We start from the raw sequence: 54,964 nt of genomic DNA, 5'->3' as shown, positions 1-54,964 counted from the left end.
GCCGTGATCAACGTGACCGATCGTGCCCACGTTCACGTGCGGCTTGGTGCGGGTGAATTTACCTTTTGCCATTTTTCAATCCTTGAAAGAGCATTCCCGTGCATTGGTTTTATGTCTGCACCCGATTGCTGGTTCGCCTCGCACGGGAACGCGGCGGCACCGGATCGCAGACAACGAGAGCCGCGCACTGCGCGACCCCACATTCTTTTAATCAGTTGGGGACAGAGCAAATTTGCTGCGCAAATCTTGGTCTGTCCCGCAAAGACATTACTTGGCGCGAGCAGCCACGATGGCTTCGGCAACGTTACGGGGAGCTTCAGCGTAGTGCTTGAACTCCATCGTGTACGTGGCGCGGCCTTGCGACATCGAGCGCAGCGTGGTCGAGTAGCCGAACATTTCCGACAGCGGCACTTCGGCCTTGATGGCCTTGCCCCCACCAACCATGTCGTCCATGCCCTGCACCATGCCGCGGCGTGAGGACAGGTCGCCCATCACGTTGCCGGCGTAGTCTTCGGGCGTTTCGACTTCCACGGCCATCATCGGCTCGAGGATGACCGGGTTGGCCTTGCGGGCGCCTTCCTTGAAACCGAAGATCGCGGCCATCTTGAACGCCATTTCGTTCGAGTCCACGTCGTGGTACGAGCCGAAGTGCAGCGTGACCTTGACGTCCACGACGGGGTAGCCCGCCAGCACGCCTTGGGTCAGCGCCTCCACAACGCCCTTTTCCACCGCGGGAATGTATTCGCGAGGAACCACGCCGCCCTTGATGGCGTCGACGAACTCGAAGCCCTTGCCGGCTTCCTGCGGCTCGAGCTTGAGCACGACGTGGCCGTACTGGCCCTTGCCGCCCGACTGGCGAACGAACTTGCCTTCGGCTTCTTCGACGGTCTTGCGGATGGTTTCGCGGTAGGCCACTTGCGGCTTGCCCACGTTGGCTTCCACGCCGAACTCGCGCTTCATGCGGTCCACGATGATTTCGAGGTGGAGTTCGCCCATGCCGGCAATGATGGTCTGGCCCGATTCTTCGTCGGTCTTGACGCGGAACGACGGGTCTTCCTGCGCGAGACGCTGCAGGGCGATGCCCATCTTTTCCTGGTCGGCCTTGGTCTTGGGCTCGACAGCCTGCGAGATCACCGACTCAGGGAACACCATGCGCTCGAGCGTCACGATGGCCGACGGGTCGCACAGGGTTTCGCCCGTGGTGACTTCCTTCAGGCCCACGCACGCGGCGATGTCGCCGGCGCGGATTTCGTTGACTTCTTCGCGGTTGTTCGCGTGCATCTGCACGATACGGCCAATACGCTCTTTCTTGCCGCGCACCGGGTTGTAGACGCTGTCGCCCTTGGTCAGCACGCCCGAATAGACGCGCACGAAGGTCAACTGGCCCACGAACGGGTCGGTCATCAGCTTGAATGCGAGGGCCGAGAACTTCTCGTTGTCGTCAGCCTTGCGGACGACAGGCGCTTCGTCTTCGTCCAGACCGTTGACAGGGGGAATGTCGGTCGGTGCGGGCATGTACTCGACGACGGCGTCGAGCATAGCTTGCACGCCCTTGTTCTTGAAGGCCGAGCCGCACAGCATCGGCTGGATTTCGCCGGCGATGGTGCGCTGGCGAATGGCCTTCTTGATTTCTTCCTCGCTCAGCTCGCCGCCTTCGAGGTACTTGTTCATCAGCTCTTCGCTGGCTTCGGCAGCCGCTTCGACGAGCTTTTCGCGGTATTCGTTGCAGACGTCGGTCAGGTTGGCGGGGATCTCGCCGTACTGGAACGTCACGCCCTTGTCTTCGTCCCAGATGATGGCCTTCATCTTCACGAGGTCGACGATGCCCTGGAAGTGCTCTTCGGCACCGATCGGGATCTGGATCACGACGGGGTTGGCCTTCAGGCGGTCGACCATCATCTGGCGCACGCGCAGGAAGTCGGCACCGGTGCGGTCCATCTTGTTGACGAACGCGAGGCGCGGAACCTTGTACTTGTTGGCCTGGCGCCAGACGGTTTCCGACTGGGGCTGCACGCCGCCAACGGCGTCATACACCATCACGGCACCGTCCAGCACGCGCATCGAGCGCTCGACTTCAATGGTGAAGTCCACGTGGCCGGGGGTATCGATGATGTTGATACGGTGTTCGTCGAACTTGCCGGCCATGCCCTTCCAGAAGCAGGTGGTCGCGGCCGAGGTGATCGTGATGCCACGCTCTTGCTCTTGCTCCATCCAGTCCATCGTGGCGGCACCATCGTGCACTTCACCGATCTTGTGGTTCACACCGGTGTAGAACAGGATGCGCTCGGTCGTCGTGGTCTTGCCGGCGTCGATGTGCGCGGAGATGCCGATGTTGCGGTAGCGCTCGATGGGGGTCTTGCGGGACATGATTTACTTTCGGGTTAAATGCGTTGAGCGCTGGGCCTTGAGTACGGGCGACGTCGCCCGACACTCAATACCCAACGCCCAAGCGAAGTTTGATTTTTAGAAGCGGAAGTGGCTGAAAGCGCGGTTGGCTTCTGCCATGCGGTGCACTTCGTCGCGCTTCTTCATGGCGCCGCCACGGCCTTCCGTGGCTTCCATCAGTTCGTTGGCCAAACGCAGGGCCATCGACTTTTCGCCGCGCTTGCGAGCAGCTTCCTTGATCCAGCGCATCGAAAGCGCCAGACGGCGCACCGGACGCACTTCGACCGGCACCTGGTAGTTGGCACCGCCCACGCGGCGCGACTTGACTTCGACCATCGGCTTCACGTTGTTGATGGCAACGGTGAAAGCTTCGAGCGGGTCCTTGTCGGGGTTCTTCTTCTCGATGAAGTCGAGCGCGCCATAAATGATGCGCTCGGCGACCGCCTTCTTGCCGCCTTCCATGATCACGTTCATGAATTTCGACAACTCGACATTGCCGTACTTGGGATCCGGCAGGATTTCACGTTTGGGGACTTCGCGACGACGTGGCATGTTACTAACCTCTTTGCTTCAGTTGGCGCCGCTTCCGGCACCGCGAGAGCCATTCCGGACTCTCACTTACTCGACCCGACAGTGGGTCACTTCGTTCGATGTGCCCGCCAAGGCAACCGAACACCGTTTGTTTTTTTACGACAGGAAGGCTTAAGCCTTCTTGGGGCGCTTGGCACCGTACTTGGAGCGCGACTGCTTGCGGTCTTTCACGCCTTGCAAGTCGAGCGAACCGCGCACGATGTGGTAGCGAACACCGGGCAAGTCCTTGACACGACCGCCGCGAACCAGCACGACGCTGTGTTCTTGCAGGTTGTGGCCTTCGCCGCCGATGTAGGAAATGACTTCGAAGCCATTGGTCAGGCGGACCTTGGCAACTTTACGAAGCGCCGAGTTGGGCTTCTTTGGCGTCGTGGTGTAGACGCGGGTGCAGACACCGCGGCGTTGCGGCGAGTTCTGCATCGCAGGGCTCTTCGAATTGATCTTTTCGACCGTTCGACCCTGACGCACCAGTTGATTGATGGTTGGCATGAATGAATTAGTCCCAAAACAACCCGGCTTTTGGCTGTGAACCGCCCTTGGCCTTGACGTGACGCAAGGCAAGGAAGCCGGGAATAACGAAAACGTGAAACCCTTCGGAAAATTCCGAAAAGCCCACGAGTATAGCAGTCGCCCCCGCTACCAGCAAATGAATGGCAGGAAGGCGCGCAAAATCACTTGATCCAGAGCCGCACGGCGTCCCAGGCGCGGCCGAAGACACCCGCCTGCTCGACGCCTTCCAGCGCCACCAGCGGAACGTCGGCCAGGGGCTGGTCGTCCAGGGTCACCTTGAGCGACCCCACGGGCTGGAACTTGGTGAACGGCGCCACCAGCGGCTCGGGGCGCGCCACCTGGGTCTTGATCTTGCTGGCGGTACCGGCCGGTACCGCAACCACGATGGCTTCGGGCCGGCCAAGCTTGAGCGTATTGGCCTTGCCCTTCCAGACTGCTGGCGTGGCGGCCGGCTGGCCGGCGTCGAACAGGCGAACGGCGTCGTAGGCGGTGTAGCCCCAGTTCAGCAGCTTTTGCGACTCGTTGGCGCGCACGGTCTCGCCCGAAGTGCCCAGCACGATCGACAGCAGGCGGCGGCCGCCGGTCAGGTTGGGAAAGTCGCGCTTGGCGGTGGCAATCATGCAATAGCCGGCTGCGTCGGTATGGCCGGTCTTGAGGCCGTCCACGGTGGGGTCGCGAAACAGCAACAGGTTGCGGTTGGTGTCGTTGGTGGAGGGCGTGCCCGGATAGCGGTACTTCTTGATGGCGTAGTACTTGGCTTCTTCCGGGAAGTCGCGCACCAGGCGCGTCGCAAGAATGCTCAGGTCCCGGGCCGTGGTGGTGTGGCCGGGCGCGGTCAGGCCTTCGGGGTTCTTGTAGGTCGTGTTCTTCATGCCCAGCGCCTTGGCCTGCGCATTCATGAGCTCGACAAAGTGCTCCACGGTGCCGCCCACGCCTTCGGCCAGCGCCACGGTGGCGTCGTTGCCCGACTGCACGATCAGTCCCTTGATCAGGTCTTCGACCGGCACCTGCATCTTGGGGTCGATGAACATGCGCGAGCCGGGCATCTTCCAGGCGCGCTGGCTGACCGGGAAGGTCTGGTTCAGCGTGATCTTCTTGGCACGCAAGGCATCGAACACGATGTACGCCGACATCAGCTTGGTGAGCGAGGCGGGCTCGACGGGGCTGTCGATGTCTTTCTGCGCCAGGATCTGGTTGGCTGTGACGTCGAGCAGCAGGTAGCTGCGCGCGGCAATTTCGGGCGGCGCCGGCACCTGGGCGGCGGCAATCATGCAAACCGATGCGGCGGCGGCGAGCACCAGCGCGCGAAATGCGTCAAAAAAACGATTCATGGGAAAAATTGGAGAAAACGAAAACAAGCCCGCAGGGCTTTCAGGCAGCGCCCGCGCGCAGATGGCGGACGACCAAGCTTTTGAGCAGCGGCAATTGTCCGTGAAAGAAATGGCCGCCCCCAGGGACAACCGTGACAGGAAGTGACTGCGGCCGCGCCCAGTCCATCACGGCCGCCAACGGCACCGTGTCGTCAGCCTCGCCGTGGACCACCAACGTGCGCTCGTGCGCCTCGGCGGGCAGCGTGGCCACCGAAAAACGCGAAGCAGCCGTTCCCACCAGCACGAGTTGCCGCACGTCGCGCGAAGCCCAGAGCTTTTCGGCCGCGCAGCTTGCGACGAAAGCTCCGAACGAAAACCCTGCAATGGCCAACGGCCCCTCTGCGGCCAGTTGGCCCACCACATCGAGCATGTCCTCGCACTCGCCGCGGCCCTCGTCGTGCGCGCCTTCGCTCGCGCCCACGCCGCGGAAGTTGAAGCGCACCGCCGTCCAGCCGCAGGCAACGAAAGCACGCGCCAGCGTCTGCACCACCTTGTTGTCCATGGTGCCGCCGAACAGCGGATGGGGATGGGCGATGACCGCAATGCCGCGCGAAGCGTCGGCCGGCAGATCGCGCTGGACCTCGATGACGCCGGCGGCGCCTTGGAGACGGATCTTTTCGGTCTGGGAGTTCATGGTGCAAGGATCAGGACTGCGCGGCGGCCGAGCGCCGGGCGCATGGTACGAGCGCGGAATTTGCGAAAAAGTTCAGCGGCCCACATCGGGAGGCAGCAAGAGCCGCTCGACGACTTCGCCGTTCTTCAGATGCGACTCGACGATTTCGTCGATGTCATCGGTATCGACAAAGGTGTACCAGACCGCTTCGGGATAAACCACCGCCACGGGTCCGCCGGCGCAACGGTCAAGGCAGCCCGCCTTGTTGACCCGCACCTTGCCCGGCCCGGCCAGCCCTGCCTCCTTGACCTTTGCCTTGCAGCGGTCGAAGCCCTGCTGGGCGTTGTGCAGGGCGCAACTGTCTTCCCCGTTCTTGCGCTCGTTCAGGCAAAAGAAGATGTGGCGGCCGTAGTAGCCGCGCGGCGCGGCGGAGGTGGAACTGGGCATCGGTAGATTTTAGTGACGCCCGCCGTTCGCTTCAGGCGACTGCCTTGCCTCGCCGCGACAGTGCGGCCACCACATAGGCAAGCACCGCAAACGGCCAGAGCCAACCCAGCCACTGCGCCAGGCCGTGAAAACGGATGAAGCGCCCCTGCTCCCAGGTGGCCAGCGTCTGCGCGAAATACGCGCTCTCGGGCGCCTGGTTCAACAAGCTCAGCTGGATCACGAGCCCCACCAGCAGCAACGCCGCGCACAGCCGGCGCGGCGCACCCAGCAACAACACGCCTGCGACAAGAGCCGTCGCAATGCCCACCTGCACCGGCAGGCCCAGCCAGGCCCAGGCGTGCTCGGGCCCATAGCTCAGCGCCGCCGACAGCGCCGACGCGCCAATGCCCGCCAGCAGCGTGAGCGGCAGCAGCACCGCGCGCCGCACGACCGTGCGGGTCACCAGGAAAGCCAGCAGGCAAGGCACCAGTGCGCCGAGCATCACGCACAGCAGTTCGGCCGCAGGCACCAGCGGCTCGAGTTCGAACTGACGCAGCGGCATCCAGTCGATGAAAGGCGTGTCGAGCAGCCACTCGGAGATTGCGACCTCCAGCCGCTCGAACACCTGCCCCAACCCGAACGTCACCGCCGCCGGAAACAGCAGGGCGAACGGCCACAGCGCCAGCAGCACCAGTGCGCCGCGCGCATCGTCGACGAACCACTGCGAGCGTGTACGGCTCCAGTGCGCCACCGCACCCAGGCGCTCCAGCCCCGCGGCCAGTACGGCGCCCAGAAGAGCACCGGAAGTATTCAGGCCCAGGTCCACGTTGGAAGGAATGCGTGCCGGAAGATAGCTTTGCAGCGTTTCCATGGCAAAGGCCAGTGCCGCGCCGGCCAGGGTGGCGCGCAGCATGGCGCGCCAGCCGCTGGCGTCCTGGCGGGTGCGCAGCACGGCCAGCGCACACAGGAAGCCGAAGGGAACGTAGCCCGCGACATTGACCGCGAAATCGAAGCCCGTCCAGTATTTGGGCCACGACGCCGACAGGTACGCCCAAGGCGCAATGCCTTGGTCGCGCCAGTCGGCAAACGGATACAGGCTGGCATAGACGATCAGCGCCGCATAGGCGAGCGCAAGAGGCAGCGCGGCGGACTTGTGCTGCTTCTCCACCGTGGGCACCGGGCTCAGAACGGCTTGACGACCACCAGCACCACGATGCCGAGCAGCAGCAGGACAGGCAGTTCATTGAACCAGCGATACCAGCGGTCGTTGCGCCGGTTGCCCCCCGCGATAAAGCGCCGCAGCAGCACGCCGCAGCCATGGTGATAGCCGATGGCCACGAGCACCAGGGCCAGCTTGGCGTGCATCCAGCCATTGCCGGGACCGCGCCCGATACCGTAGCCCAGCCAAAGCCACAGGCCGAATCCCAGCGCCGGGACAGCCAGGAAAGTCGTGAAGCGCAGCAGCTTGCGCGCCATCAGCAGCAGGCGCTCACGCTCCGCGACCGACTCTGGCGGCACCATCGCCAGGTTGACGAAGATCCGCGGGAGGTAGAACAGCCCCGCGAACCAGCTGGCAATGAAGACGATGTGAAGAGATTTGACCCAGAGCATGGAGGCAGTTTAGTGGCCGACTGCGCCATCACCGGCCCTTGCCTGCCGAGCCGATGCCAGCGGCAGGCAAAAAAAAAGCCCGACGTCTTCACGCCGGGCTGGGAAGCCCTTTTGCTGTCACACATCAAGGCACCCGCTCAGGGAGGAAAAGCGGGGAGCGGCAAGCCGCCCGCTTCAGAATTTAACAAAGACGAAACAAGGTTTCAAGCGACTCAGCCACTTTCTTTGACATTTTTATAGAAAAAAAGAGAACCTTCGAGCTACTAATTTGTCCTGTTATCGGACAACTGCTGCTACCACGCCCTGCCGCAGTTTCACGCTTCAGGCACAATTTTCGGCTTATGACGCGCCCTTCTCCCTCCTTTGCCATGTACCCGGCCGGCCGGCCCCGCCGCTTGCGCCGCGATACTTTCACCCGCAACCTGGTCAGGGAGCACACGTTGACGGCCCATGACCTCATCTACCCCGTGTTCGTGCAGGAAGGTGAAAAAAAGCGCGACGCCGTGTCGTCGATGCCGGGCGTGGAGCGCCTGAGCCTCGACCTGCTGCTGCCCGTGGCGGAGCAGTGCGTGGCGGCCGGCATTCCGGTGATGGCGCTTTTTCCGGTGATCGATGCGGGCCTCAAGACGCCCGGCGGCGACGAGGCGTTCAACCCCGACGGGCTCATTCCGCGTGTGGTCGCCGCTCTCAAGGCGCGCTTTCCGGAGCTTGGCGTGATGACCGACGTGGCGCTCGACCCCTACACCAGCCACGGACAGGACGGCCTGCTCGACGATACCGGCTACATCATCAATGACGCCACTGTTGAAGTTCTGGCGAAGCAGGCGCTCACACAGTCGCAGGCGGGCGTCGACATCGTGGCGCCCAGCGACATGATGGACGGGCGCATCGGCGCCATCCGCGCGGCGCTGGAGGCCCGCGGCGACGTTCACACCCGGATCATGGCCTACAGCGCCAAGTACGCCAGCGCCTTCTACGGCCCGTTCCGCGATGCCGTGGGCTCGGCCGCCACGCTCGGCAAGAGCAACAAGAAGGTCTACCAGATGGACCCCGGCAACAGCGACGAGGCGCTGCGCGAGGTGGCACTCGACATCGCCGAAGGCGCCGACATGGTGATGGTGAAGCCGGGCATGCCGTACTTGGATATCGTGCGCCGCGTGAAAGACGAGTTCCATGTGCCCACCTTCGCCTACCAGGTGAGCGGCGAATACGCGATGCTCAAGGCCGCCGCACAGAACGGCTGGCTCGACCACGACGCGGTCATGCTCGAAAGCCTGCTCGCCTTCAAGCGTGCGGGCGCCGATGGCGTGCTCACCTACTTTGCACTTGACGCCGCGCGCTTGCTACAAAAACAATAGCTCGCGCCCTTGCGCCCGCAGTGCGGGCCGATCGGGATTTCCAAAAAAGAGAGCAACAGGGCGGGCCCATGCGCATCTTCGAAATCAACCGCTCCCAGGTGAGCGAGCATCCGGCGCTGGCGCCGCTCACGGTGCCGGGCGCCTGCGCCGCCCACGGCTATCTCTGGATTTCTCTCACGCGGGACGAGTTTCGCGCGTCGCTCACTGAAGTCCAGCAGATCCTGCAGTCTCTCTGCCTCACGCAGCTGGTCGACCTGCACGTGGCCGACTTGCTCAACGACCAGTTGCCTTCGCATTACGACTACACATCGCAATACGACGTGCTGGTGTTCCGGCGCCTTTCGGCCGGGCCGGGCCAGGCGGCGCTGGGCAACGGCAAGGGAACCTCCGGCGGCGAGCCGCCCCTTCCCACTCCGTCGCGGCGCGGCCCGCCGGTGCTGCGCCGGGTCGATACCCGGCCGGTAGGTTTTGCGCTGTTCGACCGCGTGCTGCTGTCGGTGCACCCGGAAGACGGCGCGGTGCGCGACGCCTTTGCCGCCCGCCTGCTGGCCGCCGGTTCGCCGGACGACAAGGGCGCCCCGGCGCTCGACGTGCGGGCCACTTCGGCCCGCGTGCCCACCGGCACCGCCGACCTGATGCTGCGCGTCATCAACCAGATCGTCGACGGCTACCTGGACATGCGCCGCGAGCTCACGCGCCAGCTCGACCATTGGCAAACCGAGCTGATCGATCCGCGCAGCCGCTTTACCAACTGGGGCGCGCTGATGGAAGCGCGGCAGTCGCTGCACCACCTGGACGAAATCTGCGAAGACCAGCGCGCTGCCATTCAGGACTGGATCGATTCACTGGAGACACTGCCGTCGCCCAAGAACGAGACGGAGCAGCGCGAGCGGGAACTGATCATGGTGCGCAGCCGCGACGTGCTCGAACACATCGAACGCGTGGTGCACCACGTCCACCGACTCGAGCAGAACGCGGAAACCGCGGTGCAGATGCATTTCAGCGTTCAGGGGCACCGCGCCAACGACATCATGCGGGTGCTCACCGCGCTGACGGCCATCTTCCTGCCGCTCAACCTCATCGCAGGCATCTTCGGCATGAACTTCGAATTCATTCCGCTGGTGCACAAGGCGGACGGATTCTGGATTGCGATGGGCGCAATGCTGGTCATCGCGCTGGTGCTGGTCGTGGTGTTCTGGCGCAAGCGCTACCTTGCGCGCACGCGTTGAGCGCCGGGCTCGCTTCCAAGACCCCCAAAAGCAAAAAGGCCACGCAATTGCGTGGCCTTTTTTAATTGCTGGCCGCAAGGGCCGCAAATTCGCCTGGCTTACTTGGCGACGGCGCCCGAGCCTTGTTGGGCTTGAACGCGTGCGTCCATCGGGTGGGGCATCGTCGAGATGACCTTGCTGTTGACGCGCGAGCCTCCGGTCACGTTCTGGTCGGGGGTGTAGGCGGTGCGAATCGCTTCGGCTTCGACCAGTGCGCGGTCCTTCGACACGGCGACCGTTTCCGGGCCGCGCGAGCCGCGGGTCACGTTCTGGTTCGGAGCCGCTGCGGTGCGCACGGCTTCGGCGTTCACTTCGTCACGGCTCTTGCTCGAGACGGCGGTGTTCACGCCTTCGTAGGATTCGGCTTGGGCGCCAGTGGCGGCCAGCACGGCGATAGCTGCTGCGGCGAGGATGTGCGAGGTCTTCATTTTCAGTTCCTTGTGTTCGTTGGATGGTTCGTCCACCAGGCTCGCTGGTTGCTCACCTGTGCGGCGAGTTTCCAACTGAATCGCCGCGGCAAAACACGTGGAACAGAGACACCGTGTTTCCTCTATTGAAACAATGACAACCCGAAGGCATGCACTCGATTCAGCGCGTTCGCTGGAAAATCGGCGCATGCCGTTCCCGGAACGGAAACAATAGGCGCTTTGACATGGACAGTCTCGATCTGATCAGAACCTTCCGGGAGGTTGCTTCGCACGGCAGCTTTTCGCACGCGGCCAAGAAGCTCGACATGTCGAAAGCCACCGTCAGCAAGTATGTGGCCGAACTCGAAACACGCTTCGGCGTGCGTCTTCTCAACCGGTCCACCCGTTCCGTGAGCCTGACCGACGCGGGGCAACTGCTGCTCGAGCGCAGCACCCCGGTGCTCGAAATGGTGGAGCTCACGCAAGCCGAGCTGCAGGAGCGCGCCACGCAGCCCGGCGGCCGGTTGCGCATTTCGGCGCCGCACGGCATGGGCAACGGTGAATTTCCGGGCCTCCTGGCCGACTTCATGCGCTACTACCCGGATGTGAGCATCAGCCTGCAGCTGACCAATCGCGCAGTCGATCTCGCCGAGGAGGGCATCGACGTCGACATTCGCAGCGGCCCTGTGACCGACGACAACCTGATCGTGCGCAAGCTGATGCTCATGGAAATGGTCGTCTGCGCCTCGCCCGTTTACTGGAAGAAGCACGGCAAGCCCGAACACCCGAGCGAGTTGGCCGGACATGACGCGCTCACGCACTCGCGGCTGGGCGCCCAGCCGGTCTGGCGCTTCGAGGACGGAGGCCAGCCGCTCGACGTGCCGGTGAAAAGCCGCATGGACTGCACCGAGGGCGCGCCGCTGATCCGGGTTGCGATGCGCGGCTTCGGCGTGATCTACCTGCCGTCGATCCTCGTGCAATCGCACATCGACGAAGGCGAGCTGGTGCCGGTGCTGCAGGGCTATGCGCGGCAGGACATGTGGCTCTCGGCCGCTTATTTGCAACGGCGCCACAACAGCGCGGCCCTGCGCGCCCTGCTCGACTTTCTCCAGACCCGCGTCGGCAAGGGTCCCGGCTCGCAAAAGAAAAAATAAGAAAGCCCGGCATGGGCCGGGCTGCGCTTGACAAAGGTTCGGGCTCTCTCAGCCGACGTGCTTGGCAAAAAACTCCAGCGTGCGCGCACGCGCCAGCTTGGCCGCCTCGGCGTTGTACGAGCCGCGCTGGTCGCAGTTGAAGCCGTGGCCCGATTCATAGACATGCACTTCCACCTCGGGATGCGCCTTCTTGAAGGCCTCGATGGTGTCCAGCGGAATCCAGTGGTCCTGGTTGCCGAAATGCGCCAGCACCGGCACCTTGGGCTGGCGCGCGGTTTCTTCCGGCGTGGTCATGCCGCCGCCATAGTAGGGCACCGCGGCAGCAATGCCGGGAACCAGGCTGGCGGCGCGCCAGACCAGGAGACCACCCCAGCAATAGCCCACGATACCGACCTTGCCCGCCTTGGACGCATAGGCCACGGCGGCCTCGATGTCTTGCAGCACGCCCGGCGCGGGCAGCGCCTCTACCGCGGTCTTAAGTTCGAAGCCGGCCTTCATGTCCTCGTCGCTGTAGCCGAGCTCCACACCGGGCTTCACGCGATGGAAGGTCGAGGGCGACACCGCCAGGTAGCCGTCCGCCGCGTAGCCATCGGCCACCGAGCGGATGTGCGAGTTGACGCCGAAGATCTCCGGCACCACGACCACTGCGCCGCGCGGCTTGCCGGCGGGTTCGGCCACGTAGGCGGGGAAAGTGAAGCCGTCCTTGGCTTTCAGATCGATGAATTGACCCATGATGTCTTGCTCCTTGATGGCAACTGAAAAAAGAAGGCCGGGTTACGGGCGCAGCGCCCGCTCGACGAAGTCGAGGCGGTCCTGCCCCCAGAAGATTTCACCGTCGATCACGTAGCTTGGCGCGCCGAACACCTGGATGTCGATGGCCTCCTGCGTGTAGGCCTCGTAGCGCTCCTGCACCGCCTGGCTCTGCGACTGCTCCGCGCGCTTGGCCGACAGCCCGCATTCGACGACCAGCGAATCGAGCACCTTCGGGTCGCCGATGTTGCGCTCCTGCACCCACACGGCTGCGAACACCGCGGCACACATGCGCATGGCGGCCTCGGTGCCGTCGTGCATGTCGACCGCGATGATGACCCGGGCCGCGTCGTCGCTGGCCACCGGAAAGAACTTCGGCTTGGTGTTCAGCGGCAGGCCGAGGTGGCGCGAACAGCGTGCGAGGTCGACCAGCCGGTACGCCTGGCGCTGCGGCGCGCGCTTGCCCAGCGGCAGCCCGCCCGACACCGGGAACACGCTGCCCAGGTCGATCGGCCGCACGCGCACCGTGGCGCCCGCGGCCGCGGCGATCTCGGCAAACCGGGAATGCCCCAGATAGGTCCACGGGCTCTGTGGCGCAAAGTAATAGTCGATCGTCTTGTGCATTCAATAACCTCCGTGCTTCGCACTGCGGTGCGAGCTTGCTTGGGGCGGCCCGGCGCGGCGCTCACGCTCATGCGCCGGCCCTCGATGATGTAATCCAAGCGAACGGTTTTAACTGACACGCAGTTTCTCTGCAGGAGGTGGGTTTTGGACCAGGTGCTCTTGATTACGGGCGGCAGCCGCGGCATCGGCGCCGCCACGGCCCTGCTGGCGGCGCAGCGCGGCTATGCGGTGGCCGTCAACTACGCCAGCAACTCGCTCGCCGCCGACGAGGTGGTGCGCACCATCCGCGCGGGCGGCGGCACCGCCATCGCCGTGCAGGCCGACGTGGGCGACGAGGCCCAGGTGCTTGCCATGTTCGAAAAGGTCGATGCCAGGCTCGGCCGCCTCACGGCGCTGGTCAACAACGCCGGCGTGGTCGACGCGCAGGCACGCGTCGAGCAAATGAGCGTGGCGCGCCTGGAGCGCATGTTCCGCATCAACGTGATCGGCAGCTTCATCTGTGCGCGCGAAGCGGTCAGGCGCATGAGCACCCGGCACGGCGGTTCGGGCGGCGCCATTGTCAACATCTCCAGCGGCGCCGCGCGGCTGGGTTCGCCTGATCAATACGTCGACTACGCGGCCAGCAAGGGCGCCATCGACACCTTCACCATCGGCCTGGCCAAGGAGGTCGCCGCCGAGGGCATTCGCGTGAATGCGGTGCGCCCGGGGCTCATCGACACCGAAATCCATGCTTCGGGCGGCATGCCCGACCGCGCCTTCGAACTCGCCCCCACCGTGCCGATGCGGCGCACCGGCAGCGCCGAAGAAATTGCCGGCGCCATCCTGTGGCTGCTGTCCGCCGAGGCCAGCTACACCACCATGGCCCTGCTCGACGTCACGGGAGGAAGGTAACGATGAGCACCTCGATGGACCTGATCAAGCCGCTGGTCACGCTGGTGGCCATCGTCAACCCGCTGGCGATCGTGCCCTTCTTCATCCACTACACGCAAGGGTATTCGGATGCGCAGCGACGGCACACAGTGCGCATGTCGGCCTTCAGCGCCTTCGTGGTCATTGCGGTCAGTGCGCTGATCGGGCTGCAGCTGCTGGCGTTCTTCGGCATTTCGATTGCCAGCTTCCAGGTGGGCGGCGGCCTGCTGCTGCTCATGAGCTCGCTGTCGATGCTCAATGCCAAGCCGGCGGAGAGCAAGACCAACGTCGAAGAGCTGCGCGCCACCGAGGTAAAGGCCTCCATGGGCGCGTCCATTGCGGTGGTGCCGCTCACCATTCCGCTGCTCACCGGCCCGGCCACCATATCGACTGTGGTGATCTACGCCGACAAGACGCAGCACCTGTGGGAGCTCGGCTTGCTGGTCGGCTACGGTGTGGTCGTGGCGCTGGCCACCGCACTGGCGTTTTCGCTTGCGCAGCCGATTGCACGCGTGCTCGGCAAGACCGGCATCAACATCATGACGCGGCTCATGGGGCTGATCCTCGCCGCGCTCGCGGTCGAGGTCATGGCCGACGGCCTCGGCAAGCTGTTTCCCATTCTCCAGCGCGTGGGCTGACCGGCTCAGGCCAGCATCTTCTCGATGACCCGCCAATGCGCGGGATCGACCGGCGTGATCGACAGCCGGTTGCCCTTGCGCAGCACGACCAGCTCGGCCAGTTCGGGTTTGGCGCGCAGCTCGGGCAGCGCGAGCAGCCGCGTCTTGCGCACCGCCTGCACGTCGACCAGCAGCCAGCGCGGCTCTTCCTTCTTCGAGGCCGAGTCGTAGTACGGAGACTTCGGGTCGAACTGCGTCGGGTCGGGCTTGATGCCCGAGGCCACCCGCGCAATGCCCGCGATGCCCGGCTCGGGGCAGCTCGAGTGATAGAACAGCACGCCGTCGCCGACCTTCATGCCGTCGCGCATGAAGTTGCGTGCCTGATAGTTGCGCACGCCGGTCCACGCCACCGTGGCGTTGGGTGCGGCGAGCGCATCGTCGATCGAGACCTCGTCGGGCTCGGATTTCATCAACCAGTAATTGGGCATGGTGCCCGTTATGGTGTCACATAGTCAGAAACGACCACCCATTTCCCGTCCTTGATCTGGGACAAGCGGGACTGGTCGTTGCCCAGGCGCTTGGTGGCGGTGTAGGTGCTCTTCGCGCTGCCGAACATGTCGGGCTCGAAGGTCATGCTGTCCATGGCCTTGATGAAGCTGTCGGTCGAAAGGCCCGGGCCGGCCTTCTGCGCCGCCTTGATGAACGAATCGATGATCACGTAGCCGTACACCGAGAACACCGTCGGGTCTTCGTTGAACTTGGTCTTGTACTTGTTGGCCCAGAAGCGCAGCGGCTGCGACTGCTCGTCGGTGTAGGGGTTCTGCACCGTCATGGTGGCGTAGATGCCGTCCATCGCCTTGCCGCCCAGCTTGTGGATCAGGTCGGTGTAGGCCGCGCTGGAGCCCAGGAAGGTCGGATTGAAGCCGGTCTTGCGCGCCTCTCCCACCGTGCCGATGGTCTCGCGGATGATGGTGCCGAGCACCACGAGGTCGCAGTTGGCGGCCTTCATCTTTGCGACCTGCGAGCTGAAGTCGGTGGCGCCGCGCTTGAACGAGGTTTTCTCGGCCAGTTCCATGCCGGCGGTCTTCAGGCCCGCCTCCGCACCGCGCTGCACCTCGAGGCCGAACTCGTCGTCCTGGTAGATGGTGCAGACCTTCTTCGCGCCCTTCTCCTTGATCATCTTGGGCAGCGCCAGGCGGATCTGGTCGTAGTAGGTGGCCGCGAACGAATACTTCAGGCGGTGCAGCGGGTCGTACATCTCGCGCGCCGCGGTAATGGGCATGAAGTTGACGACGTTCTTGTCGAACTGCACCGGCATGGCCGCCATGTTCTGCGCCGTGCCGATGTGGCCGGCCATGATGAAGATCTTTTCCTGGTTGACCAGCTTCTGCGCCGCAAGCACGGCCTTCTTCGGGTCGTAACCCGAATCTTCGACGAAGAGCTTGAGCTTGCGGCCGTTGATGTTGCCCTGCTCATTGAGCTCGTCCACGCGCAGCTGCATGCCGTTGCGCGCCTGCTTGCCGAAGCCCGCGAGCGGACCCGACAAGTCCTGGATCGTGCCGATCCGGATCTCGTCCTTGCTCACGCCCTGTTGCTGCTGCGCGGAGGCGAGCGTTGCGGCCAGGCCCAGCACCGCCAGGGCCGTCACTGTCTTGAGCTTCATGGGGTTGTCTCCTCGGGTTGACGAAAAAGGAATCAGCGATACATCGCCTCGATGCGCTCGGCGTACTTGGCCTGCACCAGCTTGCGCTTGAGCTTCATCGTGGGCGTGAGCTCCTCGTCCTCGGCGCTCAACTGCGTTTCGAGCAGAAAGAACTTCTTGATCTGCTCGACCCGTGCGAACTTGGCGTTGACGCGATCGATCTCGCCCTGGATCAGGTCCAGCACCTCTTGCGCGCGCGTCAGGCTTTCGTAGTTGCTGAAAGGCACATCGTGGTCCTGCGCAAATTTCTCGACGTTCTCCTGGTCGATCATGACGATCACCGTCAGGTAAGGTCTCTTGTCGCCGATCACCACTGCGTCGGTGATGTAGGGGCTGAACTTGAGCTCGTTCTCCAGCTCGCTCGGCGTGATGTTCTTTCCCCCCGCCGTGATGATGATGTCCTTCATGCGGTCGGTGATGCGGAAATACCCTCCCGCGTCGACCGTTCCCACGTCGCCGGTATGCAGCCAGCCGTCGGCGTCGATGGTTTCGGCCGTTTTCTCCGGCAGGTTGAGGTACCCCATGAAGACGTTCGGGCCGCGCACCAGGATTTCGCCGGTTTGCGGGTTGAGCCGAACCTCGTTGTAGCTGGTGGCCGGCCCGATCGAGCCCGGCATGATGCGCGACGGCGGCACGCCAGTCGAGGCACCGCACGATTCCGTCATGCCCCATACCTCCAGCATGGGCACGCCCAGCGCCAGATACCAGCGCACGAGGTCGGGCGAAATCGGCGCCGCGCCGGTCACGAGGAAGCGCGCGCGGTGAATCCCGATGAGCTTGCGCACGTTGTCCAGCGCCAGCCATCGCGCCAGGCGAAACTTTAAGCGCAGCCCCGCGCCCACGGGCTGGCCCTGCAGCACGCGCTCGGCAATCTGCCGGCCCACGCCAATGCTCCAGCCGTACGCCGCCTGCTGCAGCCGGCTGGCCTCCTTCAGCGCGATCATCACGCCCGAATAGAACTTCTCCCACACGCGCGGCACGGCGGTGAACACCGTGGGCGAAATCTCGCGCACGTTCTCGGGCACGGTTTCAGGGTTCTCGACGAAGTTGAGGATCGAGCCGGTGTACATCGCGAAATACTCACCGCCCATGCGCTCGGCGATGTGGCACAGCGGCAGGAAGCACATGCGCTCGTCGCCCTCGCCCTGCGCCAGCAGGGAGTTGTAGCCGCGCATGGTGTACACCAGCCCGCGGTGGCTGTGCATGGCGCCCTTGGGCTTGCCGGTGGTGCCCGATGTGTAGACGAGGATGGCCAGGTGCTCGGGCCGGCAGGCGGCAATGCGCTGCTCCAGCACCTGCGGATGGGCCTGCAGGTACTCACGGCCGAGCATGCGCAAGGCATCGAGGCTGATCACGCCCGGGTCGTCGAGGTCCCGCAGGCCTTCCATGTCGAACACGACGACCTTGCGCAGCATGGGCAATTGCGCACGCACTTCAAGCGCCTTGTCGAGCTGCTCGTCGTCTTCCACAAAGAGCACGGTGGTGCGGGAGTCTTCGCAAAGATAGTGCACCTGCGAAGCCGCGTCGGTGGGGTAGATGCCGTTCGACACGCCGCCGCAACTGAGCACGGCAACATCGCACAGCACCCATTCGATGACGGTGTTGGCAAGAATCGATGCGCACTCCCCTTGGCCAAAGCCGAGCGCCAGCAGACCGCCCGCGATCTCGCGCACCGCATCGGCGGTTTGCCGCCAGGTCCAGGCGCGCCAGATGCCGAATTCCTTCTGCCGCATCCACACCTTGTCGGCACGCAGTTCCACGGCCTTCCAGAACACGGCGGGAATGGTCTCGCCGGGCACGACGATGCCGGGCTTCGGCTGCAGGTGCGCCAAGTCCCAGAGGCCGGCGGGAGCGCGCAAGGCAGTTGTGCTCATGCCCTCATCTCCAGGTCTTCTTCTTTTTCCAGCGCCGCTCGCCGCGCACGCCGTCATCCTTCACGCCAAGGTAGAACTCCTTGATGTCCTCCTTCTCGCGCAGACGCTCGCAGGTGTCTTCCATGACGATGCGGCCGTTCTCGAGCACGTAGCCATGGTCGGAAGCGTTGAGCGCCATGTTGGCGTTCTGCTCCACCAGCAAGATGGTGGTGCCCCTCTCGCGGTTGATGCGCACGACGATCTCGAAGATCTCCTTTGTCAGCTTGGGGCTGAGGCCAAGGCTGGGCTCGTCGAGCAAAATGAGATGCGGCGCCGCCATGATGGCGCGCGAAATGGCGAGCATCTGCTGCTGCCCGCCCGAGAGCAGGCCGGCATCCTGCGTGGCGCGTTCTCGCAAAATGGGAAAGTAGCTGTACACGCTTTCCATGTCCCGCGCCACGCCGTCGCGGTCCTTGCGGGTGTAGGCACCCATCAGGAGGTTGTCTTTCACCGAAAGCAGCGGAAACACCTCACGGCCTTCGGGCACGTGGCTCAGGCCCTGCTGCACGATGTAGGCCGGGTCCTTGGCGGTGATGTCCTTGCCCTGGAATTCGATGCTGCCTTTTCTGGGATCGATGATTCCGGAGATCGTCTTCAGGATGGTCGTTTTTCCTGCGCCGTTCGATCCCAGGACGGTCACTATCTCGCCTTGCCTGACTTTCAGGCTTACGCCACGGATGGCCTTGATGGGACCGTAGGCGCTTTCGACGTTGAGCAGCTGGAGTACGACGTCCGTCATGGCATCGCCTCGTTTGCTTCGGATTGGGGGCGGCGTTGGAGCCCCTGCCCCGGTCGGGCCGACGTCACCGGCCCTTCGGGCTGCCCTGCGCTGCTCACGACAGGCGGGGTCTCGCAGAACTCGCTTCGCTCAAACAGCTGCGAGCCCTGATCCGCCTGTCGCTCCGCTGCTCGGCGGCGCCTCAACGGCCCGCCCGCGGCAGGGGCCCCAACGCCGTGGGCACGCTCAGGGTCGTTCCTCCACCCGGAAGCCCGGTGTGCGGTGCGGGGTGGGCGCCCCCTCTGTGCCGCCGAGGAGCGCAGCGTTTCGCGGATCAGGGCTCGCAGCTGTTTGAGCGAAGCGAGTTCTGCGAGACCCCGCGAAACGCGAGCACCGCAGGGGAGCCGCGAAGCGGCCGGCATAGTGGGGGCGCTCGCGCCGTACCGCACACCGGGCGTCTCCAACGAAGCAGCGAACAACGCGTTCATACCGCCACCCTCCTCAAGCTGCTCACGTCATCCACAGTCCCAAGATAAGCCTCGACAACGCGCGAATCAGCCTGCACCTCACACGGCGTGCCGGTCGCCAACACCTCGCCCATGTTCATGGCAAGCACACGGTCCGACACCTTAGACACCAAAGACATGTCGTGCTCCACCATCAGCACAGACACACCCAGCTCATGCTGGATGTCCTGAATCCAGAACGCCATGTCCGCCGTCTCCTCGACGTTGAGCCCTGAAGATGGCTCATCGAGCAACAGAAGCTTCGGCTCAGTGCACAGCGCGCGCGCCAGCTCCACCACCTTGCGCACGCCGTAAGGCAAACCCGCCACCATCGAATCGCGGTGATGCTGCAAGTCCAGCAGGTCGATCACCTGCTCGGCCTTTTCGCGCGCCGCAATCTCGGCACGCCGCGTGGCGGGCGTAAAAAACACCTCGCTCCAGAAACCCGTTTGCCGATGCGTGTGGCGGCCTATCAGCAGGTTGTGCAAGACAGTCGCATGCTCGAAGAGTTCGATGTTCTGGAACGTGCGCGCAATGCCCAGCGCCGCAATCTCGTGCGGTGCCTGCTGCGTCAACGCCAGCGGGCCCGAGGCTTCGCCATGCCATGTGATCTCGCCCATGGTCGGCGTGTAGATGCGGCTGATCAGGTTGAACACCGTCGTCTTGCCCGCGCCGTTTGGGCCGATCAGCGTGAACACCTCGCCGCGCCGCACGTCGAAGCTCACCTTGTTGACCGCAAGCACGCCGCCGAAGCGCACGCTCAGGTCCTTGGCAGAAAGAAGAACATCGCTGCTGCTCATCTCAGCCGGTCCGACTTGGTGAACGACTTCTGCCGCTTGAACAGGCCCTTGCGGTAGAACGGAAAGAGCTGCAGCCAGGTGCGGATCTTCAGCCAACGCCCATACAGGCCCAACGGCTCGAACAGCACAAACGCGATCAGCACCAGGCCGTAAACCAGCCCCTGCAGCCCCGGCGCCTGGCCCACCACGGCCGGAAGCCAGTCCTTGCCCATCGAGATCAGCTGCGGCATTGCAATCAAAAAGATCGCTCCCAGGAACGCACCGTGCACCGAACCGAGTCCGCCGATCACCACCATCAGCAGCAGGTCGATCGACTGCAGGATGTTGAACTGGTCCGGCGAAATGAAGCTGAGCTTGTGCGCATACAGCGCACCGCCCAAGCCCGCGAGCGCGGCCGAGATCGCAAACGACATCGTCTTGTAGCGCGCGAGGTGAATGCCCATGCTCTGCGCCGAAATTTCGGAATCTCGAATGGCGACGAAGGCGCGCCCCGTTGGTGAGCGCAGCAGGTTCAAAATGCCCAGCGTGCTGAGCACCGCCACCACCAGGCACAAAAAGTAGAAGCCCTCGCCCGAGCCCAGCGACCAGCCGAAGAGCTGCGGCGACTTCACGTGCAGCCCCGCATTGCCGCCGGTCACGCTCTCCCAGCGCGCGAACACCTCTTCGACGATGAAGCCGAACGACAGCGTCGCAATGCCAAGGTAGATGCCCTTCACGCGCAAGGCCGGCAATGCGACCACCACGCCCACCGCCGCCGACAGCGCCGCGGCCGCGAGCAGCGCAATGGGGAACGGCACGCCCATGTTGGTCAGCACCCCCTGCGTATAGGCCCCAGCGCCGAGAAACGCCGCATGCCCGATGGAGAACTGCCCTGTGAAGCCGGCGAGCAGCATCAGCCCCAATCCGACGATGCCGTAGATCAGCACGAAGGTCAGCTGCGCGAGCCAATACTCGTCGATCACCCACGGGGCAACAAGCAGGAAAGCGACGAGCAGGCCGTACCAGAACATATGGCCGCCGTGCCGCGCGAGGCGAATGTCCTGGTCGTAGCTGGTCTTGAAGATGAAGCGCATGTCGGACTAGACTTTCTTGCGCAGCTTTTCGCCGAACAGGCCATTGGGCTTGATCATCAGCATCAGCAGCACGACGATGTATGGCGCCGTGTCTTTGAACCCATCGGGCAGGTAGAACCCGGCAAACGATTCGACGATGCCGATGACAAGCCCGCCGACGATGGCACCCGGCAGGCTGCCGAACCCGCCCACCACCGCGGCCGGAAAAGCCTTGAGCCCGATGAAGCCCATGTTCGCGTGCACGAAGGTGATGGGCGCGAGCAGCATGCCCGCAATGGCCGCGACCGCCGCCGCCAGGCCCCACACCAGCCCGTTGAGCCGCTTCACCGGAATGCCCATGTAGTAGGCCGCGAGCTGGTTCTGCGAAGAGGCCTGCATCGCAATGCCCAGCTTGCTGTAGCGGAACATCGCGAACAGCAGCCCGCAGAGGATGGCGGTGGCAATGATGATGGCGAGCTGCTCGAGGTTGACCACCAGCTCGCCCACTTTCCAGATCTGGTCCTTATACGGAACGGCCAGCGTGTGGGTGTCGGTGCCGATGCCCGGCACCATGGTGATGAGCCCGCGTGCCACGTAGGCAATGCCGATGGTGAGCATCACGATGGAGAACTGCGGCTGCCCGAGGATGGGGCGAATCACCACCAGTTCGAGCAGCACGCCGAAAGCCGCCATGGCCACCAGCGCCAGCACCGCCGCAAGCCAGAATGGCATGCCGAACAGCGACATGCCGGCAAACGCACCGAAGGCGCCGAGCATCATCAGGTCGCCCTGCGCAAAGCTCACGGTTTCGGTGGCCTTGTAGATGAGCACGAAACCCAGCGCGATCAGCCCATAGATGCAGCCTTGCGCAATGCCCGACAGCAGGAGCTGGAGTATTTGCATGCGGCCTCTTCTTTTGCGCTACTGCCTGTAGCCGCCGGCCGCGTCGTGCAGCGCAAGACGGCGCGATCCCGCCACGATGTCGCTGGGCTTGAGTCCGTAGACCTGGCGGATCGAATGGCTGAAGTGCGTCGAATCAGGGTAGCCGGTGTCCAGCGCAATGTCGGTCAACGTGCTGGTCTGGCGCACGTAGCGCAGCAGGCTCCGCGCGCGCTTCCAGGCCCGGAAGGCGCGAAACGCCATGCCGGTCTCCTGCTTGAACAAGTGCAGAAAACGCGAGAAAGAAAGGTGCACCGAGGCCGCGCAGTCTTCGGCCGAAGTGGGCGCGGCGGGGTCGGCGTTGATGGCGTCGATGACCTTGCGGATGCGCGCATCGATTTCCCGAGGGGCCAGCGCCTCGCCGAAGAACAGGCGGTCGAAATCGAAGCCGTCGAAACTCTGGCGGCCCGAGGCTGCGAGCAGGTGCGTGTGCGCATCGCGCATGCGCTGCACGAACGCCGGCGCATCGACCGGCCCGCAATGCTGCATAAACCCAGGCAGGCGCGCGGGATCGACCGATTCCGATTCGATCAGCAGGTTGAAGATGAGCGGGTGTGCGCTTTCCACGCGGTGCGGCACCTGCGGCGGCACCACCAGCAGTTCGCCCGTCTGCCAGGCGCCTCCGCCGATGCGCAGGCGGTTCGGCGGCGCGCCCGCGGGCGACACGTACACGCCATGCCCGCCCATCGTGCGTTCGGCCGCCGCGCCGAGCAGCCCGGCGTAGAACACGCGCTGGTGCGTGAGCCACATCAGGCGCTCCCCGCTCTGCGCGCCGCCGCTTGCCGGCGGCGTCGTCTTCGTTCGCTGCATGGTGTCTGTCTCCTGCATCGGGCCGCCGTTGGCCAAGGGCCGGCACTGCGTTGGCTGGATCGTAGCGGCGAGGGCCGGCGGCGCGGCGTTCATTTGCGCGGGGACTTTCCCTAGGCCAACGCAAGCGCGCGGCGGAGTTCGGCGGTGCACAGTGCGATGGCTGTGCCGGCCTCGTCGAGCACCTTGCCCATGGTGATGAAGCCATGGATCTGGCGCTCGAAGCAGACATACGCCGCGCGGTTGCCGGCGGCCGTCAGCGCCTCGGCGTAGGCCATGCCTTCGTCGCGCAGCGGGTCGTAGCCGGCGGTAAGCACCAACGCGGGCGGCAGGCCCGAGAGATCGGCGTGAAGCAACGGCGACGCGCGCCAGTCGAGGTCGTGCCGGGCGTCGTCGATGTAGTGGTCGTGGAAGTACGTCATCGTGTCGCCGGTCAGCAGGTAGCCCTGGCCGTTGGCCTGGTGCGAGGGATGGCCGCGGCGCATGTCGGTGGCGGGATAGATCAGCAGCTGGAAGGCGATGGGCAAGTCGCCGGCATCGCGCGCGGCAATGGCCGTCACCGCCGCAAGGTTGCCGCCCGCGCTGTCGCCGCCCACCGCGAGCCGGCCGGCATCGAGGCCGAGCGAACCGGCCTCGCGGCGCACCCAGCGGGTGGCGGCCAGCACGTCGTCCACGGCGGCCGGAAAGCGGTGCTCCGGGCCCATGCGGTAGTCGATCGACGCGACCGCGCAGCCCGCGCCGTTGGCGAGCGAGCGGCACAGCACGTCATGCGTGTCGAGGTCGCCGATGACCCAGCCGCCGCCGTGAAAGTACACGAGCACCGGCAGCGCCGCATCGGCCGCGGCACCCAGCGGGCGATAGAGGCGCATCGGGATGGCGCCGTGCGGCCCTTCGGCCTTCAGGTCGCGAACCTGGGCGACCTGGGGGGCTTCGGGCTGGGTGGCGGCGCGCCGGTCGCGATAGAACGCGCGCGCCTCGGCCGGCGAAAGCGTGTGGGTCGGCGGGATGCCGCGCGCCTCGATGAAGTCGAGCAAGGCGCGGGCCTGGGGGTGCAGCATGGTGTCTCCGGTGGGTCGGGCCGATGTTTGTTCGCCCGATCTCCTCCGCACGATGCCCGCACGCGCCCGGCGCCGCTTGCGAAAACTGGCTGTAACGCCGGCTATGCCGGGGTTGGTGCCGCTCAGGCCTTGCGCGGCTTCACGCGCGAGGCGGCTTCCTTGGCCAGCTTGCGGGCGGTGTCGGTGTCGGCCGCATGCACCAGCGCCACGCCCATGCGGCGTTTGGCAAAGCTCTCGGGCTTGCCGAACAGGCGGATGTCGCTGCCCGGCACCTGCAGCGCCTCGGCCACGCCGTCGAACGCAATGCCGGTGGCGTCGACGCCGCCGTAGATCACTGCGCTGGCACCCGGGCTCTTGAGCGACGTGTCCACCGGCAGGCCGAGGATTGCGCGCGCATGCAGCTCGAACTCGTTCTGCCATTGCGTGGCCATCGTCACCATGCCGGTGTCGTGCGGACGCGGGCTCACTTCGCTGAACCAGACCTCGTCGCCCTTCACGAACAGCTCGACGCCGAACAAGCCCTGGCCGCCGAGGTCGACCGTGACGGCCTGCGCGATCTGCTGCGCCTTCTGCAGCGCGGCGGGCGCCATGGGGTGCGGCTGCCAGCTTTCCACATAGTCGCCGCTCACCTGCACATGGCCGATGGGTTCGCAGAACTGCGTCTGCACCGCACCGGCCGCGTCCCTGGCGCGAACGGTGAGCAGCGTGATCTCGTAGTCGAAGTCGATGAAGCCTTCGACGATCACCCGGCCGTGGCTCACGCGGCCGCCGGCCATGGCGTAGTCCCAGGCCTTCTGCACGTCGGCCGGGCCGTCGATCTTGCTCTGGCCCTTGCCGGAGCTGCTCATCACGGGCTTGACGATGCAGGGGTACCCAATGCCGGCGTCGATCGCGGCCTGCAGCTCGGCCAGCGAGTCGCAGAACTTGTAGGGGCTGGTCGGCACGCCCAGAGTCTCGGCGGCCAGGCGGCGGATGCCTTCGCGGTCCATCGTGAGGCGGGCGGCCCGGGCCGTGGGAATCACGCGCACCACGCCGGCGTCTTCGAGTTGCTGGAGCATCGGCGTGGCGATGGCCTCGATCTCGGGCACCACGAGCGCCGGCTTCTCGGCCTCGATCAGCGCCTTCAGCTGCTCGGGGTCGCTCATGGTGATGGTGCGTGCATGGTGCGCCACCTGCTGCCCGGGCGCGTTCTCGTAGCGGTCGACCGCGATGGTTTCAACACCGAGGCGCTGCAGGGCGATCAGCACCTCCTTGCCGAGCTCGCCGGAGCCGAGCAGCATCACGCGGGTGGCCGAGGGAGAAAGAGGGGTGCCGAGGGTGGTCATGGTCGGAGTCGAAAAAGAGAAAGGGAAAAAGCGATCGCCGCACTGTAAGCCACCCGGTGGCGGCCGTGTCACTCGCGGCAACAGCGGGCCGGCGGGGCTGCTTCACAATCGATCTCCTGCAGCGGTGGCGGCCTTCGCGCCGCCCGCCCCTTACCCAGTTTTATTTATCCAAGGAGTTTTCTCATGACGATCCAGACCGTCGGCATCATCGGCGCCGGAACGATGGGCAATGGCATTGCACAGGCCTGCGCGGTGGCCGGCGTCAACGTGGTGATGGTCGACATCGCCCAGGCGGCCATCGACAAGGGCCTGTCCACCGTCTCGGGCAGCCTCGACCGCCTGATCAAGAAAGAAAAGCTCACGGCCGAGCAGAAGACCGCGGCGCTCGCGCTGATCAAGGGCTCGACCAACTATGACGATCTGAAGAGCGCGCAGCTGGTGATCGAGGCCGCCACCGAGAACCATGCGCTCAAGCTCAAGATCCTGAAGCAGGTCGACGACATGCTGGCGCCCGAAGTGATCATCGCGTCGAACACCTCGTCGATCTCCATCACCCAGCTCGCGGCCGCCACCTCGCGTGCCGACCGCTTCATTGGCATGCACTTCTTCAATCCGGTGCCGATGATGGCCCTGGTGGAGCTGATCCGCGGCTACCTCACGAGCGACGCCACGCATGACGCCGTGAAGGCGCTGGCCGAGAAGCTCGGCAAGTCGCCCATCACGGTGAAGAACGCACCGGGCTTCGTGGTCAACCGCATCCTGGTGCCGATGATCAACGAGGCCTTCTTCGTGCTGTCCGAAGGCATTGCCACCGCTGAAGACATCGATGCCGGCATGAAGCTGGGCTGCAACCAGCCCATCGGCCCGCTGGCGCTGGCCGACATGATCGGCCTGGACGTGTGCCTGGCCGTGATGGAGGTCTACCTCGAGCAGTTCGGAGACTCCAAGTACCGCCCCTGCCCGTTGCTGAAGGAGATGGTCGCGGCCGGCCAGCTGGGCCGCAAGACCGGACGCGGCGTGTACACCTACTGAGCGCGGCAAGAATAAAAACACAAGGAGACAAGCACATGACCGCCACGCCCATCACTCCGACCATGCCACCCGCCGAAGGCTGCATCGACACGCAGGTCTTCGACCATGTGCTGCTGATCGGCATCAACCGCCCCGCCAAGCGCAACGGCTGGACGCCGCCGATGTTCAAGCAACTGGCCGAGGCCTACACCCGGCTGGACGACGACCCGGACCTGCGCGTGGGCGTGCTGCATGCCTTCGGCGACCACTTCACAGCGGGCCTGGACCTGCCGGCGGTCACCGAGTACATGAAGCGCGGCGAAAAGGCGATTCCCGCCGGGCTGGTGGAGCCGCACGACTTCGGCCTGCCCGGCTACCGCCGCCGCACCAAGCCGATGGTGGTGGCGGTGAAGGGCATCTGCTTCACGGTGGGCATCGAGCTGATGCTGGGCGCGGACATCGTGGTGGCGGCCGACAACTGCCGCTTCTCGCAGATGGAAGTGCAGCGCGGCATCATGGCCACGGGCGGCGCCACGCTGCGCATGGCCGAGCGCGCGGGCGTGGGCAACGCAATGCTGCACCTGCTCACGGCCGACGAGTTCGACAGTGCCGAGGCCTATCGCCTCAACTTCGTGCAGAAGGTGGTGCCCGCCGGTCAGGAGCTCGAGGCGGCCCTGGCCGTTGCGCAGCGCATTGCGGCGCAGGCGCCGCTGGCGGTGGTGGCCACCCGGCTCAACGTGATCAAGGCCGTGGAGCAAGGGCCGCTCGCCGCCGTGTCGGAATTCATCGAAACACAAAAGCGCCTGTCGAACAGCGAAGATGCGGCTGAAGGCGTGCGCTCCTTCGTCGAGCGCCGGCCCGCGCGCTTCAGCGGCCGTTGATGATGAATGCTTGCGGAGGAGCCTTGCCCATGTCCTTTTTCCAACGCACGGCGCTCGCCGCCGCCTTCACACTGATTGCCGTGAACACCTCATCGAACGCCCAGACGCCCGCGCCCGCCGCGCCTCCCGATCCCGCGGCCACTTCGGTCGAGGCCATGGGCTGGATGAAGGGCTTTCCGCCTCCGCCCGACAAGCTGATCACCTTCGACAACCCGGCGGGCGGCGTGTTTCCGCGCACGCGCTGGAGCTTTTCGCACGTGCGCGAAACCGTGCCGACCGCCAATGTGTGGCGCGGCAGCGGTGCGCCGAGCCCCCTGCCGGCGGCGCCGCGCAGCGACATCGAAGCCGTCACGTTCAAGCCCCTGGGGAGTACCGGCGAGACCGTGACCTTCGCGCAGATGATTCCGCGCACCTACACCGACGGCATCCTGGTAATGCACCGCGGCCGCGTGGTCTATGAAAAGTACTTCGGCGCACTCACGCCCGAGCGGCCGCACATCGCGATGTCGGTCACCAAGTCCTTCGTGGGTACGCTGGCGGCCATCCTGGCGGACGAAGGCAAGCTCGACCCTTCGGCACCCGTCACCAAATACCTTCCTGAACTGAAGGACACGGCGTATGGCGACGCAACGGTGCGCCAGGTGATGGACATGACCATCGGCGTGCGCTACTCCGAGAACTACGCAGACCCGAAAGCGGAGGTCTGGGACTATGCGCGCGCCGGCGGCATGCTGACCCAAGGTGCGAACTACGCAGGCCCGAAGTCGTTCTACGAATTCCTCGCCACGTTGCAGAAGGAAGGCGCGCACGACGCCGCCTTTGCCTACAAGACAGTCAACGCCGAGGTGCTCGCCTGGATCCTGCGCCGCGTCAGCAACCAGCCGCTCGCCGACCTGCTGAGCGAAAAGATCTGGCGCCGCATCGGTGCCGAGCAAGACGCCTATTTCATGGTCGATCGCATCGGCACCGAGTCGGGCGGCGGCGGGCTCAACACCGTGCTGCGCGACCTGGCGCGCTTCGGCGAGACCATGCGCAACGGGGGCCGTGCGACCAACGGGCAGCAGGCCATTCCGAAAGCCGTGGTCGAAGACATCCAGCGCGGCGGCGATGCGGCCAAGTTTGCCAAGGCCGGCTACGCGCTGCTGCCGGGCTGGTCGTACCGCAACATGTGGTGGGTGACGAACAACCCGCACGGTGCCTACATGGCGCGCGGCATTCACGGGCAGAGCATCTATGTCGACCCGAAGGCCGAGATGGTGATCGTGCGCTACGCGGCGCATCCGGTGGCGGCCAATGCGGGGAACGATCCGCTCACGTTGCCCGCGTTCCACGCGGTGGCCGAAGCGCTGATGCGGCCCTGAGTTCTTTAGAAAAAGCTCAGCCGCCGTCCCGCTCGCGGGCAATCACAAGCAGGCCGTCCATGATCAGGCTTTCGACGAGTTCAAAATCACCGTTCATCACGGGCGCCATCTTCCAGCCCGCGCCGCCTGTCATGTAGCAGGCCGGCTCGGCGCCGCAGTGCGAGCGCACGTGCTGCACCATGCGCTCGACCGCCCCCGCAATGGCATAGGTGCCGCCGCTGGTGAGCGCGTCGCTGGTGTTGGTGGGAAATTCGCGCACCTCGCCCGTGGGCACGTGCAGCCCGGCCGTGCCCGATTCGAGCGCGCGCAGCATGATGCCGTGGCCCGGCAGGATCAATCCGCCCAAGAACTTGCCGCTGGCGTCGATGGCCTCCACCGTGACGGCCGTGCCGATCATCACCACCACCATCGGCCGCGCGGGCCCCGTGCCCAGCATGCGGTGGCGCGCGCCGATCATCGCCACCCAGCGGTCGGCGCCCAGCCGCGTCGGATGGTCGTAGCCGTTGACGATGCCGGCCTCGGCCGCACTCGCCACGACCCAGCGCGGCGCGCACTCGAAGCGCTCGACGATCTGCTCCTCGGCGCGACGGCGCACCGCATCGCCGGCTACGACGCAACCGAGCATGGAGCCGGGCGCGGGCAGGTCGGCCCACGGGCCTTCGGCCAGCCGTTCGATGTGGTCGAGAAACTCGGCCCCGTGCGCCTGGAGCGTGGCCCCTGGACGCGCGCCATCGTAGAGAGCCCATTTGAGGCGGGTGTTGCCGATGTCGATCGCGAGGAAGGGGGATGCCATGGGCGGGATTATTGCGACTTTATGTCGCTTACCGTCGCTTGCACTTGCGGCAAGGGACTACGCGCCACGGTCACTTGCCGCCGTTACAGTCGCGATTCCCAATAACCACGGCAGAAGGAGTACCCCATGGGTTTGCTGAGTTTCATCAAGGAAGCAGGAGAAAAGCTGTTCGGCGGTTCATCGGCTCAGGCTGCCGAGCCGGACGCGAACACCAAGGCCGCGGCTGCCATCAAGACCTATATCGAGACGCAAAATCTCGGTCTCACGGGCCTGGAAGTGACCTACACGGCCGCGACTGGCGTCGTCACGCTGGCCGGCCAGGCACCGTCGCAGGAAGCGAGCGAGAAAGCCGGGCTGGCCGCGGGCAACGTCGCCAATGTGACGAGCGTGGACAACAACCTGGTCGCACCGGCCGCACCGCCAGCGCAGTACCACGACGTGGTGAAGGGCGACACGCTGTCGGCCATTTCGAAGAAGTACTACGGCGATGCCAACAAGTACAACGCGATCTTCGAAGCCAACAAGCCGATGCTGAGCCATCCGGACAAGATCTATCCGGGGCAGAAGCTGCGCATTCCGACGCTTTGACCTGATTCAGCTCGCCGATGAAAAGGCCCACTGGGAACGGTGGGCCTTTTGTTTTTTGTGCTGTTGTTTTTGGCGCTGCTGTTCAGGGCGTGTGCAAAGGCCACCGGGTACTCCCCTCCGCGAATGTCCCCCGGCTTCGCCTCCTCCTTTATTTCGCTGCGGGGAGCACCCGATGCCCTGTGCACCTGGACACGCTGCTGGTGCAACGCTGATCAACGACTGCTCTGTGCAACGCACCCGCTGGCGGGGTGCCTTGCGCAGCGAAATAAAGGAGGAGGCCGCAGGCCGGGGGACATTCGCGGAGAAAGGTACCCCCTCGGCGGGGGCGCCGCCCTGAACTAGCCCCTCGGACTCAAACCCCGACCCTAGTTCTGCTTCCAAGGCAACCCGCGCTTGCGCCAGCCCCCAAGTACGCCGCGGTGCCCGTTGTCGTCCGGATTGCCTTCGAAGCCCTCGAGGATGTTGTACGCCTCCAGGCCCAGTTCGGTGGCGCGCCTGGCGGCGGCAATGGAGCGCACGCCGCTGCGGCACAGCAGCACCAGCTTTTTGTTGCCGTCTTCGCCCGCGGCCCGGATGCCGCCGTCGAAGGCCGGGTTGAGCGTCATGCCCGGCCACTGCTTCCAGGCGAGCGGCACGGCGCCGGGTACGTAGCCGACCCATTCACGCTCGGCGTCGCTGCGCACGTCTACCAATACGGCCTCGCCGCTTGCCATCCACTGTGCGGCCTGCTCGGGCGTCACGTCGCCGGCATAGCCCTTTTCCCCAACGGGTTCAGTCATGTCTTTGAGTCCTTTCGATGGACGGGGCTACCTACGCAGTGGGCCGCGTCTTTACGCTACCCCTGCGGCCCCGCCGGATGATGGAATTTTTCACCAGTTCGTGAAAACCCTGTTTGTCGCATATTCCAGCGCGCCAAAGATGCGGATGGGCCTGCCGAACATAGCGCCAAGAAGGCGGGCAGGGTTTCTTCAGTCAGAACTTGTATGGAGAGAGACAACATGACAGAGAGCAAATCACCCCGCCGCCGCAGCCTGCTCAAGGGCGCCGCCGTGGCTGCGGGCGCCATGTCGGCGCCGATGGTCAGCATGGCGCAGACCACGTCGCTGCGCTTCCAGAGCACGTGGCCGGCCAAGGACATCTTCCATGAATACGCGCAAGACTTTGCCAAGAAGGTCAATGACATGGCGGGCAACCGCCTGAAGATCGAAGTGCTGCCGGCCGGCTCCGTCGTGCCCGCATTCCAGCTGCTCGACGCCGTTGCCAAGGGCACGCTCGACGGCGGCCATGGCGTGGTGGCCTACTGGTACGGCAAGAACTCGGCGCTCGCGCTCTGGGGGTCGGGCCCCGGCTACGGCATGGACGCCAACATGGTGCTGGCCTGGCACAACTACGGCGGCGGCAAGGCGCTGATCGAGGAAATCTACAAGAGCCTGAACCTGGACGTGGTGTCGTATCTCTACGGTCCCATGCCCACGCAGCCGCTGGGCTGGTTCAAGAAGCCGGTGGCACGCGTCGAAGACATGAAGGGCCTGAAGTTCCGCACCGTGGGGCTGGCAGTCGACGTGTTCACCGACATGGGCACGGCCGTGAACCCGCTGCCGGGCGGAGAGATCGTGCCGGCGCTGGACCGCGGGCTGATCGATGCGGCCGAGTTCAACAACGCATCGAGCGACCGCGTGCTGGGCTTCCCGGACGTGGCCAAGAACTGCATGCTGCAGAGCTTTCACCAGTCGGGCGAGCAGTTCGAGATTCTCTTCAACAAGGGCAAGCTCGCGGCGCTGCCGGCCGAGCTCAAGTCGATCATCGACTATGCGGTGCAGGCCTCCAGCGCCGACATGAGCTGGAAGGCCATCCAGCGCAATTCGCAGGACTACATCGAGCTGAAGAAGGCCGGCATCAAGTTCTACAAGACGCCCGATGCCATCTTGCGCGCGCAGCTGGCCTCATGGGACAAGACCGTGGCCAAGAAGGCCGCCGAGAACCCGATGTTCCAGAAGGTGCTCGACTCGCAGAAGGCCTTTGCCGAACGCGCCGGCCAGTGGCAGAACGACTACACGGTCGATTTCAAGATGGCCTACAACCACTACTTCGGCGCGAAGGCCAAGAAGTCCTGACGCCGATCCGGTGATGCGAGGGCACCCGGCGCGGTGCCCTCTTTTCGTGCCCGCCCATGCTGCGCCGGCCGCAGCGAGGAGTTCTTTTCGATGCAATCTTTCCTGTTGGCCGTCGATCGTTTCTCGACTTGGATCGGCAAGACCTTCGCATGGTGCGCGCTGCTGCTCACGCTGCTGATCAGCTGGGAGGTGTTTTCGCGCTATGTGCTGAACCACCCGCATGCCTGGGTGCTCGACGCGCAGATCATGCTGTACGGCGCCATGTTCATGACGGCCGGCGCGTACACGCTCTCCAAGAACGGCCATGTGCGCGGCGACGTGCTCTACGGCTTCTTCCGGCCGCGTACGCAGGCGCTGGTCGACCTGGTGCTCTACATCATCTTCTTCCTGCCCGGCATCGTCGCGCTCACCTGGGCCGGCTGGGTCTATGCGGGCGAATCGTTCGCCATCCGCGAGCAGACCTTTTCGGCCGAGCCGCTGCCGCTGTACCCCTTCAAGTACATCATTCCGCTCGCCGGCTTCACGCTGCTGCTGCAGGGCGTGGTCGAGATCATCCGCTGCGTGCAATGCATCCGCGACGGCGCGTGGCCTTCGCGCGAGCAGGACGTGGAAGAGGTCGACGTCGAGAAGCTCAAGGAAATGGTCAACGTCAAGGACGAAGACATTGCCGCACTCGACCGCGTGGTGGTTTCCAAGGAGGCCGCACGATGATCCGCCGCGAACTCTGGTTCGGCCTCTCGTTCATGGCGCTGATCGTGATCGGCGCGGGCGCGGTGCTCGTGAGCGCCGACACCATCACCAACGGCCACCTGGGCCTTTTGATGCTCTCGCTGGTGGTGGTGGCCATCATGCTGGGCTTTCCCACCGCGTTCACGCTGATGGGCATGGGCATGCTCTTCACCTGGCTGGCGTACGACCGCGACTGGCATCGCACGCTCGATTTGATGGTGCAAGCCGCCTACAAGACCATGGCCAACGACGTGCTCATTGCGGTGCCGCTGTTCGTCTTCATGGGCTACCTGGTGGAGCGCGCCAACCTCATCGAGTCGCTCTTCAAGAGCCTGCACCTGGCGCTCGCGCGACTGCCGGGCGCACTGGCCGTGGCCACGCTGGTCACCTGCACCATCTTTGCCACCGCAACCGGCATCGTGGGCGCGGTGGTCACGCTGATGGGCCTGCTGGCGCTGCCGGCCATGCTGCGCGCTGGCTACAGCGTGCCGCTGGCCGCGGGTGCCATCACCGCGGGCGGGTGCCTGGGCATCCTGATTCCGCCTTCGGTGCTGCTGATCGTCTATGGCGCCACGGCGGGCGTCTCGGTGGTGCAGCTGTATGCGGGCGCCTTCTTTCCCGGATTGATGCTCGCGTCGCTCTATGTGCTGTACGTGATCATCATTGCGCGGCTCAAGCCGCAATGGGCGCCGCCGCTGTCGCAGGCGGAACGGGCCGTGCCGCTCACCCCGCTCTCGCAGCGGCTGGCGGACAGCCCCGCCGCACATGCGGTGGTCGGCTTGCTGAAAGGCCGGCGCAATGCGGACGTGCCTTTCTCGCACGTGCTGCGGCAGCTGGGTATCGTTGCCATGCCCGGCGTGATCTTTCTGCTGCTCGCCGGCTTCAGCTACAAGGCCGTGACCACCATCGAGGCGCAGGCGCGCTACGAGATCGAGGAGATCGGCGCCACGCGCAGCGGCAACCCGGCGCAAGGCGAAAGCACAGGCGGGTTGCAGGAGCCGCCTTCCACCGGAGGCCTGCAGGAACCACCGGCCGAGGGCGGACTGCAGGAGCCGCCGTCGGAGGACACGCCCTCTTCCGGCCCGCTCGCGGAACCGCCGGGCGCATCCGCCGAATCTGCCGCGCCGGCCCAGGCGGCGCCGGCGCAACCGCCCGCCGCCGACGCGCCCGCGGCAGAAGGCGCATCGGTGCGCCCCGCGCCCACCTGGTGGTGGGTCACCTTCGCCATCTTCGGCGCGATGGTCACGCTGTTCTACCTGTTCCTGAGCTTCGCGCGGCTCGAGATCTTCAAGATGCTGCTGGCCTCGTTCTTCCCGCTGGTGCTGCTGATCCTGTCGGTGCTCGGCTCGATCGTGCTGGGCCTGGCAACGCCCACCGAGGCGGCGGCCATGGGTGCGCTCGGCGGCATGCTGCTGGCGGCGGCCTACCGGCGGCTCAACCTGTCGGTGCTGAAGGAATCGGTGTTCCTCACGGCCAAGACCTCGGCCATGGTGTGCTGGCTCTTCGTGGGATCGGCCATTTTCTCTGCCGCGTTCGCGCTGCTCGGCGGGCAGGCGCTGGTGGAAGAGTGGGTGCTGGGCATGAACCTCACGAAGGTGCAGTTCCTTGTGCTGAGCCAGGTGATCATCTTCCTGCTGGGCTGGCCGCTGGAGTGGACCGAGATCATCGTGATCTTCATGCCCATCTTCATTCCGCTGCTCGACAACTTCGGCGTCGATCCGCTGTTCTTCGGCCTGCTGGTTGCCATGAACCTGCAGACGGCATTCCTGAGCCCACCGGTGGCCATGGCGGCGTTCTACCTGAAGGGCGTGAGCCCGCCGCACGTGACGCTGAACCAGATCTTCCTGGGCATGCTGCCCTTCATGGGCATCCAGGTGCTGGCCATCGTGCTGCTGTACATCTGGCCGCAGATCGGGCTCTGGCTGCCGCAGCTGCTGTACAAGTAAGCGGACGGCGCGGGCCGCTGCTCAACGGCGGCGCTCGAGCACTTCGAACAGGCCCATGCCCAACAGCATGGCGCCCACGAAGACCAGCGCCTTGACCTCGCCCGAGCCGAGCGAAACCAGCGCAGGCCCGGGGCAGAAGCCCGCAATGCCCCAGCCGATGCCGAACAGCAGGCTGCCGCCGACCAGGCGGCGGTCGATGTGGCGCACGCCGGCCAGCGTGATCGGCCCACCGAACAACGACGCCTTGCGACGGCCTGCCAGCAGGAAGCCGACGGTGCTCACCGCCACCGCGCCGGCCATCACGAAGGCAAGCGACGGGTCCCAGGCCCCGCCCAGGTCGAGAAAGCCCAGCACCTTGGCCGGATTGGCCATGCCGGAGACGATGAGGCCGAGCCCGAAGACAAGGCCGGCGAGCAAAGAAGCAAGGGCGGTCCACATGCCAGCCTCCCGGTTCACAGATTAAGCAGGTGGCGCATCACGAACACCGTGGCGACCCCCGCGGCGATGAAGGCCACCGTGGCGGCCAACGAGCGCGGCGAGCGGCGCGCGAGCCCGCACACGCCGTGGCCGCTGGTGCAGCCCGCGCCATAGCGCGTGCCCACGCCCACCAGCACGCCGGCCAGTGCGAGCGTGCCGTAGCCTGCGTCGATCTGCGCCGCGGGCAGCGCGGTGAGCAGCCCATACACGAGCGGCGCGCCGACCAGCCCGAGCACGAAGGCCGCACGCCAGACCACGTCGCCCTTCATGGGGCGCAGCAAGCCCCCCAGCACACCGCTGACGCCGGCGATGCGCCCGTTGAGCAGCACCAACATCGTGGCGGAAAGTCCGATGAGCACGCCGCCGGCCAGCGCGGCGCAGGGCGTGAAGTGAGGCTCGTCGATGGTGAACATCTTCAGTTCTCCTTCGGGCAGTAGAGGCGGTACAGCACCGCAAGGATCTCGAGCAGCGCAGGGTCGGCCACGCTGTAGTGGATGTTCTTGCCTTCGCGGCGTGTATTCACCACGCCCTCGGTGCGCAGCACCGACAGTTGCTGCGACAAGGTGGGCTGGCGGATCCCCAGTGCGCTTTCGAGGTCGCTCACGCACATCTCGCCCTGCGAGAGTTGGCACAGCAGCAGCAGCCGGTCTTCGTTGGCCAGCAACTTGAGCACGGCAACCGCTTGGCCGGCCGCGCCCCGCAACTGCGTGGGATCGATGACGAGAGTGGAAGCTTTCATGGAGACAATTTCAGTTCGATAATTTATATTATATCAATTCATATAATATATATCGCTTGAGCGAGCTTTCGCCCCTGCTCTCGAAAGGAATGCCCATGACAACGCCCCGCGCCATCACCCAGGCGTTCTTCGACCCTGCGACGGGCACGGTGTCGTACGTGGTCTGGGACCCCGCCACCAAGCGCGCCGCCGTCATCGACCCGGTGCTCGACTACGACTTCCGCTCCGGCCACACCGACACCGTCTCGGCCGACCGCCTGCTGGCGTACGTGCGCACGCAAGCCTTGCAGGTCGACTGGATTCTGGAGACCCATGCGCACGCCGACCACCTCTCGGGCGCGCGCCATGTGCAGTCGCAGGCCGGCGGGCGCATCGCCATCGGCGAGCACATTCGCACCGTGCAGGCGACCTTCCGCAGCCTCTACAACCTGGAGCGCGACTTCCTGCCCGACGGCAGCCAGTTCGACCACCTTTTCAAGGATGGCGAGCGCTTTCGCATCGGCGAGATCGAGGCGCAGGCCCTGCGCGTGCCCGGCCACACGCCGGCCGACATGGCGTACCTCGTGCAGGATGCGGTCTTCGTCGGCGACACGTTGTTCATGCCCGACCTGGGCAGCGCGCGCGCCGACTTTCCGGGTGGCGACGCGCGCCAGCTCTACCGCTCGATGCGCCGGCTGCTCGCGCTGCCGCCAGAGACCACCGTGTACGTCTGCCACGACTACCCACCCGCCACGCGCGAGCCCCGCTGGCAGAGCACGGTGGCTCAGCAGCGCACCCACAACATCCACGTGCGCGACGGCATCGGCGAAGACGAGTTCGTGCGCATGCGCTCTGCGCGCGATGCCACGCTCGAAGTACCCACGCTGATCCTGCCGTCGATGCAGGTCAACGTGCGCGGCGGCCGGCTGCCGCCGCCCGACGACAACGGCGTGGCTTACCTGCGCATTCCACTCAACACGCTGGCGGGCCACCGCCCGCGCGCCACGCCGGGCTGACAACGTTGCCGGCAGCCAGCTCAGCGCCGCCGCTCCACATAGGGCCGCGCCTGCAGCAGCACGATCTTGTCGCCCACCGTCGCCCACTCGATGTCCTGATCGACCCCGTTGAAGGTGCGCTTCACCGCCGCGCCCACGTTCGCGAGCCGCACCACCAGTTCGTCGGTCAGCACGTGGCGGCCCACTTCCACGGGCACTTCCTTCACGCCGCCGTCCTTGTCCAGCTGCAGCGCAGTCTCTTCGGCGGAGCGGCTGAGCACCTGGATGGCCTTGGACCAGCTCGAATACATGACCTGCTCCGCCACGCGCTTGCCTTCGACCACGCGGATACCGATGCCGCGCTTGGCCGAGATGTAGGTGATGTGCGGATGCCCGGCGTCGAACGGGTCGCGCGTGATCATCACGCCGGCGTTGGTCGAATCGATGGCGGTCTGCACGAACACCCCCATCACCACCGACTCGGCGCCAAAGCCGGCGGCGCTGCGCGCCTCCCACGCCTCGGGGTTGAACACCGAGGCCCACACCTTCTTCACCGCGAGCTCGAGCGCATCGCCTGTCTTGACGTTGGGCACCGTGCTGTAGAGCCCCGCGCCGCTGAAGCCGGGCAGGTCTTCCGAATTGGACGAACTGCGCACGAACACGCCGCCGCCCCCAAGCTGCGACTGCCAGGCGGCACGCCACGCCGCCGCGGTGGCCGCATCGACCGGCCACTGCACGATCTCATCGCGTAACTGTGCCAGCGCCTTCTGCCGGACCTGCGGGTCGCTCGCGAAGCCGGGTTGCTGCTGCATGCGCACGATGCGACCGGCCAGGTCATTGGCGCGCATGAAGCGGTCGTAGTGCGCAAACGGAATGCAAAAGCCGTCGGGCACCGTGGTCTGCGGAATGCGCGCGGCCAGCACGGCGCCGAGATTCGCCGCCTTGGAGCCGCACTGCGCGCTGTTGCGCGCGCGAAGATTCGCAAGCGGCAGCAGGCGGGCTTCGCGCAGGTCGGGCCTGGCGGATTTCGAGCCGCCGGGCACCGCTCCGATGGCCGCGGTGCGCACATTGCGCGGCGGCAGCGCCGCAATCTCTTCGGGCGTGAGGCGCCGCAGCTGGTAGCCCGAGGCCGCGACCTTCAGTGCCACCCATTGGCCTTCATGCTCGCGCAGCACAGCCGCGGCGTCGCGCACATAGGCGTTGGGAATGCCCCAGCCCTTGGCCAGCAGGTTGACGTGCGAAAGCGCGGTCGAGGGCCGCTCGGTCAGCACGCCGGCCACGGGCGGCAGGCTGATCGGCACCTGGCGCAGCACGGCAATGTCGTCGGGCAGCAGCGCATTCAGCACATTCGCGCCCGAAGCCTCGTCGACGATGCGCACCCGGCCGGTGGCCGTGCCGAGGTTCATCGGCATGTAGGGCTGCTCGCGGATCAGCGCTTCCTGGCTGACGAAGTCGATGCCCGTTTCCTTTGCGACACGCTCGTGCAGCGTCGAATTGGTCTTGAACTTGACCGGTGCGAAGAAGCTGGCCTTCACCTGCGCATCGGCCTGGCGCAGCAGCGCGGGGGTGAGCTGGTCGCCCTCCCAGAATTCGTAGGTGAAGGTGCCGATGTTCTGCTGCCAGCTCAGCGTGCCGAACAGGAAGCGGCGGTCCGGCACAAGATAGTTGCGGTCGATCTCGCGCTTGCCCGCGCCGGGCGCAAGGCCGGTGTCGCGCACGAAGCGAACATGCAGCTGGAAGCGCGGCGTGTCGATGTAATAGGTGCGCACCGGTTTGGCCCGGCGGTCGACGGCGAAAAGCACGTGGGCCAGCTGCATCGGCGTGCCGGCGTCGTAGACGCGCGCCAGGGCGTCGAAATCGCCCCGGCTGCGAAGCATGGGCAGCGACGCGGGCGCTGCGGGGCGGGCGGCCGCGGGACCCGCGCTACTGTTCTGCTGCTGGTAGTAAGACGGCTTGCGTGCCAGCTGGGCGTCGGCACCCGGCGCCGCAATGAAGATCGCCGCACCGAGGGCGAGCGCCGCCATTCCGCAGGATTTGCTATGGTTCCGGTAGCGCACTTTGCCCGATGCACCTGGGTTGTTGTCGTTTTTCATGCTGAGTCCCTCATTACAAGCGGTTGCCGAATGTGCGTGCGCTTCACCAAGCAGGGGACATGCGCTGACAGCGGCAGCGGATTCTCGCGCGTTACATGTGCATCGCTTTCATCCGGTCCCGCGAACCAGAGACAAACCCATGAACCGCCCCGCCTTTTCCCTTCTTCACCGGCCGCTGCACCGATGGCTGCTCGGCCTGGCGCTGCTGTGTCTTGGCGCGGCGGCCGGCGCGCAGCAAGACCCACCCGGCCGTGTGGCGCGACTGAACCTGCAGCAAGGCACCGTGAGCTTTGCGCCGGCCGGCGAAGACAGCTGGTACGACGCGCAGCCCAACCGCCCCATCACCAGCGGCGACCGGCTCTGGACCGACCGCAACGCGCGCGCCGAGGTTCACATCGGCTCGGCGGCACTGCGGATGGACGGGCAGACGCATGTCGAATTTTCCGAGCTCGACGACGACACCGTGCGCATCACCGCGAACCAGGGCAACCTGCAATTGCGCGTGCGCGACGATCTTTCGGGCCAGCGCGTCGAGGTCGACACCGGCAACCTCGCGGTGGTGATCGACGCGCCCGGCGAATACCGCATTTCGGCCGACCCGTCCGCCGGCACCACCTGGGTCGCCGTGGCCTCTGGCCGCGCGACGCTCCATGGCGAAAACGGCCAATCGCAAACACTGGGCGCGCGGCAGCAACTCACCGTGTCCGGCCGCGACCTTGCCGCGGTGAACAGCTTCCCGCCGCAGAACGGCGGCTTCGACGCCTGGGTGGCCGAGCGCAACCGCATCGAGGACCAGTCGGTTTCCGCGCGCTACGTGTCGCGCGAGGTGGTGGGCTACCAGCAGCTCGACAACTACGGCGACTGGCAGAACGACCCCTCTTACGGCGCCGTCTGGTTCCCGCGCAACGTGGACGCCGACTGGGCGCCCTACCGCGACGGCCAGTGGGTGAACGTCGCGCCCTGGGGCCTGACCTGGGTCGATGCCGCGCCCTGGGGCTTTGCGCCCTTCCACTACGGCCGTTGGGCCCGCGTGGGTCCGCGCTGGGCCTGGGTGCCGGGGCAGGCCACCGCACGGCCCGTGTATTCGCCCGCGCTGGTCGGCTTTGTGGGCGGCGGCAGCGGCGGCGTGAACGCCACCTTGCAGATCGGCGACGGCCGCAGCGGCGTGGGCTGGTTCCCGCTTGCACCGGGCGAACAATGGCGCCCCGCCTACAGCGCGAGCCCTCGCTACATCGATCGCGTCAACCGCATGGCCGCCTACCGCAACCGGCAGGCCGAGATGCGCAACGACTTCTATGCCAACCAGCGGATGCCGGGCGCCGTGACCGTGGTGCCGGCCGACCGCTTCGGCCGTGGCCCTTTCGGCCGGCGCGACCTGGTGCGCTTGCCCGATGACCGCTTTGCGCGCGTGCCGGTTGCGCCGGCCCCCGGCATTCCGATGCACGGCTTTGGCGGCGGCTTCGGCCGGCCCGCCGCGATGCAGCCGCCGCCGCAGCTGCGAGCCCGGCAGCAGCAAGAGTTCCAGTATGAACAGGCGCGGCAAGTCCAGCAGATGCAGCAGGCACAGAACGTCCAGGCCATGCAGCAGCGCGCGGCGCAACAGCAGGCGGCACAGCAACAACAGCAGCAGCAAATGGAGTGGCAGCGGCAGCAGGGCCAGGGCCAGCGCCAGCAGCAGGAGTGGCAGCAGCGCGCCAACCAGAACCAGTGGCAGCAACAGCAGCATCAACAACAGCTCCAACTCCAGCAGCAACAGGCACAGCGGCAACAGCAGGAACTGCAGCAGCGCGCCGCCCAGGCACAAGCCCAGCAGATGCAGGTGCAGCAACAGCAGCAACGCGCCGCGCAGCAGGCGCTGGCCCAGCAGCAGATGATTCGCCAGCAGCAGGAGATGCAACAGCGCGCCGTGCAGATGCAGCAACAGGCCCTGGCGCAGCAACAGGCGCAACAGAACGCGATGCGTCAGGCCCAGGAGGCACAGGTGCGCGCGATGCAGCAGCAACGCGGCTTTGCGCCGCCGCCCCAGCAAGCGCAGCCCCAACCTCCGCCCGGGCAGCGCGGCGGAAGCGACGAACGGCGCCGGTTGAGGGGCTCCCCGGATACGCAGCAGCCTTGAACGCCGGGCGCGCGACGGCGCATCGCCCCGCGCAAGACCCGCGAAAACCGGTACTCCCCGCCGGCGGCTACAGTCGCCGGCAAGGAGCACCCTTCACATGCGCACATTCGACTTCGACCTTTTCGTCATCGGCGGCGGTAGCGGCGGCGTACGGGCAGCGCGCATGGCGGCGCAGCACGGCGCGCGCGTAGGCCTGGCCGAAGCGGCGGACCTTGGCGGCACCTGCGTCAACGTGGGCTGCATTCCGAAAAAGCTCTACAGCTACGCCGCCGGCTATGCCGAATCGTTCGAGGAAGCCGCGGGCTACGGATGGAAGCTGCCCGAGGTACCGCAGTTCGACTGGGGCCAGCTCAAGGCCCAGCGCGCCAAGGAGATCGAGCGGCTCAACGGCGTGTATGCCTCGCTGCTGAAAAACTCGGGCGTCAGGCTGATCACGGGCTGGGCCCAGTTGGTCGACGGCCACACGGTGGAAATCGACGGCCAGCGCCACACCGCGCGCCATCTGCTCGTTGCCACCGGCGGCACGCCTTTCGTGCCGGAGATTCCGGGGCGAGAGCACGTCGCCACCTCGGACGCGATGTTCGATCTCGACCCGTTTCCCAAGCGCCTGCTGGTGGTGGGCGGCGGCTACATCGCCTGCGAGTTCGCATCCATCTTCAACGGCCTGGGCGCCAAGGTGACGCAGCTGCATCGCCGCGCACACCTGCTCACCGGCTTCGACGACGACGTGCGGCAGTTCGTCGCACATGAAATGGGCAAGGCCGGCATCGACGTGCGGCTCAACGTAGAGGCGGCGTCGATTGCGCGTGGCCAGGGTGGGCTGGTCGTCACCCTGGCGCGCGGCCAGCAGGTCGAGGCCGACACGGTGCTCTTTGCCACCGGCCGGGTGCCCAACACCCAGGGGCTCGGCCTGGAGGCGGCGGGCGTTGCGCTCGACAAGCGCGGCGCGATCGCGGTCGATGCGAACTACCGCAGCTCGGTACCGTCGATCTACGCGGTGGGCGACGTTTCCACCCGCGTGCACCTCACGCCGGTCGCGCTGGCCGAGGCCATGGTGGTGGTCGATTCTTTGTTCGGCCAGGGCAAGCGCAAGCTCGACTACGAATACATTCCGACCGCGGTTTTCACGCACCCGAACATCGGCACCTGCGGCTACACCGAGATCGACGCCCGCGCCAGGTTCGGCGAGGTGACGGTGTTCTCGAGCGAGTTCAAGTCGCTGCGCCACACGCTTTCGGGCCGCAGCGAGCGCACCTTCATGAAGCTGGTGGTGCACAAGGCGACCGACCGCGTGGTCGGCCTGCACATGGTGGGCGCCGATGCGGGCGAAATTGTGCAGGGCTTTGCGGTGGCCATGCGCGCGGGCGCCACCAAGGCGCTTTTCGACAGCACCGTCGGCATCCATCCCACGGCGGCCGAAGAGTTCGTGACGATGCGCGAACCGATGCCGGGCTAGACCCCTGGCTTCTGCTGCTGCTTGCCTTCGAGAAGCTTCACCAGCACCAGCAGTACGCGATTCGCCGGCGTGGGCACGCCGAGCGCCTCGCCGCGCCGCACCACAAGGCCGTTGAGGTGGTCGATTTCGCTCGGCTTGCCGCGCGCAAGGTCCTGGGCGGTCGATGAATATTGCGAGGGCATCGACTGCACGATGCCGCGCACGGCGGCACCGGTGTCTCCGGGTATGACGATGCCTTCGGCCTTGGCAACGGCAAGGCATTCATCGACCACGTCGCGAATGACATCGTCAACGCCCTGGCCTTTTGCGAGTTCGCCGTACGGCAGCTGGGTGATGGCCGAGAGCGCGTTGTACGCACAGTTCAACACCAGCTTGGCCCAGAGCGCGCCGCGCACGTTGCCGGAAATCTGCGTCGGCACACCCGCGGCTGCAAGATGCTGCGCCACCTGTTCGCTGGCACGCGACGGCGCAATCACCAGCTCGCCGCGGCCGTGGTGCTTCACATGGCCCGGCCCCGCCATCTCGGTGGCCACGTAGACCACGGCGGCTGCCACCTCGTGGCGCGGCAGCACCGAGCGCACGCGCTCGTCGTTGTCGACGCCGTTCTGCAGCGTGAGCACCAGCGCATCGGCCGCAAGATGCGGCTCGATCTGCGCCGCGGCCAGCTCGGTGTCGGTGGACTTCACGCAGAACAGCACCAGGCCGGCGCCCTGCACCGCGCTGGCTTCGGTGCTTGCATCGAGCCTTACGTTCTCATCGAAAGCCCTGGTGTCCAGCCGCAGCCCGTTGGCGCGCACGGCCTCCACATGCGACGGGCGCCCGATCAGCACCACTTCGTGGCCCGCGCGCGCCAGCATCGCGCCGTAGTAGCAGCCGACCGCGCCGGCGCCCATCACTGCGACCTTCATTGCTTCACCTTTCGGGATGTTCGTTCGAGGAGATCGCCCGAGGTTAGTCGGTTCGCGTCCGGGCACAATGCGCGACCCGCAGTTGTCCCACTCTCTTCGTCTCCAAGGTTCCTGTCATGAGCGTTTCCGCCCTTCGCCTGCGCGAAAACCTGTCGGTCGCATTCCAGCGCGGCAAGGCGAGCGGGCCGCGAACCGAGCAGCTCGGCGCGCCGGCCATCGACGGCGACAACCCGCCGGCTGTCTACGACTACCTGGGCGACATGCAGCTGCGCTTCATGTTCACCGCGTCCGACGGCACCAATGCCGTCGCCAAGCAGGCCGACCTGGAACGCCTGGGCCTGACGCCCCAGCTTGCGATGACGCAGGTCACCGTAAACACGCGCCGGGCGCGCGGCGCGCCCAAGCACGGGTTGTTCGGCTTGGGCGTTTATCAGTTCACCGGCCGGGGCGATGCCGACACCGACGCCAGCTACCTGCTGGACCGGGGCTTCTGGCGCACCCAGTTGCAGGCTTTTCCCAGGGGCGTGGTCGCAGCCATCCCGCGGCGTGGCAGCCTGTTCTTCGCGGATGCCGGCGACAGCGCCGCGACAGAAGAACTCGCGCGCATGGCCTCTCGCCTGCACGACGCGGCGGGCGAGCACCGGGTGTCGAGCTTTCTGTATATCTTCGGCGCGGGCGGCTGGGAAGTCTTGGGCGCCCTGCCCGCAGCCGCGCCGGCGACCGCGCCCACTGCCACGGCCGGCAGCCCGTACAGGCCGCCCGACAGATCGTCCAACCGCCAGCCTTCCCTCGAAGCCGACAACAACCTCTACGACGAACAGGAAGAGTCTCTCGCGCTCGTCGCCGGCGGCCAGAAGATGCTCATCTACTGCCTGATCGCGAATTTCGTGCTTTCGGCCGCCGCGCGCGGGGGATCGATTCCGCCGTTGATCGGCTCGGCGCTGTACATCGCGGTGGCGGCGGTGAGCCTGTTCGGCATCCTGCGCATCTGCTCGGGGCTGGGCCAGGGCCCCTCGGGGAAGATCATGTTCATGGTGTTGGCCTTCGTTCCGCTGGTGAACCTGATCGCCCTGCTCTACCTGAGCGCCAGGACCAACCGGTTGCTCCGCGATGCCGGCTGGCGCGTGGGCCTGCTTGGCGCCAAGGCATCGTGAAGAAAACCGGAGACCGACGATGAACGGCAGCAGCATGTTCGCAATTCCTCCCGGCCAGCAGGCGAGCCTGTGGCTGAGCTACGCCGTCGTGCTGATGCTGTTGCCCGTGTGCGCAGTGATTGCCGGCGTTGTGGTGGGCGTCTCCAACCGCAATCAGGCGCCCGAGGACGGCAGCCTGGTGCGGCAATTTCTTTTGTTCCTCGCCATCTTCGCGGCGGCGACCTGGGGCATCACCCGGCTGCCATCGGTGCAGTCACGCATCAACCCCGAGATCAAACTCCAGGAACAGCTGCACGCAAACGTCGCATACGAAGCGATCGAAAAATACTCACCGAGCGATACGGTCAAGGTGCAGGCGGCGCTGGCCAAGGAAGTCGCAAGCGGAGCGAGCGTCGCGGACGCCTTCGTGCGCATCCGCCCCTTGTTCGCGGGGCTGGTTCGCGAGCGGTTGGGCTTTGCCGACCAAGCCACGGCCCTGATGTGGGCTCACCTCATGGGCGACGTGCTGCAGCAGATGAAGATGGCCGACGCGCAGAAGTGCGTTCGCACGCTGCACCCGATTGCGGGCGCGCCGCACCCGCTTTCGGAACCGGTGCTGAGCGAGGCGAGCAACGCCGCCTTCATGAAGGCCGTGGCGGACATCTATGCCTCCGCATCGGCAGGCATGCGCAACGACGGTACCCGCAAAGACCCGCGCATCGAACTGCAAGCCCTCCAGACCGAATACCGGCTGGTGATGGAGCAGATGAAAGGTGAGTTCGGCGACGATGCCGCCCGCACCAAGGACATCCAGTGGCGGGAAGCGCATCCGGCCACGTATTGCGACATGGTGCTGCGCAAGATGCAGCTGATATTGCAGCGCGAGCCGGCCATGGCGGGCTCGTTGCTGCGCGAATACCTGCGAGGCGACATCAACTGATGCGGCGGCACAGGCATTGCACAATGCCGTCATGCCCCACATGCCCACTTTCGTCGCTCCCGCCCGCTTCAACGACGCCACCGCGGCGCTGGACCAGGTCAAGTCCATCTACCAGGGCGGCCTTGCGCACCTGAGGGAATCGATGCTGCGCTTTGTCGCCGGCGAGGCATTGCCCGGCCGCGTGCGCGCCTGCTACCCCTTTGTGCGGGTGCACACGCACACGGTGTCGCGCCACACGCCGCCGGCCAATGCCGGCCTGAGCTACGGCTTTGTCGCGGGGCCGGGCCGCTACGAGACCACGCTGACGCGGCCCGACCTTTTTTCGCGCTACTACCTCGACCAGTTCCGGCTGCTGCTCGAAAACCACCAGGTCGAGATCGAAGTCGGCACCAGCACGCAGCCGATCCCGATCCATTTCTCTTTTGCCGAGAACGACCACATCGAAGGCACGATGAGCGACGAGCGGCGCGCCCTGATGCGCGACGTGTTCGATCTGCCCGACTTGGGCGTGATGGACGACGGCATTGCCAACGGCACCTACGAAGCGCAGGCCGGCGAGGCGCAGCCGCTGTCGCTCTTCACGGCGGCGCGGGTGGACTACTCGCTGCACCGCCTGCGGCACTACACCGGCACGGCGCCCGAGTGGTTCCAGAATTTCGTGCTGTTCACCAACTACCAGTTCTACATCGACGAGTTCGTGCGGCTGGGCCATGAAGCCATGGCCGACGAGAAGAGCGAGTACATCGCTTTCATCGAGCCCGGCAATGTGATCACGCGCCGCCGCGGCTTGCCCGCGGGTGCGAGCACCAACTTTGGCGCCCTGCTCGACGGCAGCCAGGGCACCGCGCCCCCCCGCCTGCCGCAAATGCCGGCCTACCACCTGGTGCGCGAGGACTGCAGCGGCATCAGCATGGTGAACATCGGCGTGGGGCCGGCCAATGCCAAGACCATTACCGACCATATTGCCGTGCTGCGTCCCCACGCCTGGATGATGTTGGGCCACTGCGCGGGCCTGCGCAATGCGCAGCAGCTCGGCGACTACGTGCTGGCCCACGCCTACGTGCGCGAGGACCACGTGCTCGACGAAGAGCTGCCGCTGTGGGTGCCGATTCCGGCGCTGTCCGAAATCCAGCTCGCGCTGGAAAAAGCGGTGGCCGACGTCACGCGCTATACCGGTCCCGACCTGAAGAAGATCATGCGCACCGGCACGGTGGCGAGCACCGACAACCGCAACTGGGAGCTGCTGCCGGGCAATCAGCCGCAGCGCCGCTTCAGCCAGAGCCGTGCGGTGGCGCTGGACATGGAAAGCGCCACCATCGCCGCCAACGGCTTCCGTTTTCGGGTGCCCTACGGCACTTTGTTGTGCGTGAGCGACAAACCGCTGCACGGCGAGATCAAGCTGCCGGGCATGGCCAACCACTTCTACCGCGAGCGGGTGGAGCAGCACCTTCGCATTGGCATGCGGGCCATCGACATCCTTCGCGAACAGGGGTCGACCCGGCTGCACAGCCGCAAGCTCCGAAGCTTCGCCGAGGTCGCTTTTCAGTAATATTTAACACTCATTAGGGTTTTTACCTACTTCGACAGGTAGGTGACAGACTCATTTCGCGGACATCATTGGTTACTTCTGCCAACAAATGGAAACGAAATGCCTAGTTCGTCGCCCGCGAGCCTTTCTCGCCGCAACTTCAATGCATGGATGGCGAGCGCAGCCGCGGTCGCGGGTGCCGGCCACGCCGCGCTGTGGTCCCGCCCGGCGGGCGCCGCCGAGCCGCAGCTCATTTCCAAGCTGCGCATCGTCATTCCGGCCAACGAAGGCGGCGGCTGGGACCAGACCGGCCGCGCGCTCGGTGCCGCACTGCTCGCCTCGGGCGCGGCGGGCGAAGTGGTTTATGAAAACATCGGCGGCAAGGGCGGCACCATCGGGCTGGCCAAGTACGTCGAGAAATACGATGCCGACCCCGACACCCTGCTGATGAGCGGCATGGTCATGGTCGGCGCGGTGGCGCTGCAAAAGCCGCCCGTCACCATGGCGCAGGTTGCGCCCGTCGCGCGCCTCACCAGCGACTACGAAGTGGTGGCGGTCAAGGCCGATTCGCCCATCAAGACGCCCAAGGACCTGATCGCACAACTGCGCGCCGATGCGGCCAAGACCATCATCGCCGGCGGTTCGGCGGGCGGCGTCGACCACATGTACGCCGGCATGCTGGCGCGCGTGGCCGGCAACACCGCGGGGCTGGTCTACCAGCCGTACCCGGGCGGCGCGCAAGTGGTCGAGGCACTCGTCACCGGCAAGGCGGTGGCGGGCATTTCGGGCTTCAGCGAATTCAGCGAGGGCCTCTCGAGCGGCAAGCTGCGCGCCATCGGCGTGTCGTCGAAGCGGCCCTTCCTCGGCATTCCGTCGGTGCGCGAGCAGGGCGTGGACGCCGACCTGGCCAACTGGCGCGGCGTGCTCACCGGCAAGAAGGTGCCCAACGACCGGAAGGCCGTGCTGCTCGAAGCCGTGCACCGTGCCACCACTGCCGATGTCTGGAACAAGACCATCAAGCGCAACAACTGGGATTCGTATTGGATGGCCGGCAAGGACTTCGAGAGCTTCCTCGAACTGGACCTGGCCATGGCTGGCCCGATGATCTATTTGCTCAAGCTGAAGGCCTGAGGCCACGCTTCAGGCAAAGAGCTCCGGCAGTTCGCGCAGCGCCTTGGGCGTGAGCGCCAGCTCGCGGCTGTCGAGTGCCTGGCGCACCCAGCCACGCCGCAGCGACAGCTGAAGCCACGCCGCGCCAAGCGCACCGCCCAGGTGCGGGCGGCGCTCGCTCCAGTCGAGGCAGGCGCAGGCAAAGCGCCGGCGCAAGCGGCGCACGGCATCGATCTCGACACCCAGGCTCTCCAGCGCCACCGCGCCTTCGGGCGTGAGTTCGTACGAACCGCTCTGCAGCCCGCTGAGCCAGCCCTGCGCATGCAACCGGTCGTGCAATGCAACGCCGGCCGTACCGGCCATGTGGTCGTAGCAGGTGCGCGCGGTGCGCAGCCGGCTCGGCGTGCTTGGCTCGAACGCCGCGGCGCGCGGTGTGCCCGCCACGACCATGAGGCTTTCGAGTGCCGCGGCCACGTTGTCGTCGGCCAGGCGAAAGTAGCGGTGCTTGCCTTGCACCAGCAGTTCGACCAGCCGCTCGTCCTTCAGCCGCGCCAAGTGCGCGCTGGCCGTGGATGCGGCCACTTCGGCGACCGAGGCCAACTCGGTCGCGGTGCGCGCATGGCCGTCCATCAGGCAGCTGAGCATGCGCGCGCGCGCCGGCTCTGCAATGGCGCCGGCCAGGCGGGCGAGTTGGACATCCGCGTTTCCGGACACGGACCCGCGCGGCGATGAAGTAGTGCTCATCCCTTTATCGTAAGACGCCTGTGCAACCGACACTTCGTTCGCGGGCGAAGTGTGCCGTCGACTGCAACTGCACACTGCGCGGCATGAATCCAAGCCTTTCTCTCCCAGCCATGCCCGCCGACCCGGTGGCGGCCGTCACGCATGCCGATCCCTATCCCTTCTACGAAACCCTGCGTGCCGGGCCGCCGCTCGCATGGAACGAAAGCCTCCGCCTATGGGTTGCGAGCCGTGCCGATGTCATCGAGGCGCTGCTGATGGCACCGGGCGCCTTGCGGGTGCGCCCGGTTGCAGAACCTGTGCCACGCGTGATTGCCGGCGGCCTGGCGGGTGAGGTGTTCGGCCACCTGGTGCGGATGAACGACGGTCCGGCGCATGCCGCACACAAGCCGGCATTGCAGCGCGCGCTGGCCGGGCTGGATCTTGGCGCTGCGCATGCCGCGGCGCTGCAGGTCGCTCGGCAAGTGCCGGAGCAATCGCTGTCGGACACCTTGTTTGCCATGCCCATCCAGGCGGTCGCCCACCTGCTCGGCTTTGCGCCCGAGGCGTTGCCGCAGGTCGAGCTGTGGATGCGTGACTTTGTCGCGTGCCTCTCGCCGCTGTCGACCGAGGCGCAATTGCAGCGCGCCAGCAGCGCAGCCGGCGCGCTGATGACGCGCTTCGAGGCCTTGGCCGCGGGCACGCCGCCAAGGCACGGCACGCTGCTTGCGGCCGTGCTTGCGGACAGTGCGGTCGGCGCTCCGCTTTCGCGCGCGTTGCTCGCCAACCTGGTCGGGCTGCTGTCGCAGACCTGCGACGCGACGGCCGGCCTCTTGGGCAACAGCCTTGTCGCCCTGCTGCGAGAGCCCGAGTTGCGCGCTACCGCACGCACACGCGACGGGCTGCACGCCATCGTCGAGGAGACAGCGCGGCACGATCCTTCGGTGCAGAACACACGGCGCTTCGTGGCGCAGCCGGTCACCATCGCGGGCGTGCCGCTGGAACCAGGCGATGCGGTGCTGCTGGTGCTGGCGTCGGCCAATCGCGATCCGGCAGCCAATGCCGAGCCCGACCGCTTCATGCCGGTTCGCGCACAGCGACGCATGTTCGGCTTCGGACACGGGGTGCACGCCTGCCCCGGCCAGGCACTGGCCTGCACGCTCGCGGCCGCCGGGCTCGAGGCGCTGCTTGCGCGCGTGCCCGACCTGGACACGCTGCACGAGCACGGCTGGCACTACAGGCCTTCGGCCAACGCGCGCATTCCGGTCTTCGACTGAACCCAGAGGCCCTTTCGAGCCGCCGGTGACGGATGGCGTCAACCCACCCAGCGGCCTGTGCGGGCCAGGTGCGGCGACAGTTCCGCGCCGCCCCACCGCAGCGGCAGCGCACCCGGACGCCGCAGCACCTGCTCCACACGCAGGCGCAGCAATCGTTCAGCGCCTTCGAATGCCGCCACTTCGGGGCCGTCCCACACGATCTCCGCGGTGGCTGTCAGGTGCAGCAGCTCGCCGTTTTCGAAGTCGATGAACAGCAGCCCCGCGCGCGGATGAACCGACAGGTTGCCCAGCGTATTGAAGAAGCGGTTGCCGGTGAAGTCGGGCATGGTGAGCACGCCGTCTTCACCGACTCGGACGAAGCCCGGCAGCCCGCCGCGATGCGATACGTCGACACCATGCGCCGCCGGATCGGCCTCATCGCCGTCCGCCGCTTGCCGCGGAAACGCCGAGGCGATGAAGAAGGTGTCGGCACGCGCGATGAGTGCGCGCGCGGCATCGTCCAAGCCTTCGAGCCGCTGCGCCGACCCTGCCGCCTGGCCCACTGCGAACAATGGCTCGCGCGCCTGGATGTACTTGGGGCAATTGCCGAAGCTCTGCTGCACCTCCACCATGAAGCCCGCGGCATCGATTGCCTCGACCTCGCCGTTCATGCGATTGCGCCGCCGCGTGTGCGGCTGAATGCCGAGCAGGCCAAGCGATGCCCCTTGCACCAGTTGGGCCGCCAGCGGGTCGTCCGCCGCAGGCAGCGCATCGATGCGCAAGTGCGTCGGATCCGGCGAATGCGCGAAGCCGGGCGGCGCCGCCAGCACGCTGGCCCAGGGCTGCAGCTGCGCGTCCATGCTGCCGACGACGAGGAACGGCAGTTGCGCGAAGAAGTCGCGATGCTGGTCCGGCATGAAGTCGCGTATCACGCGCGAGCCGGCCGCGGCCATGACCTCGCGCGAACCCGCCAGCGTTTGCAGCGCGCGTTCGCCGGCGTGGAACGGCGCGGCGATCATGCGGCCGCCGCAAGCCCGATGGGCGTACGCACCATGGGCACGAAGCCGGGCAGCGCCTCGATGCGTTCGAGCCAGCCGCGCAGCTGCGGATACGGCTCGAGCGACACGCTGCCTTCGGGGGCATGCGCCACATAGGCATAGTTCGAAAGGTCCGCCAGCGTGGCCGACGGGCCTGCGAGAAAAGCCTCGCGCTGCAGGTGCGTTTCCATGACCGACAGCAGCAAGTGCGAGCGCGACACCGTTTCGGCCGGGTCCACGGGCAGGCCGAACAGCGCCATTACGCGAGCCGCGGCCGGCCCATACGCCAGCGGACCGGCGGCCACGGAGAACCAGCGCTGCACGCGCGCAGCGCCGACCGGATCCCGCGGCATCCAGCGCGCCGGATCGGCCGCATATCGCTCGTTCAGGTACACCAGGATCGCATTCGAATCGGCCAGTGTGATCTCGCCGTCTTCGATCACCGGCACCTGGCCGAAGGGATTGCGCGCGAGGAATTCCGGCGTGCGCGTGGCCTTCTGGCGAAGGTCGAGATCGATGACTTCGACAGGGAGATCGAGCATCGAGAGAAAGAGCCGCACGCGGTGCACGTGGCCCGAGATCGGCGTGCCATAGAGCTTGATGGGCTGTGCGGGAAGGCGGGCGGTGGCTGTGCTTGCGTTCATGGAATTTCCTCGGTGGCCGTGGGATGCCTGCATTCTTTTCTAATCCGATAAATGAATGAATAGCCTTTTCAGGATTTCACTGCTGCATTTTTCGGTTTAATAATCGCGCCATGGACCGCTTCAAAGCCATGCAGACCTTTGTGGAGATTGCCGAGCAGGGCAGCCTCACCCGTGCCGCCGACTCGCTGGGCAGCTCGTTGCCCGCCGTGGTGCGCTCGCTGGCCGCACTCGAGGCGCACCTGGGCGTGCGGCTCTTTCATCGCACCACGCGTCGCCTGTCGCTCACCGAAGAGGGCCGCCATTACCTGGCCAGTGCGCGCGATGTGCTGCTTGCAGCCGATGCGGCGGACCTTGCGCTCAAGGCAGAGGCTCACGAGCCCGCAGGCCAGCTCACCATTACCGCCCCCGTGCTCTTCGGCCACATGTACGTGGCGCCCGCCATCACGCGCTTCATGAAGCGCTACGACAAGGTGCACTGCAGCGTGCTGCTGTACGACCGCACGGTGAACCTGCTGGAAGAGAACATCGACATCGGCATTCGCATCAGCCCGCTGGAGGATTCGTCGCTGGTGGCCCAGACGCTCGGCACCATCCGGCGCGTGGTGGCTGCGAGCCCCGGCTTTCTCGCGCAGCACGGCACGCCGCGGCATCCGCGCGACCTTGCCGGCGCTCCGTGCGTCCGCGGCCGCATCGGCGCGTCGCCGCAATGGCAGTTCCATGAAGGCGGCAAGACGCTGAACGTGACGCTGAGCAACCGGCTCGAATTCAACCACCTCGCGCCCGCTGTGGAGGCCTGCGCCGCGGGCATGGGGTTTGGCTCTTTCTTTTCTTACCAGGTGCTGCCGTACGTGGCGCAAGGGCGACTGGCGATGGTGCTCGAAGACTACGAACCGCCGCCGCGGCCGGTGAGCGTGATCTATCCGAGCGCGCGCCTGCTGCCGGCCCGCACGCGGGCTTTCATCGACTGGATGAAGACCGAGTTCAGCGGCTTGCGGATGTAGGGCCCGGCGCCGGCTGCTCCGAACTCGGCGGGGCTGTCCATCGGATGAAGCGATGGCGGCAGGTTTCGCGTGCCTGGGCCAGAATGGCCGGCGTGCAATCTTCCTCTTCCACCCCCCTCTTCCACGCCAGCCATCTCCTCAAGCGCTATGGCAGCACCACGGTCGTCGACGACCTGTCGTTCGAGATCGCGCCCGGCGAATGCCTTGGCGTGATCGGCCCGAACGGCGCGGGCAAGACCACCACCATCCGCATGTGCCTGGGCCTGACAACGCCCGATGGCGGCGAGATCTCGGCCCTGGGCCTGCAGATGCCGCGCGACGCGCTGGCCATCAAGGCGCAGCTTGGCGTGGTCTCGCAGTTCGACACGCTCGACCCCGATTTCAGCTGCGCCGAGAACCTGGTGGTGTACGGCCGCTACTTCGGTTTCAGCAAGGCGCAGGTGCGCGAGCGCGTGCCGCAGCTGCTGGAGTTTGCGGCGCTTTCGCACAAGGCGGACGCAAAGCCCGGCGAGCTTTCTGGCGGCATGCGGCGCCGCCTTTCGCTCGCGCGCGCGCTGGTGAACGACCCGAGGCTGCTGCTGCTCGACGAGCCCACCACCGGGCTCGACCCCCAGGCCCGCCACCTGATGTGGGAGCGGCTGCAGGTGCTGCTGCAGCAGGGCAAGTCGATCCTGCTGACCACACACTTCATGGACGAGGCCGAGCGCTTGTGCTCCCGCCTGCTGGTGCTCGACCATGGCCGCAAGATTGCCGAAGGGCGCCCGCGCGACCTGATTGCCGAGCACCTGGAGCCCGATGTGGTCGAGGTGTATGGCAACGGCGCGCTATCGCTGGCCGAGTCGCCCGAACTCAAGGCGCTGGCAGCGCGTGTGGAGGTGAGCGGCGAAACCGTGTTCTTCTACACGCAGGACGCGCGCCGCCTGCTCGATGCGCTGGCGCAGCATGGCCGGCTGCGCACCTTTCATCGGCCGGCGAACCTCGAAGACCTTTTTCTCAAGCTCACCGGCCGGCAGATTCGCGAGGAGGGCTAACCGATGAACAACACCACGACGACAACAACGACAGCCACTCCCCCAGGCCGTTCCGCATGGCGCGCGCCCGAGCTCTCGCTGCGCTGGTGGCCGGTTTTTTTGCGCAACCTGCTCGTGTGGCGCAAGCTCGCGATACCGAGCCTCATCGGCAACATTGCCGAGCCCTTGATCTGGCTTGTGGCCTTCGGCTATGGCATGGGAGCTCTGGTGGGGCAGGTGTCGGTGGACGGCGTGAAGGTGCCGTACATCCTGTTCCTGGCCAGCGGCTCGATCTGCATGAGCGCAATGAACGCCGCGAGCTTCGAGGCGCTGTACTCCGCCTTTTCTCGCATGCAAGTGCAGAAGACCTGGGACGGCATCATGAACGCGCCTGTCGGGCTCGACGACATCGTGCTGGCCGAGATGCTGTGGGCGGCGTTCAAGTCGATCTTCACGGTGACCGCGATCTTGTTCGTGATGCTCGGGCTGGGCATCAGCCACAGTCCGAAGCTGATCGTTGCGTGGATGGTGCTGGCGGGCGCGGGGATTACCTTCTCGTCCATTGCGCTGATCTTCAATGCGCTGGCGAAGGGGTACGACTTTTTTACTTACTACTTCACGCTGTTCATGACGCCGATGATGTTCTTGAGCGGGGTGTTCTTTCCGTTGGAGCAGTTGCCTTCTGCTGTGAGGGCTGTGGCGGCTTGGCTGCCGTTGACGAATGCTGTGGCTTTGGTTAGGCCTCTTTTTATGGATCAATGGCCTGTTGAGTGGTGGCGGCATGCATTGGTGTTGACTGTTTATGCGGTTGCTGCGTTTTGGGTGGCGTTGGGGCTTACTCGGAAGAGGTTTCGGGCTTAGTTGGTTTTTTGGATTCCGAGGCCGGGATATCCGCCCGGCGGCGGACTTACTTTCTTTTGCTTCGCCAAAAGAAAGTAAGGGCGGTCTCAAATCCCAAGTGCAACGATGGATTGGATGTCGACATT

54 protein-coding genes and 1 pseudogene are annotated in these 54,964 nt (G+C 65.9%); 23 read left to right on the top strand and 32 right to left on the bottom strand.

Annotation, left to right across the window (positions count from 1 at the left end; genetic code table 11):
- The 9 genes and pseudogenes from V9L21_RS24650 to V9L21_RS24610 all read right to left on the bottom strand — a co-directional run.
- Positions 1-72, bottom strand: a pseudogene (locus V9L21_RS24650) (GTP-binding protein); the annotation flags it as partial.
- 195 nt (positions 73-267) lie between these two features.
- The gene (gene fusA / locus V9L21_RS24645) at positions 268-2,367 is read right to left on the bottom strand and encodes an elongation factor G (protein ID WP_337315415.1); all 2,100 of its coding nucleotides are present in this window, start codon (positions 2,365-2,367) and stop codon (positions 268-270) included.
- 96 nt (positions 2,368-2,463) lie between these two features.
- Positions 2,464-2,937 carry a 30S ribosomal protein S7 gene (gene rpsG / locus V9L21_RS24640; RefSeq protein WP_007829591.1) on the bottom strand — a complete coding sequence of 158 codons (474 nt, stop codon included), beginning with the start codon at positions 2,935-2,937 and terminating at the stop codon, positions 2,464-2,466.
- A gap of 150 nt (positions 2,938-3,087) precedes the next feature.
- Entirely contained in the window at positions 3,088-3,465 is a 378-nt protein-coding gene (rpsL, locus tag V9L21_RS24635; RefSeq protein ID WP_013543948.1) for a 30S ribosomal protein S12, read from the bottom strand.
- A gap of 182 nt (positions 3,466-3,647) precedes the next feature.
- A complete protein-coding gene (locus V9L21_RS24630) occupies positions 3,648-4,817 on the bottom strand; it encodes a D-alanyl-D-alanine carboxypeptidase family protein (protein ID WP_157616210.1) in 1,170 nt (389 codons plus the stop codon).
- A 40-nt stretch (positions 4,818-4,857) separates the two neighbouring features.
- Positions 4,858-5,490, bottom strand: coding sequence for an alpha/beta hydrolase (locus V9L21_RS24625; RefSeq protein WP_337315413.1), 633 nt, complete (start codon positions 5,488-5,490; stop codon positions 4,858-4,860).
- A 72-nt stretch (positions 5,491-5,562) separates the two neighbouring features.
- Entirely contained in the window at positions 5,563-5,916 is a 354-nt protein-coding gene (locus tag V9L21_RS24620) for a (2Fe-2S) ferredoxin domain-containing protein (protein ID WP_126749856.1), read from the bottom strand.
- A gap of 31 nt (positions 5,917-5,947) precedes the next feature.
- Positions 5,948-7,063 (bottom strand): VanZ family protein, encoded by a 1,116-nt coding sequence (locus V9L21_RS24615; RefSeq protein ID WP_337315411.1) that lies wholly within the window; start codon positions 7,061-7,063, stop codon positions 5,948-5,950.
- 14 nt (positions 7,064-7,077) lie between these two features.
- Positions 7,078-7,506, bottom strand: coding sequence for a CopD family protein (locus V9L21_RS24610; RefSeq protein WP_337315410.1), 429 nt, complete (start codon positions 7,504-7,506; stop codon positions 7,078-7,080).
- A gap of 368 nt (positions 7,507-7,874) precedes the next feature.
- Here V9L21_RS24610 and hemB point away from each other — a divergent pair, with 368 nt between their 5' ends.
- Both hemB and V9L21_RS24600 read left to right on the top strand, forming a co-directional pair.
- Complete coding sequence (gene hemB, locus V9L21_RS24605; protein WP_443305555.1) at positions 7,875-8,864, top strand: porphobilinogen synthase; 990 nt, start codon at positions 7,875-7,877, stop codon at positions 8,862-8,864.
- Positions 8,865-8,932: 68 nt separating this feature from the next.
- Positions 8,933-10,093, top strand: coding sequence for a magnesium transporter CorA family protein (locus tag V9L21_RS24600; RefSeq protein WP_337315407.1), 1,161 nt, complete (start codon positions 8,933-8,935; stop codon positions 10,091-10,093).
- Between the two features lie 98 nt (positions 10,094-10,191).
- On the opposite strand, the gene V9L21_RS24595 is transcribed toward V9L21_RS24600, so the two are convergent.
- On the bottom strand, positions 10,192-10,560 hold the full coding sequence (locus V9L21_RS24595) for a DUF4148 domain-containing protein (RefSeq protein ID WP_337315406.1): 369 nt from the start codon (positions 10,558-10,560) through the stop codon (positions 10,192-10,194).
- Positions 10,561-10,784: 224 nt separating this feature from the next.
- Here V9L21_RS24595 and V9L21_RS24590 point away from each other — a divergent pair, with 224 nt between their 5' ends.
- Positions 10,785-11,693 (top strand): LysR family transcriptional regulator, encoded by a 909-nt coding sequence (locus V9L21_RS24590; RefSeq protein ID WP_258502724.1) that lies wholly within the window; start codon positions 10,785-10,787, stop codon positions 11,691-11,693.
- Between the two features lie 48 nt (positions 11,694-11,741).
- Here V9L21_RS24590 and V9L21_RS24585 read toward each other — a convergent pair whose 3' ends face one another.
- Together V9L21_RS24585 and V9L21_RS24580 are read right to left on the bottom strand one after the other, a co-directional pair.
- The gene (locus V9L21_RS24585) at positions 11,742-12,425 is read right to left on the bottom strand and encodes a dienelactone hydrolase family protein (RefSeq protein WP_337315405.1); all 684 of its coding nucleotides are present in this window, start codon (positions 12,423-12,425) and stop codon (positions 11,742-11,744) included.
- 42 nt (positions 12,426-12,467) lie between these two features.
- Positions 12,468-13,067, bottom strand: coding sequence for a 2-hydroxychromene-2-carboxylate isomerase (locus tag V9L21_RS24580; RefSeq protein ID WP_337315404.1), 600 nt, complete (start codon positions 13,065-13,067; stop codon positions 12,468-12,470).
- 144 nt (positions 13,068-13,211) lie between these two features.
- Here V9L21_RS24580 and V9L21_RS24575 point away from each other — a divergent pair, with 144 nt between their 5' ends.
- Together V9L21_RS24575 and V9L21_RS24570 are read left to right on the top strand one after the other, a co-directional pair.
- Positions 13,212-13,958: an SDR family oxidoreductase gene (locus V9L21_RS24575; protein ID WP_337315403.1), complete on the top strand. Its 747-nt coding sequence runs from the start codon at positions 13,212-13,214 to the stop codon at positions 13,956-13,958.
- A gap of 2 nt (positions 13,959-13,960) precedes the next feature.
- Positions 13,961-14,614 (top strand): MarC family protein, encoded by a 654-nt coding sequence (locus V9L21_RS24570; RefSeq protein WP_015867683.1) that lies wholly within the window; start codon positions 13,961-13,963, stop codon positions 14,612-14,614.
- A 5-nt stretch (positions 14,615-14,619) separates the two neighbouring features.
- On the opposite strand, the gene V9L21_RS24565 is transcribed toward V9L21_RS24570, so the two are convergent.
- The 10 genes from V9L21_RS24565 to purT form a co-directional block, all read right to left on the bottom strand.
- Positions 14,620-15,081, bottom strand: a complete 462-nt coding sequence (locus V9L21_RS24565) for an EVE domain-containing protein (protein ID WP_337315402.1) — start codon at positions 15,079-15,081, stop codon at positions 14,620-14,622.
- Between the two features lie 8 nt (positions 15,082-15,089).
- Positions 15,090-16,256, bottom strand: a complete 1,167-nt coding sequence (locus tag V9L21_RS24560; RefSeq protein ID WP_337315401.1) for an ABC transporter substrate-binding protein — start codon at positions 16,254-16,256, stop codon at positions 15,090-15,092.
- Positions 16,257-16,288: 32 nt separating this feature from the next.
- A complete protein-coding gene (locus tag V9L21_RS24555; protein WP_337315400.1) occupies positions 16,289-18,169 on the bottom strand; it encodes an AMP-dependent synthetase/ligase in 1,881 nt (626 codons plus the stop codon).
- A 4-nt stretch (positions 18,170-18,173) separates the two neighbouring features.
- Positions 18,174-18,947: an ABC transporter ATP-binding protein gene (locus V9L21_RS24550; protein ID WP_157616222.1), complete on the bottom strand. Its 774-nt coding sequence runs from the start codon at positions 18,945-18,947 to the stop codon at positions 18,174-18,176.
- Positions 18,948-19,410: 463 nt separating this feature from the next.
- Positions 19,411-20,232 (bottom strand): ABC transporter ATP-binding protein, encoded by an 822-nt coding sequence (locus V9L21_RS24545; RefSeq protein ID WP_337315399.1) that lies wholly within the window; start codon positions 20,230-20,232, stop codon positions 19,411-19,413.
- Entirely contained in the window at positions 20,229-21,305 is a 1,077-nt protein-coding gene (locus V9L21_RS24540; RefSeq protein WP_337315398.1) for a branched-chain amino acid ABC transporter permease, read from the bottom strand. Before V9L21_RS24540 ends, V9L21_RS24545 begins: the two co-directional genes overlap by 4 nt.
- A 6-nt stretch (positions 21,306-21,311) precedes the next feature.
- Positions 21,312-22,187 (bottom strand): branched-chain amino acid ABC transporter permease, encoded by an 876-nt coding sequence (locus V9L21_RS24535; RefSeq protein WP_281146669.1) that lies wholly within the window; start codon positions 22,185-22,187, stop codon positions 21,312-21,314.
- A gap of 18 nt (positions 22,188-22,205) precedes the next feature.
- The gene (locus V9L21_RS24530) at positions 22,206-23,033 is read right to left on the bottom strand and encodes a helix-turn-helix transcriptional regulator (RefSeq protein WP_337315397.1); all 828 of its coding nucleotides are present in this window, start codon (positions 23,031-23,033) and stop codon (positions 22,206-22,208) included.
- 110 nt (positions 23,034-23,143) lie between these two features.
- Positions 23,144-24,088 (bottom strand): alpha/beta hydrolase, encoded by a 945-nt coding sequence (locus V9L21_RS24525; protein WP_337315396.1) that lies wholly within the window; start codon positions 24,086-24,088, stop codon positions 23,144-23,146.
- Between the two features lie 122 nt (positions 24,089-24,210).
- Entirely contained in the window at positions 24,211-25,413 is a 1,203-nt protein-coding gene (gene purT / locus V9L21_RS24520) for a formate-dependent phosphoribosylglycinamide formyltransferase (protein ID WP_337315395.1), read from the bottom strand.
- 183 nt (positions 25,414-25,596) lie between these two features.
- On the opposite strand from purT, the gene V9L21_RS24515 reads away from it, so the two are divergent.
- Genes V9L21_RS24515 through V9L21_RS24505 form a run of 3 tightly spaced genes read left to right on the top strand, consistent with a single transcriptional unit; the run spans position 25,597 to position 28,666 of the window.
- Positions 25,597-26,445, top strand: coding sequence for a 3-hydroxybutyryl-CoA dehydrogenase (locus V9L21_RS24515; protein WP_337315394.1), 849 nt, complete (start codon positions 25,597-25,599; stop codon positions 26,443-26,445).
- A gap of 35 nt (positions 26,446-26,480) precedes the next feature.
- Positions 26,481-27,305 (top strand): crotonase/enoyl-CoA hydratase family protein, encoded by an 825-nt coding sequence (locus tag V9L21_RS24510; protein WP_337315393.1) that lies wholly within the window; start codon positions 26,481-26,483, stop codon positions 27,303-27,305.
- 29 nt (positions 27,306-27,334) lie between these two features.
- Positions 27,335-28,666: a serine hydrolase domain-containing protein gene (locus V9L21_RS24505; RefSeq protein ID WP_337315392.1), complete on the top strand. Its 1,332-nt coding sequence runs from the start codon at positions 27,335-27,337 to the stop codon at positions 28,664-28,666.
- 16 nt (positions 28,667-28,682) lie between these two features.
- Here V9L21_RS24505 and V9L21_RS24500 read toward each other — a convergent pair whose 3' ends face one another.
- Positions 28,683-29,459, bottom strand: a complete 777-nt coding sequence (locus V9L21_RS24500) for a type III pantothenate kinase (RefSeq protein ID WP_337315391.1) — start codon at positions 29,457-29,459, stop codon at positions 28,683-28,685.
- A gap of 126 nt (positions 29,460-29,585) precedes the next feature.
- Between V9L21_RS24500 and lysM the strand changes: the two genes are divergently transcribed.
- The gene (lysM, locus tag V9L21_RS24495) at positions 29,586-30,047 is read left to right on the top strand and encodes a peptidoglycan-binding protein LysM (protein ID WP_337315390.1); all 462 of its coding nucleotides are present in this window, start codon (positions 29,586-29,588) and stop codon (positions 30,045-30,047) included.
- 365 nt (positions 30,048-30,412) lie between these two features.
- On the opposite strand, the gene V9L21_RS24490 is transcribed toward lysM, so the two are convergent.
- Positions 30,413-30,826 (bottom strand): rhodanese-like domain-containing protein, encoded by a 414-nt coding sequence (locus V9L21_RS24490; RefSeq protein WP_337315389.1) that lies wholly within the window; start codon positions 30,824-30,826, stop codon positions 30,413-30,415.
- Between the two features lie 219 nt (positions 30,827-31,045).
- Here V9L21_RS24490 and V9L21_RS24485 point away from each other — a divergent pair, with 219 nt between their 5' ends.
- From V9L21_RS24485 to V9L21_RS24475, 3 genes are all read left to right on the top strand, one after another.
- The gene (locus tag V9L21_RS24485) at positions 31,046-32,161 is read left to right on the top strand and encodes a TRAP transporter substrate-binding protein (RefSeq protein ID WP_337315388.1); all 1,116 of its coding nucleotides are present in this window, start codon (positions 31,046-31,048) and stop codon (positions 32,159-32,161) included.
- Positions 32,162-32,251: 90 nt separating this feature from the next.
- Positions 32,252-32,872 (top strand): TRAP transporter small permease subunit, encoded by a 621-nt coding sequence (locus tag V9L21_RS24480; protein ID WP_337315387.1) that lies wholly within the window; start codon positions 32,252-32,254, stop codon positions 32,870-32,872.
- On the top strand, positions 32,869-34,836 hold the full coding sequence (locus V9L21_RS24475; RefSeq protein ID WP_337315386.1) for a TRAP transporter large permease: 1,968 nt from the start codon (positions 32,869-32,871) through the stop codon (positions 34,834-34,836). Before V9L21_RS24480 ends, V9L21_RS24475 begins: the two co-directional genes overlap by 4 nt.
- 21 nt (positions 34,837-34,857) lie before the next feature.
- Here V9L21_RS24475 and V9L21_RS24470 read toward each other — a convergent pair whose 3' ends face one another.
- From V9L21_RS24470 to V9L21_RS24460, 3 genes are read right to left on the bottom strand one after another with little or no spacing between them, the layout of a single operon-like run.
- Positions 34,858-35,274: a DUF6691 family protein gene (locus tag V9L21_RS24470; protein ID WP_337315385.1), complete on the bottom strand. Its 417-nt coding sequence runs from the start codon at positions 35,272-35,274 to the stop codon at positions 34,858-34,860.
- Positions 35,275-35,288: 14 nt separating this feature from the next.
- The gene (locus tag V9L21_RS24465) at positions 35,289-35,726 is read right to left on the bottom strand and encodes a YeeE/YedE family protein (protein ID WP_337315384.1); all 438 of its coding nucleotides are present in this window, start codon (positions 35,724-35,726) and stop codon (positions 35,289-35,291) included.
- Between the two features lie 2 nt (positions 35,727-35,728).
- Positions 35,729-36,052 carry an ArsR/SmtB family transcription factor gene (locus tag V9L21_RS24460; protein WP_337315383.1) on the bottom strand — a complete coding sequence of 108 codons (324 nt, stop codon included), beginning with the start codon at positions 36,050-36,052 and terminating at the stop codon, positions 35,729-35,731.
- Between the two features lie 95 nt (positions 36,053-36,147).
- Here V9L21_RS24460 and V9L21_RS24455 point away from each other — a divergent pair, with 95 nt between their 5' ends.
- On the top strand, positions 36,148-37,047 hold the full coding sequence (locus V9L21_RS24455) for an MBL fold metallo-hydrolase (RefSeq protein WP_337315382.1): 900 nt from the start codon (positions 36,148-36,150) through the stop codon (positions 37,045-37,047).
- Between the two features lie 20 nt (positions 37,048-37,067).
- On the opposite strand, the gene V9L21_RS24450 is transcribed toward V9L21_RS24455, so the two are convergent.
- On the bottom strand, positions 37,068-39,119 hold the full coding sequence (locus V9L21_RS24450) for a PEP/pyruvate-binding domain-containing protein (protein WP_337315381.1): 2,052 nt from the start codon (positions 39,117-39,119) through the stop codon (positions 37,068-37,070).
- A 139-nt stretch (positions 39,120-39,258) separates the two neighbouring features.
- Here V9L21_RS24450 and V9L21_RS24445 point away from each other — a divergent pair, with 139 nt between their 5' ends.
- Together V9L21_RS24445 and gorA are read left to right on the top strand one after the other, a co-directional pair.
- Entirely contained in the window at positions 39,259-41,235 is a 1,977-nt protein-coding gene (locus V9L21_RS24445) for a DUF6600 domain-containing protein (protein WP_337315380.1), read from the top strand.
- A 97-nt stretch (positions 41,236-41,332) separates the two neighbouring features.
- A complete protein-coding gene (gorA, locus tag V9L21_RS24440) occupies positions 41,333-42,691 on the top strand; it encodes a glutathione-disulfide reductase (protein WP_337315379.1) in 1,359 nt (452 codons plus the stop codon).
- Here gorA and V9L21_RS24435 read toward each other — a convergent pair.
- Positions 42,688-43,599, bottom strand: coding sequence for a ketopantoate reductase family protein (locus V9L21_RS24435; protein WP_337315378.1), 912 nt, complete (start codon positions 43,597-43,599; stop codon positions 42,688-42,690). The genes gorA and V9L21_RS24435 overlap by 4 nt on opposite strands.
- Positions 43,600-43,715: 116 nt before the next feature.
- Here V9L21_RS24435 and V9L21_RS24430 point away from each other — a divergent pair, with 116 nt between their 5' ends.
- From V9L21_RS24430 to V9L21_RS24415, 4 genes are all read left to right on the top strand, one after another.
- Positions 43,716-44,753, top strand: coding sequence for a hypothetical protein (locus V9L21_RS24430; RefSeq protein WP_337315377.1), 1,038 nt, complete (start codon positions 43,716-43,718; stop codon positions 44,751-44,753).
- 19 nt (positions 44,754-44,772) lie between these two features.
- Positions 44,773-45,672 (top strand): hypothetical protein, encoded by a 900-nt coding sequence (locus V9L21_RS24425; protein WP_337315376.1) that lies wholly within the window; start codon positions 44,773-44,775, stop codon positions 45,670-45,672.
- Between the two features lie 31 nt (positions 45,673-45,703).
- Positions 45,704-47,221 carry an AMP nucleosidase gene (locus tag V9L21_RS24420; protein WP_126749886.1) on the top strand — a complete coding sequence of 506 codons (1,518 nt, stop codon included), beginning with the start codon at positions 45,704-45,706 and terminating at the stop codon, positions 47,219-47,221.
- Positions 47,222-47,320: 99 nt separating this feature from the next.
- Entirely contained in the window at positions 47,321-48,331 is a 1,011-nt protein-coding gene (locus V9L21_RS24415) for a Bug family tripartite tricarboxylate transporter substrate binding protein (protein ID WP_337315375.1), read from the top strand.
- 9 nt (positions 48,332-48,340) lie between these two features.
- Here the strand turns inward: V9L21_RS24415 and V9L21_RS24410 are convergent, their stop codons facing one another.
- On the bottom strand, positions 48,341-49,054 hold the full coding sequence (locus tag V9L21_RS24410; RefSeq protein WP_337315374.1) for an ArsR/SmtB family transcription factor: 714 nt from the start codon (positions 49,052-49,054) through the stop codon (positions 48,341-48,343).
- A 110-nt stretch (positions 49,055-49,164) separates the two neighbouring features.
- On the opposite strand from V9L21_RS24410, the gene V9L21_RS24405 reads away from it, so the two are divergent.
- The gene (locus tag V9L21_RS24405) at positions 49,165-50,307 is read left to right on the top strand and encodes a cytochrome P450 (protein WP_337315373.1); all 1,143 of its coding nucleotides are present in this window, start codon (positions 49,165-49,167) and stop codon (positions 50,305-50,307) included.
- 38 nt (positions 50,308-50,345) lie between these two features.
- On the opposite strand, the gene V9L21_RS24400 is transcribed toward V9L21_RS24405, so the two are convergent.
- Entirely contained in the window at positions 50,346-51,305 is a 960-nt protein-coding gene (locus V9L21_RS24400; RefSeq protein WP_337315372.1) for a pyridoxamine 5'-phosphate oxidase family protein, read from the bottom strand.
- A complete protein-coding gene (locus tag V9L21_RS24395) occupies positions 51,302-51,967 on the bottom strand; it encodes a glutathione S-transferase family protein (RefSeq protein WP_337315371.1) in 666 nt (221 codons plus the stop codon). The genes V9L21_RS24400 and V9L21_RS24395 overlap by 4 nt, the downstream gene beginning before the upstream one ends.
- A gap of 110 nt (positions 51,968-52,077) precedes the next feature.
- On the opposite strand from V9L21_RS24395, the gene V9L21_RS24390 reads away from it, so the two are divergent.
- The 3 genes from V9L21_RS24390 (at position 52,078) to V9L21_RS24380 (ending at position 54,839) form a co-directional block, all read left to right on the top strand.
- Entirely contained in the window at positions 52,078-52,968 is an 891-nt protein-coding gene (locus V9L21_RS24390; RefSeq protein WP_337315370.1) for a LysR family transcriptional regulator, read from the top strand.
- An 83-nt stretch (positions 52,969-53,051) separates the two neighbouring features.
- The gene (locus V9L21_RS24385) at positions 53,052-53,999 is read left to right on the top strand and encodes an ATP-binding cassette domain-containing protein (RefSeq protein WP_337315369.1); all 948 of its coding nucleotides are present in this window, start codon (positions 53,052-53,054) and stop codon (positions 53,997-53,999) included.
- A gap of 3 nt (positions 54,000-54,002) precedes the next feature.
- Positions 54,003-54,839, top strand: a complete 837-nt coding sequence (locus tag V9L21_RS24380; RefSeq protein WP_337315368.1) for an ABC transporter permease — start codon at positions 54,003-54,005, stop codon at positions 54,837-54,839.
- The last annotated feature ends 125 nt before the right edge of the window (positions 54,840-54,964 follow it).

Origin of the sequence: Variovorax sp. CCNWLW235 (genome assembly GCF_037204085.1) — a bacterium.
Taxonomy (GTDB): Bacteria; Pseudomonadota; Gammaproteobacteria; order Burkholderiales; family Burkholderiaceae_C; genus Variovorax.
The sequence above is the reverse complement of the archived record's forward strand: the minus strand, read 5'-3'. Positions and strand labels throughout refer to the sequence as shown.

Excerpts from the sequence above, each read along its gene's own strand:
- fusA (WP_337315415.1), bottom strand. The coding sequence starts at position 2,367 with ATGTCCCGCAAGACCCCCATCGAGCGCTACCGCAACATCGGCATCTCC.
- rpsG (WP_007829591.1), bottom strand. The coding sequence starts at position 2,937 with ATGCCACGTCGTCGCGAAGTCCCCAAACGTGAAATCCTGCCGGATCCC.
- rpsL (WP_013543948.1), bottom strand. The coding sequence starts at position 3,465 with ATGCCAACCATCAATCAACTGGTGCGTCAGGGTCGAACGGTCGAAAAG.
- V9L21_RS24630 (WP_157616210.1), bottom strand. The coding sequence starts at position 4,817 with ATGAATCGTTTTTTTGACGCATTTCGCGCGCTGGTGCTCGCCGCCGCC.
- V9L21_RS24625 (WP_337315413.1), bottom strand. The coding sequence starts at position 5,490 with ATGAACTCCCAGACCGAAAAGATCCGTCTCCAAGGCGCCGCCGGCGTC.
- V9L21_RS24620 (WP_126749856.1), bottom strand. The coding sequence starts at position 5,916 with ATGCCCAGTTCCACCTCCGCCGCGCCGCGCGGCTACTACGGCCGCCAC.
- V9L21_RS24610 (WP_337315410.1), bottom strand. The coding sequence starts at position 7,506 with ATGCTCTGGGTCAAATCTCTTCACATCGTCTTCATTGCCAGCTGGTTC.
- hemB (WP_443305555.1), top strand. The coding sequence starts at position 7,875 with ATGTACCCGGCCGGCCGGCCCCGCCGCTTGCGCCGCGATACTTTCACC.
- V9L21_RS24600 (WP_337315407.1), top strand. The coding sequence starts at position 8,933 with ATGCGCATCTTCGAAATCAACCGCTCCCAGGTGAGCGAGCATCCGGCG.
- V9L21_RS24595 (WP_337315406.1), bottom strand. The coding sequence starts at position 10,560 with ATGAAGACCTCGCACATCCTCGCCGCAGCAGCTATCGCCGTGCTGGCC.
- V9L21_RS24590 (WP_258502724.1), top strand. The coding sequence starts at position 10,785 with ATGGACAGTCTCGATCTGATCAGAACCTTCCGGGAGGTTGCTTCGCAC.
- V9L21_RS24585 (WP_337315405.1), bottom strand. The coding sequence starts at position 12,425 with ATGGGTCAATTCATCGATCTGAAAGCCAAGGACGGCTTCACTTTCCCC.
- V9L21_RS24580 (WP_337315404.1), bottom strand. The coding sequence starts at position 13,067 with ATGCACAAGACGATCGACTATTACTTTGCGCCACAGAGCCCGTGGACC.
- V9L21_RS24570 (WP_015867683.1), top strand. The coding sequence starts at position 13,961 with ATGAGCACCTCGATGGACCTGATCAAGCCGCTGGTCACGCTGGTGGCC.
- V9L21_RS24565 (WP_337315402.1), bottom strand. The coding sequence starts at position 15,081 with ATGCCCAATTACTGGTTGATGAAATCCGAGCCCGACGAGGTCTCGATC.
- V9L21_RS24560 (WP_337315401.1), bottom strand. The coding sequence starts at position 16,256 with ATGAAGCTCAAGACAGTGACGGCCCTGGCGGTGCTGGGCCTGGCCGCA.
- V9L21_RS24555 (WP_337315400.1), bottom strand. The coding sequence starts at position 18,169 with ATGAGCACAACTGCCTTGCGCGCTCCCGCCGGCCTCTGGGACTTGGCG.
- V9L21_RS24550 (WP_157616222.1), bottom strand. The coding sequence starts at position 18,947 with ATGACGGACGTCGTACTCCAGCTGCTCAACGTCGAAAGCGCCTACGGT.
- V9L21_RS24545 (WP_337315399.1), bottom strand. The coding sequence starts at position 20,232 with ATGAGCAGCAGCGATGTTCTTCTTTCTGCCAAGGACCTGAGCGTGCGC.
- V9L21_RS24540 (WP_337315398.1), bottom strand. The coding sequence starts at position 21,305 with ATGCGCTTCATCTTCAAGACCAGCTACGACCAGGACATTCGCCTCGCG.
- V9L21_RS24535 (WP_281146669.1), bottom strand. The coding sequence starts at position 22,187 with ATGCAAATACTCCAGCTCCTGCTGTCGGGCATTGCGCAAGGCTGCATC.
- V9L21_RS24530 (WP_337315397.1), bottom strand. The coding sequence starts at position 23,033 with ATGCAGCGAACGAAGACGACGCCGCCGGCAAGCGGCGGCGCGCAGAGC.
- V9L21_RS24525 (WP_337315396.1), bottom strand. The coding sequence starts at position 24,088 with ATGCTGCACCCCCAGGCCCGCGCCTTGCTCGACTTCATCGAGGCGCGC.
- purT (WP_337315395.1), bottom strand. The coding sequence starts at position 25,413 with ATGACCACCCTCGGCACCCCTCTTTCTCCCTCGGCCACCCGCGTGATG.
- V9L21_RS24515 (WP_337315394.1), top strand. The coding sequence starts at position 25,597 with ATGACGATCCAGACCGTCGGCATCATCGGCGCCGGAACGATGGGCAAT.
- V9L21_RS24510 (WP_337315393.1), top strand. The coding sequence starts at position 26,481 with ATGACCGCCACGCCCATCACTCCGACCATGCCACCCGCCGAAGGCTGC.
- V9L21_RS24505 (WP_337315392.1), top strand. The coding sequence starts at position 27,335 with ATGTCCTTTTTCCAACGCACGGCGCTCGCCGCCGCCTTCACACTGATT.
- V9L21_RS24500 (WP_337315391.1), bottom strand. The coding sequence starts at position 29,459 with ATGGCATCCCCCTTCCTCGCGATCGACATCGGCAACACCCGCCTCAAA.
- lysM (WP_337315390.1), top strand. The coding sequence starts at position 29,586 with ATGGGTTTGCTGAGTTTCATCAAGGAAGCAGGAGAAAAGCTGTTCGGC.
- V9L21_RS24490 (WP_337315389.1), bottom strand. The coding sequence starts at position 30,826 with ATGACTGAACCCGTTGGGGAAAAGGGCTATGCCGGCGACGTGACGCCC.
- V9L21_RS24485 (WP_337315388.1), top strand. The coding sequence starts at position 31,046 with ATGACAGAGAGCAAATCACCCCGCCGCCGCAGCCTGCTCAAGGGCGCC.
- V9L21_RS24480 (WP_337315387.1), top strand. The coding sequence starts at position 32,252 with ATGCAATCTTTCCTGTTGGCCGTCGATCGTTTCTCGACTTGGATCGGC.
- V9L21_RS24475 (WP_337315386.1), top strand. The coding sequence starts at position 32,869 with ATGATCCGCCGCGAACTCTGGTTCGGCCTCTCGTTCATGGCGCTGATC.
- V9L21_RS24470 (WP_337315385.1), bottom strand. The coding sequence starts at position 35,274 with ATGTGGACCGCCCTTGCTTCTTTGCTCGCCGGCCTTGTCTTCGGGCTC.
- V9L21_RS24465 (WP_337315384.1), bottom strand. The coding sequence starts at position 35,726 with ATGTTCACCATCGACGAGCCTCACTTCACGCCCTGCGCCGCGCTGGCC.
- V9L21_RS24460 (WP_337315383.1), bottom strand. The coding sequence starts at position 36,052 with ATGAAAGCTTCCACTCTCGTCATCGATCCCACGCAGTTGCGGGGCGCG.
- V9L21_RS24455 (WP_337315382.1), top strand. The coding sequence starts at position 36,148 with ATGACAACGCCCCGCGCCATCACCCAGGCGTTCTTCGACCCTGCGACG.
- V9L21_RS24450 (WP_337315381.1), bottom strand. The coding sequence starts at position 39,119 with ATGAAAAACGACAACAACCCAGGTGCATCGGGCAAAGTGCGCTACCGG.
- V9L21_RS24445 (WP_337315380.1), top strand. The coding sequence starts at position 39,259 with ATGAACCGCCCCGCCTTTTCCCTTCTTCACCGGCCGCTGCACCGATGG.
- gorA (WP_337315379.1), top strand. The coding sequence starts at position 41,333 with ATGCGCACATTCGACTTCGACCTTTTCGTCATCGGCGGCGGTAGCGGC.
- V9L21_RS24435 (WP_337315378.1), bottom strand. The coding sequence starts at position 43,599 with ATGAAGGTCGCAGTGATGGGCGCCGGCGCGGTCGGCTGCTACTACGGC.
- V9L21_RS24430 (WP_337315377.1), top strand. The coding sequence starts at position 43,716 with ATGAGCGTTTCCGCCCTTCGCCTGCGCGAAAACCTGTCGGTCGCATTC.
- V9L21_RS24425 (WP_337315376.1), top strand. The coding sequence starts at position 44,773 with ATGAACGGCAGCAGCATGTTCGCAATTCCTCCCGGCCAGCAGGCGAGC.
- V9L21_RS24420 (WP_126749886.1), top strand. The coding sequence starts at position 45,704 with ATGCCCCACATGCCCACTTTCGTCGCTCCCGCCCGCTTCAACGACGCC.
- V9L21_RS24415 (WP_337315375.1), top strand. The coding sequence starts at position 47,321 with ATGCCTAGTTCGTCGCCCGCGAGCCTTTCTCGCCGCAACTTCAATGCA.
- V9L21_RS24410 (WP_337315374.1), bottom strand. The coding sequence starts at position 49,054 with ATGAGCACTACTTCATCGCCGCGCGGGTCCGTGTCCGGAAACGCGGAT.
- V9L21_RS24405 (WP_337315373.1), top strand. The coding sequence starts at position 49,165 with ATGCCCGCCGACCCGGTGGCGGCCGTCACGCATGCCGATCCCTATCCC.
- V9L21_RS24400 (WP_337315372.1), bottom strand. The coding sequence starts at position 51,305 with ATGATCGCCGCGCCGTTCCACGCCGGCGAACGCGCGCTGCAAACGCTG.
- V9L21_RS24395 (WP_337315371.1), bottom strand. The coding sequence starts at position 51,967 with ATGAACGCAAGCACAGCCACCGCCCGCCTTCCCGCACAGCCCATCAAG.
- V9L21_RS24390 (WP_337315370.1), top strand. The coding sequence starts at position 52,078 with ATGGACCGCTTCAAAGCCATGCAGACCTTTGTGGAGATTGCCGAGCAG.
- V9L21_RS24385 (WP_337315369.1), top strand. The coding sequence starts at position 53,052 with ATGGCCGGCGTGCAATCTTCCTCTTCCACCCCCCTCTTCCACGCCAGC.
- V9L21_RS24380 (WP_337315368.1), top strand. The coding sequence starts at position 54,003 with ATGAACAACACCACGACGACAACAACGACAGCCACTCCCCCAGGCCGT.